We start from the raw sequence: 53,767 nt of genomic DNA, 5'->3' as shown, positions 1-53,767 counted from the left end.
GGCGCGGCCCTGGCGCTGCGGGCCGCGCTCGGCGAGCCGGCCGGCTCCCTCCTCGCCGTCGGCACCCCGGCGGAGGAGAGCGGGGGCGGCAAGGTGGCAGAGGTCGCGGCGGGCGTGTTCGACGGGGTCGACGCGGCGCTGATGTTCCACCCAGGGGTGTACGACTGGGCCTGGGCGCCGCTGACGGCGAGCGCGCGGCTGCGGATCGGCTTCCACGGCAGGGCGGCGCACCCGACCGGCAACCCCACGGAGGGCATCGACGCGCTGGGCGCGCTCATCCAGTTCTTCAACACGCTCGGCGTACTGGACCGGCGGCTGCCCCGGGGTTCACACGTCCAGGGCATCGTGACGGACGGGGGCCGGGCCACGAACATCGTGCCCGAGTACGCGGAAGGGCTGTTCGGGCTGCGCGGAGGTACGAGTACCGCGCTCGCGGAGCTGATCGAGGAGGTACGGGTGTGCGCGGAGGGTGTGGCCGGGGCGACACGTACGACGGTGGAGGTGGCCGAAGCCGGCGGCAGGTATGAACACTTCCGGGACAACGAGGTGTTGTCGGGGGCGTTCGCGTACCACCTTCAGCGCTCCGGCATCACCCTGTCGCAGCCCACGCCGGGTATCTACCTCGGCTCGTCCGACATCGGCAACGTCAGCACGCGGGTGCCCGCGATCCACCCGTTCGTGGCGATCACGGGTTCGGAGAACTCCGACCACACACCCGAGTTCGCGCGGGCGGCGGCCGGTCCGCGCGGCCGTGCCGTGATGCTGGCCTCGGCGGAGGCGCTGGCCTGCACCGCGGCGGACGTACTGCTCCGTACGGAGGTGCGGGACCGGGCCTGGGCCCTCTTCGGGGAGAAGGCGGCCGAGGGCCTGTGAACCGCCCGCGCGCCCGTGCGGAGGTCAGTCCTCGACCGCCACGCGCACGGTCCTGACCTCCGTGTCGGCCGCGTCCGGCACGACCATCCCGGCGCGCACGCCCTCGCGCAGGTAGCGCAGGACGTCCCGGTCGAGCCGCTCGCCGGGGAGCGCCGCCGGGATGCCGGGCGGGTAGGGCGTCAGCATCTCGGCGGTGACACGGCCGGCGGCCTTGTCCCACGGCACGTGCTCGACGCGCCCGAAGTAGGCGTCGCGCGGGAGCATGACCTGCTCCAGCCGGAGCGAGCCGGGGTCGGGCACGTACATCTGCTCGGCGGGGCGCAGTTCCTCGGCGTGGGTGGCGACGTCGAGCAGCGCGCTGATCAGCTTCTCCGTGCTGTCGGCGTCGTCCGCGTGGGTGAGCTGGGCGCTGGTGCGGCGGTGGTCGGACAGGTGCATGTTGACGTGGTGGCGCTCGCGCAGCCGGTCGGCGATCCGGTAGCCCGTGGTGGACAGTCCGGTGATGTCGACGGTGATCTGCAGCGGGTCGAGGTCGTGTGCGCGGCCGGGCCCGCAGAAGTCGTCGCGGCCGTGGACGTGCATGCCGTGGATGTCGCCGATGCGGGCCCGGACCGTGCCGGCGAGGGCGAGCGTGTCGTCGTAGAGCGCGCGGCCGTGCTCCACCATCTGGCGGCGCCAGCCGTCGAGCGCCGCGTACAGGAGCACGGAGGGGCTGGTCGTGCCGAGGAGGTCCTCGCGGCTCTTGAGCACCTCGGGCTTGATCAGGTCGCCCTGGAGGTGGAAGACCGAGCCCTGTTCCAGCCCCGAGCCCATCTTGTGCACGGAGGTGACGCACACGTCGGCGCCCGCGTCCATGGCCCAGGTCGGCAGGTCCGGGTGGAAGGGGAGGTGGGCGCCCCACGCCTCGTCGACGATGAGTGGCACCCCGCGCTCGTGGCAGGCCTCCGCGATGGCGGCGAGGTCGGAGCAGGTCCCGTACGGCGTCGGCGTGGTGACCAGGGCGCCGCGCGCGTCGGGGTGCTCGGCGAGGGCGGCGCGGAAGGCGTCGGCCGACGGCGGGTGGGCGAGGTGGAGCTCCGGGTCCCACGTGGGGTCGACCCAGACCGGCACGATGCCCGCGAGGACGAGACCGGAGACCACGGACTTGTGCGCGTCCCGCCCCACCAGCAGTTTCTCGTACGGTCCGGCGACGGCCAGCATGGCGGACTTGACCGACAGGGAGCTGCCGCAGGTGGAGAAGAAGGTGTGCTCGGCGCCCACGGCGTCGGCCATCAGCTCCTGTGCCTCGCTGAGCACGCCCTTGGAGGACATCCGGTCGTCCAGGCCGCTGGTGGCGAGGATGTCCGAGTGGAACACGGCGTCCCCGAGGACCGCGCGGACGCGGGGGTCGGCGCCGCGCCCCTGCTTGTGACCGGGCGGGGTGAACGGGGTCTGGCCCTCGGCGTGGTACGCGGCGAGCGCGTCGAGCACAGGTGCCTGTGAGTGGTCCATGGCATCCCGGATTCCCCGCGTGATCTGGGCAAAAACCCCGCGGTCCCGGGCGGCGGACCAGCCCGAAGGTGTCCGATTAATCACTTTGGTCCATGGGTACCCGGGGCGCATGATCACGGTTGGGGTCGAGGAAGAGTACCTGCTGCTCGATCCGGAGACCTGCCTGCCGGTCCCCGTCGGGGACCAGGTGCGGGCGGCGGCCGGACTCGGGCCCATGACCGAGGACGGCGAGGTCCAGGCGGAGCTGTTGCAAGCCCAGGTCGAGGTCGCCACACCCGTCTGCACCGAGCTGGACGAGGTCGGCGGTCACCTGCTGCGGCTGCGCCACGCGCTCGGCACGGCGGCCGAGAAGTACGGCTGCCGCCTCGCCGCCACCGGGGTCGCGCCGTTCCGCGCGCGGACACCCGTACCGGTGACGCGCGACGCCCGCTACCTGGCCCTGCGCGACCAGGCGCCGCAGCTCGTCGCCGAGCAACTGGTCAACGGGGCGCACGTGCACGCGGCCGTGCCCGACAAGGAGACCGGCGTCGCCGTCCTGAGCCGCGTCCGGGTGTGGCTGCCGGTCCTCGTCGCCATGTCCGCGAACTCGCCGTTCTGGGACGGCAAGGACACCGGCTTCGCGAGCTGGCGCACGGTGATGTTCGGCCGCTGGCCCGTCAGCGGACCCCCGCCGCGCCTCACCTCGCTCGACGACCACGACAGCCGTGTCCAGGCACTCCTGGACACCGGCACCATCAGGGACACCGGCCAGCTCTACTGGCAGGCACGCCTCTCCGAGCGCTACCCCACCATCGAGATCCGCTGCGCCGACGTGCAGCTCCGCGCCGACGCGGCGGTCATGTTCGCCGGACTCGTCCGCGCCCTCGTCGCCACCGCCCTGCGCGAGCACGAGGAGGGCGCCCCGGTCCCCGAGTGCCCGCACGAACTGCTGCAGGCCATGAACTGGCACGCCGCCCGCCACGGCCTGAGCGGCCGGCTGATGGACCCGGCCGGCCGCTCACGCGAGGCGGGCGACGTGCTGTGCATGCTGCTCGACCACCTCGCCCCGGCCCTGGAGGAGGCGGGTGACACCCGCGAGGTGACCTCACTGGTGCACCGCCTCCTCCAGGAGGGGACCCCGGCAGACCGCCAGCGCCGCGCCCTCACCGAGGGCGGCCTCCCCGGCCTGACCGAACTGATCACCACCGAGACGACCGCCACCTGAGCCGAACGGCTACGGCGCTACCTCAGATGCCGGGTGAAGAACTGCGCCGCCGCGTCCCCCGCGTACTCGGGGACGCCGGTGTGGCCGCCCATGTTGGCGTGCAGGGTCTTCTCCGCCGATCCGAAGGCGTCGAACAGGTCGAGGGCCGCCTGCCGGTCGTTGCTCTCGTCGTCCCACTGCAGAAGGGTGTGCAGCGGAATGGTGACCTGCCGTGCCTCGTCGAACGTGGCACGGGGCACGAAGCTCCCGGCGTACAGGTTGGCGGCCACGATGCGCGGTTCGACCACAGCGAGCCGTACGCCGATGGAGATGACGCCGCCCGAGTAACCGACCGGGCCGCCGAGCTCGGGCAGCGACAGCAGGGCGTCGAGGGCGCCCTGCCATTCCGGGACCGCCTCGTCGACGAGCGGGAGGACCAGGGCGTCGACGATCTCGTCGGTGACCGGTTCGCCCGCCGCCATGGCCCGGCGCAGTGCGGCGCGGGCCTGTTCCGCGGCGGGCCACCGCGGCCGCTCCCCGCTGCCCGGGAGCTCGATGGTGGCGGAGGCGAAGCCGTCCGCCGCGGAGCGCGCGGCCCGGGCCGCCAGCCGGGGGTACATCGTGTCCAGGCCGAGTGCGGGGTGGCCGAGGAGGATCAGCGGCACAGGCGCCTGCGCGGACGCCGACGCGGGCGTCCACAGGATGCCGGGGATCCCGCCGAGGGTGAACGAGCGCTCGAGGACACCGTCGTCGAGGCGTCGCTCAGCAGTGAAGTCCATGGTCGTGCCTTTCGGGAGTGCGCGTGGGACGGCGCTCCCGGACGACCTGTCGCCCGACCGTGACCCCGGAGGGGAGCACCCATGTCGATACAGCGTTCACGGGTACCACCTCCTCGTTCTCTCGCACGGCCGCCGGAAACGTAGCAGGGGGCGCGACGGAGCAACAAGCGGTTTTCGACCGCGACGGGTGGGGGCACCCGGGGCACATGAGTGTTGCGCGTGTGGTGCGGTCGATCGAGCGGGCCGCGGCGGCGGGGGACGAGGCGGGTCTGCCGCATCGGCTGTGCCGGGCGATGTGCGAGAGCCTCGACATGGACGGCGCCTCGATGTCGCTGATGACCCACACCGAGGCGCGTCAGCTGCTGTGCGCCAGCGGCGACGAGGCGCTGCGCCTCGAGGAGCTGCAGTACGAGTCGGGGGAAGGGCCGTGCATGACGACCTCCGAGTCCGGGACACCGGTCGTGTGCGCGGACCCGGGCGAGTACCTGACCGAGTGGCCGATCTTCGGCTCCCGGATGCGCGAGGAACTGCCCCGGGTGGCACTCGTCCTGGCGTTGCCGCTCACACCGTCCGGCGCCAGGAAGCCGATCGGCTCCGTGGACCTGCTGCGGCACACCCCGGCGCTCCCCGGCGACCAGCGCATGGCACAGGCCCTCGCGGCGGCCCGGAGCGTCACCGACATCCTGCTGGATCGCGCCCTGCGGCACTTCGGCGGGACGGAGCCCCTGCCGTGGGAGCCGTCCGACGTGATCGACGCCCACTGGGGGAGGGCCCGGCAGGCGGCCGGGCGGCTGGCCGCGCGCCGCAACATCGCCGTGCCGGACGCGTTGGCCCTGCTGCGGGCACGCGCGTTCGCCACCGGACGCCCGCTTCCGCAGGTGTGCGCCGACCTCTTCGACGAACCGACATGATTTCCGCTCGCTATTCGCCCCGGTATTCGCGGCTGAGCCAGCAGACGTAAGCGGAAGCTAATTTTCCGGCAGGGCGGGTACAACACAGCCATGGAGAAAACTGAGTGGGAACTGGCCGTGTCGTCGTCGGCGGCTTTGCTGATGTGGATTGCGGGCATTGTAGTCGTCCTCGTCCTGATCGGCGCCTTTATCCTGGGCCGCCGTATTCAGAATCGTGAGTCGCGCCGACCCACGCCGGAGGAACAGCCGCACCTGCCCGACGGCGGCCCGGTCGGAGAGGTGCAGGAGTACCGCGACCCCGATGAGGTGCCGCAGGACGGTGGCCGGCTCCTCCCGCACGAGCTCAAGGGCGGCTATGGCACATCGAGTACGCACAAGAGCGCGTCGCAGGATCCCGAGGACCACCGGAAAGGCAACAACAGCAGCTTCGGCAGCGGCGGGTTCGGCAGCTGACGAGAAGTCGAGAAGTTCCGAATAGGCGGCCCCAGAGGCTGACGCCATTCATCGGTGCGGATGGCTCCCCGGCGTCGAGGCGCGGCCCTGCCGGAATGCGGGCCGTGGCCGCCCGGCGGCGTCAGGGGCGCCGCCATTCGCCACTGCGCAGGTGCGAACCGGCCTGCGGCCCCATCCGCAGCATCCCGCCGTCGGCCACATAGGAGGAGCCGGTCACGTACGAGGCGTCGGGGCCCGCCAGGAAAGCGATGACGGCGGCGACCTCGCGCGCGTCACCGGGCCGGCCGAGCGGGATGCCGGGCCTGCTCTCGCCGTGCACGTCCGTGTCCTCCTGCCCGGTCATGGGGGTGGCGATCTCGCCGGGCGCGACGGCGTTGACGGTGATCCCGTACTCCGCCAGCTCCAGCGCCATCACCTGCGTCAGCAGCCCGAGCCCGGCCTTGGCGGCGCAGTACGGGGCCGCGCCGACCCGGGGCTGGTGCTCGTGCACCGAGGTCACGTTGACGATGCGGCCGCCCCCACCCTGCCGGATCATGCGACGCGCGGCGTGCTGACCGCACAGGAACGGGCCGACGAGGTCCACGTCGAGCACGCGCGTCACGTCCTCGTGCCGCAGGTCGAGGTAGGGCGTCGCCGTTCCCGTACCGGCATTGTTGACGAGGACGTCGAGCCTGCCGAGCTGTTCCGCGAGGTCGTCGACGACCGTCGCGGCGTCGGGCAGCCGGGTCAGGTCCATCCGGGCGACGGCCGCGCGGCGACCGTGGCCGCGCACCTCTTCCGCCGTCCTCTCGGCGCCTTCCTGGTCGCTGTGCCAGGTGATGCCGATGTCCATCCCGGCCCCGGCGAGCCGGACGGCCGTGGCCCGGCCGATGCCGGAGTCCGCGCCGGTGACGACGGCCACTCGATCGGTGGAAGCGGTGGGGGCGGTCATGGAGGCTCCTCGCGTACGGCGTTCCCGCGCCCGGTCGGGCCGCGTGCACTCGCGGGTGTCCGCGGACACCCACCCCCAACCGTGCCGCGCGATCTCGCATCGCACCGGGACCGGAGGTGAGTCCTGGCGTGTCGTGGGAACTTGGGACGCATGACCCCATCCCACTCCTCGGACCCGGATCCGGACCCCCGCAGCTCCACAGGGCTCGAGCCCGGCGGGAGCGTGCCGCCGGGGGAGACCCCGCCCGCCGAGAGCAGCATGCCGGGGGCCGGCCCCCGGGAGACGCACAATCCGACGAAGGGCTGGGCGAAGGGCCCCCTGACGGCGATCATCGTCGTCGCGGTGCTGATCGCGGCGTTCTTCCTCGCGTATGCGCTGGTCCTGCTGCTGTGACCCGACCGTGAGCAGGTAGCGTGTCCGGACAGGATGCCGCAGCCGCCCCAGAGGAAACCGTGCCGGAGATCAGTGACAGGACAGCAGCAGGGCGGCTCAGGGTCGCCACCACGGTCCGGGGCGAAGCCCGCGTCATCACGGTGAGCGGGGAGATCGACCACGAGACGGGCGCGCCCCTGCGCGAGGCCGCGGTGGAGGCCCTGGCGGGCCGCGTCCCGCACCTCGTCGTCGACCTGACCTCCGTGACCTTCATGGACTCCGCCGGCCTGAACATCCTGCTGCGCGCCCACCGCAGAGCCGTCGACGCCGGGGGCTGGCTGCGGCTGGCCGGGGTCGGCGCCAACGTGCTCCGCATCCTGCAGATCGTGGGCATCGACAGCGTCATCGACCTCTACCCGGACGCGGAGACCGCCCTCGCCTGAGCGTCGCGCGGCCCGCCCGGCGGAAGCGGCGCGCGTGTCACTGTCCCAGGCGACGATCCCGCCCGGACCACGAGCGCCGGACACCCCGGGTGAGCAAGCTGGTGGGGCCGCGACCAACGGGCCGGGCCCCACACCTATTCTCGCACTCGCGCCGGGTTACGCCAGATGTGTGACGTACGTGTCGGTGTCCTCATCGTGTGTCGCGGTGGTGTGCAGGAGCACGCGGAAGTGATCGGCGCTGCGGCTGAAGCGGACGACCTTCTCGCCGGGCGGGAAGTCCACACCCGCGTGGAAGCACAAAGTGAGCAGGGTCTGCTGGAGCCGGTGCAGCAGGGAGGCCGGGAGCGGCAGGGCCGGACGGTCGGAGTAGTCCTGGCGGGCCTGCCGCAAGGTGTCGAGCAGGGAGCGGGAGTCCGCGCAGTCCTTGCGGCTCCCGTACTCCAGGAGCTCGCACGCCTCGGTGATCAGATCGGCCGGGGCGGGGATGAGGTCAGCTTTGCTGGTCATGGCATACCGCTAACCCGATGCGCACGGGGCCGCAACAGGACGATGCAGGTCCCGGCACGGCCGTGCGGGTGCCCGGTGCCCGCCCCTCGCCCGTGACACGTGTCCCGAGATGCGGTGACACGTACGTATGGCGATGCTCGACATACGGCAGACAGCCCGAAGGGCGCCGCAAGGTGGCGCGGCCGGGCTGTGTGCCCTTTCCTCCGGTGTCTGTTCCTCCGGTGTCTGTTTGTCGGCAGAGGCGCAGGGCAGCCGGTTTCTGAGTGCTTGGGACAACAGGCGCATTGCGGGATTGGTCGATCCGGATGCCTGTCGTCACGGGGGACCGCTTCCCGCGGTCACATCACCCGTACGAATGGAGCACCCGATGGCCAGCTGCCGCCCCCACACCGACGCTCCCGACACCGCGGCGGCGTTCGTCCGGCTCGTCGCCGCGCCCGCGGGACGGGAGCGGGACCTCCTCGTGGAGGAACTGGTGACCGCGTGGCTCCCGTTGGCCCACCGCATCGCCGGCCGGTTCAAGGACCGCGGCGAGAACCTGGAGGACCTCCAGCAGGTCGCCGCGATGGGTCTGGTCAAGGCCGTCGAGCGCTACGACCCCGCGCAGGGCGCCTTCGAGGCGTACGCCGTGCCGACCATCACCGGGGAGATACGCCGCCACTTCCGCGACCACGGATGGGACGTCCGTGTCCCGCGCCGGGTCCAGGAGCTGCGCAACAAAGTCCGCGTCGCCCGCCGGGAACTGCTGGAACAGCCCGGACGCACCTGCGAGCCCGCACTGGAGGAGATCGCCACCGGGGCGCAGCTGACGCTCGACGAGGTCCGCGCCGGGATGGAGGCGCTCGACAGCTACCGCGCCCTCTCCCTGGACGCCGCGACCGCCTCCGGCCAGGAGGAGGGCGACGGGTTCAGCCTGGCCGACACCCTGGGCGACGTCGAGGCCGCGTACGACCGCATCGAGGCGCGCGAGGCCGCCAAGGCGGGGCTGCGCGCCCTGCCCGAGCGGGAACGCCACATCCTGTACCTGCGCTACTTCGAGGACATGACCCAGGCCCGGATCGCCGAGAAGATCGGCGTCTCGCAGATGCAGATCTCCCGCTTGATCAGCCACAGCTGCGCCCGCGTCCGCGACCGCGCCGTCGCGTGACGCATCAGCCGTGCGTGAAGGGACGACCCATGAGCACCGGCGGTACCTACGACAGCAGCCACATCACCCAGTGGCTCCTCGACCTCGACTCGCTGGAGGGCTTCCTCCGGACGCTGGCCGACGCCGCGCTCGAACTGGCCGCCTGCGAGGGCGTGGGAGTGACGCTGGAACCGGACAGCCGCCCGCTCACGGTGGTCAGCGAGGGAACCGTGGCGGCGAAGCTCGACGAGAAGCAGTACGGGCAGGACGACGGCCCCTGCCTGCAGGCGCTGCGCACCGCCGAGGAGGTGGCCGTCCGCGACATGCTGCACGAGCACCGCTGGGACGAGTATCCGGCCTACGCCGTGTCCTGCGGCATCCGCTCGTCCCTCTCGCTCCCGATCGCCGCCCACACCGACACCGCGGGCGCGCTCAACCTCTACGCGGCCCCGCCCGACGGGTTCGCCGACGCAGACCTCGGTTCCTTGCGCTCCCTGGCCGCCCAGGCCACCGGCGGCATCGCCCTGGCGCAGCGCTTCACCGACGCCGAGGAGTTCGCCGGCCAGATGCAGACCGCCATGCGCTCGCGCAGCGTCATCGACCAGGCCCTCGGCATCATCATGGGCCAGCGCCACTGCACCGCGGACGAGGCGTTCGGCATCCTGCGCTCCGCCTCCCAGCACCGCAACATCAAGCTCCGGGACCTCTGCACCCAGCTGGTCACCAACGTCACCGGCCGCCCGCCGACGGAACCGGAACTCCGGCGCCAGGGCTGACGCGCAGCGGTGTTCGCCCGGCCGGCGCGCACGGACGCGGCGGCGCGGGTGAAGCTACGGGCGTCACGGGCTTGGCCCGGGCCTCGGCGGTTACCCGTAGGCCATGACTGAAACACGGCCACTCGCCCTCATCACCGGCGCCTCCAGCGGAATCGGCCGCGAACTGGCCCGGCAGTTCGCCCGGAACGGCTACGACCTCGTGGTGAACGCCGAGGACGAACGGCTGGAGCCCGCGGCGCGGGACCTGCGGGAGACCGGCGCCGAGGTACGCGTCGTGCGGGCCGATCTGCGCACGTCCGAGGGGCGCTACCGGCTCCTCGACGCGCTCGGCGAGCTGACGGTCGACGTGGCCGTGCTCAACGCCGGGGTGGGGCACGGCGGCGCCTTCGTCGACACCGACCTCGCCGACGACCAGGCGGTCATCGACCTCAACGTCACCGCGACCGTCCGGCTGGCCAAGACGCTGCTGCGGGCCATGGTGGCGCGCGGCACCGGCCGCCTCGCCTTCACCTCGTCCGTCGCGGCGACGACACCCGGCTCCTTCCAGCCCGTCTACAACGCGTCCAAGTCGTTCGTGCAGTCCTTCGCCCAGGCGCTGGCCGAGGAGGTGAAGGACACCGACGTGACGGTCACCTCGTTCATGCCCGGAGCGACGGAGACGGACTTCTTCCGGAGGGCGGGCATGGCGGACGACACCCGGATGGGCGCCATGAAGAAGGACGATCCCGCGCAGGTGGCCGGGCAGGCGTACGAGGCGATCGTCAAGGGTGAGCAGAAGGTCGTCACCGGCTCGCTGATGACCAAGGCGCAGGAGCTGGCCGGAAAGGTCGTGCCCGACGGGGTCAAGGCGGCCGCCCACCGAAGGATGGCGGAGCCCGGCACCGGCCCCGACGATGGGCACGGGCCCACGAAGTGACGAGAGCCGTGCCGCGCAGGTGCACTCGTGTCACTGTGCCAGCTGCGTCGCCCGTGGCATTCGTGCCATCCGTGTTACGCAGGGTGTTCTGGGCACTCCGGACACATGAGTCCCCACCGACTGGTTCCCGAGTCCCTGGCCCTGTTGACCGAGGGGTACGCCTGGCTGCCCGATCTGCTGCGCGCCGAGAACGACACCGCGCTGAACCTGCGCGTCCTCGGCAAACCGGCGCTGGCCGTGCGCGGCCCCGAGGCGGTCCGCTTCTTCTACGACGAACAGCACGTCCGGCGACACGGGGCGCTGCCCGGCCCGGTCCTCAGCACCCTCTTCGGCCACGGCGCCGTCCACACCCTGGACGGCGACGCCCACCGGTCGCGTAAGGCGTTCTTCCTGCCGTTGCTCGAGGACGACGCGGTGACGGGCGCGGCCGAGCACATCGTGGCCGCCTGGGACGAAGCGGTCCCGCGCTGGGCCGCGCGGCCGCAGGTGGTGCTCTTCGACGCCGTCGCCCGGGTGATCACGACGGGGGTCTGCCGGTGGGCAGGTGTCCCGCTCGCCGAGGGCGACGAGGAGCAACTGGCGCGGGACCTGTCGGCGATGGTCGACGGTTTCGCGACGGCCGGGCCTCGCCACTTCCGGGCGCGGCGGGCCCGTACCCGCCAGGAGAAGCGGTTCGCCGGCCTGATCGAGGCCGTCAGGTCCGGTGTGGTGGAGGCGCCGCCGGGTTCGGTGCTCGACCGGGTCTGCCGCCACCGGGACACGTCCGGCGACACGTCCGGCGACATGTCGGGCGAGACCGCGGGCGACTCCGCGGCCGGGGACGTGCTGGCGCCCCGGGTCGCCGCAGTGGAACTCCTCAACGTCATCCGCCCGACGGTGGCGCTGAGCTGGTTCGTCGCGTTCGCCGCCCACGCCCTGCACCGCCGGCCCGAGAACCGGGAACGGCTCGCGTCGGGGCTCCGGTCGGGCGACACGGCGTTCGCCACCGCCTTCGCGCACGAGGTCCGCCGCTTCTACCCCTTCGCGCCCTTCCTGGGCGGGCAGGCCGTCACCGACCTGACCTGGCAGGGCCGTACCGTCCCCGCGGGCGGTCTCGTCCTCCTCGACGTCTACGGCCAGAACCATGACGAACGGCTCTACAAGGACCCGTACGCCTTCCGTCCCGGACGCTTCCTCGACCACCCGCCCGCCCGTGACGAACTGATCCCGCAGGGCGGCGCGGACGCGCGGACCGGACACCGCTGCCCCGGCGAGGCCATGACCGTGGGCATCCTGGAGACGCTCGCTCAGCGCTTGGCCGCCCTCGAATACCGGGTGCCGCCGCAGGACCTCACCATCCCGCTGAACCGCATCCCCACGCGCCCGCGCAGCGGAATGCTCATCCAGGTGCGCACGCCCTGAACGTTTCGGACAGCGCATACGTGTCACCCGGGTCTCAGCACGTGTCCCCGACCACATGTGACAGCAGATATCTCCAGCACATGTGACGCAAGGAGGAAGCCGATGTCGAATCCGCAACAGCCCGAGCTGCGGCGCAGCGACAAGGGAGCGGGCACGCCGCAGGACAGCGAAGCCCGAAAGGCGGCCCAGCCCACCGGCGTGAACGGCGGTCGCGGGCACGCACACGGTACGGATCGCGGCGGCAAGGGCGGTGGGAAGGGCGGCGGCACGCCTCCCGAGCAGCAGCCGGACCACCCGGCCTGAGAGCCGGAGGCCCCTGCCCCGTTTCGACCCGGGGCAGGGGCTCCTCCCGTCTCTACCGCCAACCCGCGTTGTTCTTAGACTGGCCGGGTGGAAGACATCGAAGCGATCGCGGCCCTGCAGGATTCGGTGCGGCGTCGCCTGTACGAGTACGTGGTGGAGCAGGGGCGCGAGGTCGGCCGCAACGAGGCGGCCGAGGCGGTCGGTGTGGCGCGGACCCTGGCCGCGCACCACCTGGACAAGCTCGCCGAGGTCGGGTTGCTGGACAGCGGCAGCCGCCGCCTGACCGGCCGTTCGGGGCCCGGCGCGGGCCGCCCCGCCAAGGTCTACTCGCCCGCCCGCGCCGAGCGGTCGGTGTCGCTGCCCGCCCGCGACTACCGCACCGCAGCCGAACTGCTCGCGGAAGCCGCCGAGGAGGCGGGCCTGGACACCCGGCTTTTCGCGACGGCCCGGCGACGGGGCGAGGCCGACCGTGGATCGGCGGCCCCCTGCGGGAACCTGGAGGAGGCCATGGGGGTGCTGGCCGCCCGGGGTTACGCGCCGCACCTGGAGAGCGCCGACGAAGACGGCGACGGTGCGGGCCCGCGCGTCGTACGTATGCGCAACTGTCCTTTCCACGCGGTCGCCGAACGCTTTCCGCCACTCGTCTGCGGCATGAATCTCGCGCTGCTGGAAGGGCTGATCGGCGACGGTCCGGTGGCGGCGCGAATGGACGCCCGGCCGGGGGAGTGCTGCGTGGTTCTGGAAGGCTCAGCGGTTCTGCGAGGTTCCGTGATCCTGAAAGGCTCCGAACGCGAACTCTAAAAACAACGTTCGTTGACATAGAAGAGGTGTCATGTTGGGATGGCGCCATGACCTCACCCCAACGCGCCTTCCACCTGGCCGAATTGAATGTCGTCACCCTGCGGCACGCCTTCGAGGACCCGCGCATGGCGGAGTTCGTCGAGCAGCTCGACCCGATCAACGCCGACGCCGACGCCGCACCCGGCTTCGTGTGGCGGCTCGTGGCCGACGGGGAGAAGGACGCCACGGGCCTGCGCCCCGCGGGTGAGGACATCGTCGTCAACCTCTCGGTGTGGGAGAGCCAGGAGGCGCTGTGGGACTTCACCTACCGCAGCGGACACCTTGAGGTGATGCGACGCCGGCGCGAATGGTTCGACCGGCACCTGCGGGCGCATCTGGTGCTCTGGTGGGTCCCGGCCGGTCATATCCCCACCGTCGACGAGGCGTTGGACCGGTTGGCGACCCTGCGGGCGGACGGTCCTACCCCTGCGGCGTTCACTTTCGCCTCCTCCTACTCGGCGGAGGAGGCCGGTCTTCGTCCGGCGGAAGGTGTCGAGCGGGTGACCGCCTGACAGGCCGGCACGGGTTCGTCGCCGGCGAGCGGAGCGGTGGCCACCGCAACGGGGAACGTGAACCGGACGTCCGGTATGTGTGGCGTCCTGACAACTGCACAGGCTGAGGTGTCGGCGCCGCGGTGCCCCCGAACCCGTCTACGGGTTCGGGGGCACCGCACTTGGCGAACGGGCGTCGACCGCCGGCTCGACCGGGGCGCGTGGCCGCGGCTCGCGGTGCCGGTCAGCGTCCCGTCGCCAGGTTCGCGCCGCCCGTGCAGTCCAGCACCACGCCGGTGATGAAGCCGTTCGTGGCGAGGGAGTTGATGGCCGCCGCAACCTCGCCGGGGGTGCCGACGCGGCCCACGGGGGTGGTCTTCGCGAGCCCCGCGAACAGTTCCGCGCGCTGCTCGGCCGGGACGCGGTCCCACCAGGGGGTGTCGATGACGCCGGGGGAGACGGCGTTGATACGGCGCGGGGCGAGTTCGACGGCGAGGGGCGGGATCATCGCCTCCAGGGCCCCGTTGATCGCGGCCAGGCCGGAGGTGCCGGGGAAGGCGGCGCGGGCCGAGGCGGCCGTGATGAAGGTGACGGAGGCGCGCTCGGTCAGGTGCCCTAACGCCGCCTGCAGGATGCGCAGTTGGGGCCAGAACTTCGCGTCGAAGCCGTGCGCGAGCTCGGCCAGGTCCAGGGTGGCGAACGGGCCGCTGCCCGCCGCGCCGCTGACCGCGATGACCAAATGGTCGATGGGGGCGGTGGTGGCGAAGAAGGCGTCGATGTCCGTCGGGTCGGTGGCGTCCATGCGGTACGTGGAGGTCTTGCCGCCGATCCGGGCCGCGGCCTCGTCGAGCTTGGTCCGGTCGCGGCCGGTGATCGTGACCTCGGCGCCGCTACTGGCGAAGAGCGCGGCGGTGGCTTCGCCGATACCCGAGCTGCCGCCCATGACGACGGCGTGAGTGGTGGTGGAGGTAGTGGAGGAGGGGGAGGGTGCTGCGGAGGTCATCGTGAATCCGTCTTCTCGTGTCGGCGGAGAGCCGCGGGTCTTTGTCGAGACCGTCAGTCTCGGTAAGGCGAGTATTGCCGAGACTGATAGTCTCGTCAAGAGGTTGGAGCAGACAACGATGTAGGTGAGGTGACGGCGATGAGCGCCGAACGGGCCCACACGGGACGCCGTCGCAACGAGGAAGCGCGCCGGGCCGTCCTCGACGCGGCTCTGCGGCTGATCGCGGACGCGGACGGCGCACCCGTCGGCGTCGACGCCATCGCGCGGGAGGCGGGGGTCGGCAAACAGACGCTCTACCGGTGGTGGCCCTCGAAGGGCGCGGTGCTGCTCGACGCGCTGACAGACCGCGCGGAGCGGACCGTGTCCGTACCGGACTCCGGTTCGCTGAGCGACGATCTGCGGGCTCTGATCGCGTCGACGTTCACGCAGGCGCAGGCGGCCCCGGTCGGCCCCGCCCTGCGGACCCTGGTGCAGGAGGCCGCCCGCGACCCCCACCTGGCCGACCTCATGCGGGAGTTCACCCAGGCGCGCCGCACAGCACTGCGCGAGGTGTTCGCGCGCGGCCGCGAACGTGGTGAGCTGCCACCGGACAGCGACCTCGACCTGATGGTGGATCAGGTGTACGGGGTCTTCTGGTACCGCTTCCTCCTCGGCCACGCCCCGCTGGGTGAACGGGAGGCAGTCCGCCTCGCCGATTCCCTCGTACGGCCTCAGTAGAAAGTCAGTGGACGACGGACACGATCCGGCACGCGGCCTGCGCGAGCCGGAGCTCTCCTCGCACACGGGCGCGGGAGAGGGCACAGGCGGGGTCGATGTGCCGCGTGGCCAGGCGCCATGCCGTCTCCGTGTCCATCACCACGGCCGCCACGGGGTGGTCATGTGCCGCTTCGGCCAAGGACCACCCGTCCGTCGTGGCGGTCGCCACCCACGCGCCACCCGCCGGGCCCTCGACGGCCACCCTGACCTGGGCACCGGTCGGCGCCGACATGGGCCGGAGCGTGTGCGGCAGAGCCCGCATGAAGGTGTCGACGACCACGGTCGAAGCGCGCGGCTCGGGGTCGGTGCCACGGCCGACCGCGTGGCGGATCTGCTGGCGGTGCGTCCAGTGCTCGGAGAACTCCCGCGCGATGTCCAGCCACGCGGGCGCGGGGTCCACGCCCGCCCATGAGACGCCCGGAGCGGTCGCGTCGAGGTCGGCCGTGGCGAACTGCCGGGCGAGTCGGGTGCCCGCGTCCGCCAGCGCGTCGACGAGCGAAGCGGGGCTGTCCTCCGCGTGCAGGTCGACCCACTCCTGGTTCGTGCGGTGGATGAACGCCTCGACCGTCTCGTCCTCGGCGAAACCGTTCCGGTCTGCCTCGCCGAGACGTCCGTAGCAGTCACCGAGGAGATGCGCGGCGACGTCGTGCACCGTCCAGCGCCCGGCCGCCGCCCTGCTCCAGTCGGAAGGCGCCAGGCCACGCAACGTCCCGAGCAGCGCACGGAGTTCCGGGCCGAACAGCGCGCGCGCGTCGATCGGGCGGCCCAGCCAGGCGGTGCCGGGCACGCCCTGGGTCTCAGGGTTCATGGCCGCAGCGTGTCAGCCGGCAGCCGTGACCCGCCATCGAATACTCACGTACCGCTTGCGCCGCACGCACAGTTTCAGAGGGCAAGGGTGTGGCTCCGCTGACTATCGAGCCCGTGCCGCCGCTGCGAGCCTCACGGTGACCACAACGGTCGACCGACCTCGACCGTGTGCACGGACCTCAGCCGATCGCGACCAACCGACCTCAGGGAGTACAAGGTGCGCAGACCAGGAACGAGCGTCAGCGGATCACGGGCGAGCCGAGCACGAGCGCACAATGCGCGGGCCCTCGGTCCGCTGCTCGCCGCCGCTCTGGCGGGCGGCGCGCTCGTCGCGCCCGCGACGACGGCCGACGCGGCACCCCGTACCGCCGCCGCGACCGCCGCCACCACCTGCACCGCGAGCGACGCGGACATCTACCGGCCGCCCGCCACCGTCGCCGCTGCCCCGGGCGGCGTCATCGCCTGTAGGGCGACGAGCCTGCCGCACGTGCCCGGCTCGATCCCCCTGCACGCGTGGAAGGTGCAGTACGGCTCCGAGGACAACACGGGCGCCCCGGTCGCCGTGTCCGGCACGGTCGCCGTCCCCGACGCGGCCTGGCGCGGCCCCGGCGGCAGGCCGGTCGTCGCCTTCAACCCGGGCACGCTGGGACTCGGGCCGCAGTGCGCCTTCTCCAGGCAACTGTCCGGCGCCTACCAGGACATGTACGAGGGCGAGAACATCGCCGCGCTCCTCAAGGCCGGTTACGCGGTCGCGGCGACGGACGGCGCCGGTTACCTGGCGGGCCAGACCCACCCCTACGTCTCCGGGGGCGACGCGGGGCACGCCCTGCTCGACGTCGTGCGCGCCGCGTCGGAGGTGCCCGGCAGCGGTGTCGCCAGGTCCGCGCCGGTCGGCCTGTGGGGCTACTCCGAAGGCGGCGCGGCCAGTCTGTGGGCGGCCCAGCTGGCGAGTTCGTACGCGCCGGAGCTCAACGTCGTCGGCGATGCGTCGGGCGGCGTCCCGGGCGACCTGAGGGTGGTGGCCAAGGGGCTCGACGGAGGCGCCTTCGCCGGATTCCTCGCCGACGCCGTGATCGGACTCGCGGCCTCGCACCCGGCCATGCCGTTCGACGAACTGCTCAACAGCTCGGGCCGGTCCGCCGTCGCCAGGGCCAAGTCGCTGTGCCTGGCCGGTACCATCGCCGGCTTCGCGGGCCAGAAGCTGGCGGGTTACACCGAGCGAGGTCTGTCGCTGGAGCAGATCTACGCCCTGACCGGCACCGACGGCAAGACGTGGGGCCAGGTCGTCGACGAGCAGAAGCTCGGGACGGGGATCGGCCGCAAGGGTTCCGGTGCCCGCCACGAGATCAAGTTCCCGGTCCTGCAGTACCGCGGCATGCTCGAGGAGGTCATCCCCACGGAGACCGAGGACGCGACCCGCAGGGCGTACTGCGCCGCCGGGATCACCACGCAGTGGAAGCTCTACCCGGGCGACCACCTGCTGACCGACCAACAGGCCAAGGACGACGTGGTGAAGTGGCTCGGTGATCGCTTCGCCGGACGGCTCGAACTGGGCAACTGCCTGCTGCCGTAGTGAGTACCCGTAGGGAATCCGGAGGCGGGGGTGCTCGTTGTGCCGCGCAAGACCTGATATCGAGCACCCCTCCCGTCCCCGAAGACCCGCGACCGTAAGACCCGCGACCGTAAGACCCGCGACCGATCAAGGAATGGTGGACATGGCACAAGCGTCGACGACGCCACTGGCCGGCGCCTGGGACCTGGTGAGTTTCGAGGTACGGACAGCCGACGGGCAGGTGGAGCGTCCCTTCGGGGCACATCCGACAGGCCTCGGCATCTACACACCGCGAGGACTCGTCTCCGCCCAGCTCATGGCTGAGCGGGCCCCCGCGGAGGCCGATCCCTCGGAGGCCGGATCTGAGGCCGGGCCGGAGGCCGGAGCGGCATCGCTCCCGCCCTTCATCGCCTACGCGGGCCGCTACCTCCTCGACCCGGACTCCCGCACCGTCGAACACCACGTGGAGTGCAGCTTCGATCCCGCCTGGGTGGGTCTCGTCCTCCGTCGCGGCTACGAGCTGGACGGTGACCTGCTGACCCTCCGCCCGCCGGCCCGGGCGCAGGGCCAGCCGGTTCTCACCTGGCGCAGGCGCGAACCCCTCGACGTACAAGGGGTTCGGTAGACCGGCTCGCGGTCATCGAGGGCGGGCCGGACGCAGCAGGACGGGGCGCAGTCTGCTGTAGCCGCGGACCGACACCGGGCGCAGCACCCTCAGGTCGTACGCCGTCGTGCCCGCCAGCTCGCCCGCGAACGCCGTGTCGACGAGCACGGTGTCGGGGCGGGCCACCGCGGTGAGCCGCGCCGCGATGTTCACCGCTGCTCCGTACACGTCGCCGAAGCGGTTGAGGACCGGACCGTGGGCCAGCCCGGTCCGCAGGTGCGGCAGGATCTGCTCGCCCTGGGAGCGGGCGGTGAGTTCCAGTGCGACGGCCGCGGCCTCGGACGCCGACTCGCACACGAAGAGGACCTCGTCGCCGATCGTCTTCACCACCCTGCCCCGGCCCTCCGCGATCACGTCGCCGGTCAGGCTCTCGAACCGGTCGAGGACACGGGCGAGTTCACCGCTGTCCAGCCCGCGGGTCATCCGCGTGTAGGCGACCATGTCGGTGAAGCCCACGGCCAGATGACGGACGTCGGCACCCTCGTGCGGCGGTGCGGAGTCGTCGTCGAGCATCCGGCCCGCGTAGGCCGCGAGATGGCGGCGCCACACATGCCGCTGCAACAGCTCCAGCTCCGGCAGCAGCGCCGCGGCGTGCTTCATCAGGGCGGCTTCGCCTTCGGGGGCGCCCGGGTCGCGGTGGAGCCAGTTCCAGAGGGTGTGCATCTGCCAGTCGGCGAGCCGGGACAGGTGGTGGCCGAGTGCGCGGGCCATCATCGTCTCGCTCTCCTCCGTGATGAGGCCGGCGGCGATGAGGCGTTCGCCCGCGCGCAGCGCGTCCACATCGGCGTCGGTGAACACCCGCGCGTCGTCGTCGACCACCGGGAAGCCGAGCGCACGCCAGATCTGCGCCGAGCGCTCGGGCCGCACGCCCGACCGTTCGGCGATGTCCGGTCTCGTCCACAGGCGGCCACCACCGAGCAGCAACTCCTCGATGACACGCGGCAGTTCATCGGCCCCGGACGGGCCGGTGGCCCCCGGCACGGGCCTCGGCTCCGCCGCGCTCATGTGGTGTGCACGATGAGCACGTCGAGGCCGGCCTTCCTGGCGATGTCCGCGGGCACCGAGCCGAGGATGCGTCCGGTGAGCGAGCGCAGTCCCCGGTTCCCGACGACGACCAGGTCGGCGGAGCACTCCTGGGCGACCCGGACCAGCGCCGGAACCGGTTCGTCCTGCACCGCGACCGACCGTACGTCCGCCGCGCCCTCCGCCCGCGCCTTGTCGCTCGCGACGCGCAGCGTGTCCTCGGCGGGCGCCGAGCCCACCACCTGGTACGCCTCTGCCCCCAACTGGTCCTGTGCGGCGCTCAGTTCGGTCCCGCGCATCGGGGAGTACGCGCAAGCGATCACGAGCTCGGCCTCGCAGGCGGCGGCGAGCCGGGCGGCGCTCGCGACCGCGGCGAACGACGACTCCGAGCCGTCCGTTCCGACCAGGACAGTCTGATAGGCGACCAAGGCAATCCCCTTACCCAGTAGTAAACTTACCCCGAAGTAAGGTAGGGCGTGGTGCATGTCCTGGGCAAGACGTGACGGAGTAGGTCTTGGAAGGTGTGCGTCGCCCGGCGCCCGGAAAGCCTTGGGCTGTCCGCCGACACCCCGGAGCGTGATCTTGCCTGAGCTGACCTTCGTCATCGGAACGGGCCGCAGCGGTTCCACCGCCCTGTCCCGGATCCTCAACACGCACCCCGACGTACTGAGCCTCAACGAGTACATGGCCTCGGTCGGTGACACGGCCTTCCCCGAAGGCCGGTTGCCGGGAGCGGAGTTCTGGGCAGCCCTTTACCGGCCCACCCCCTACTTCGCGAGCATGATCCGCAGCGACCTGCTGATGCCCGAGTTCCTCTACACGCGCCGCCCCGGGCGTTACACGGCGCGGACCACCGGGATCCCGGCCCTCTCCCTCATGGTGCTGCCCCACCTCACCGACGACCCCGACGCACTCCTCGACGAGATCCGCGCGGCGGTCGTCGGATGGCCCGACCGGAGCGCGGCCGAGCACCATGAAGCGCTGTTCACGTGGTTGAGCGCACGCTTCGGACGGAGCGCCGTCGTGGAACGCTCCGGCTACTCGACGGGGTGGGCGCCGAAGCTGCGAGCCGCCTTCCCGTACGGGAGGTTCGTCCATCTGCACCGGAACGGGCCGGACTGCGCCCTGTCGATGAGCCGCCACCCCGGCTACCGCGTGATCACCCTGATGCGCGAGATCAGAGACCGTACGGGCGTCGAGAGCTTCGGCGACCTGACACCCGAGCACGTACGCGCGCTGCCCCCGGATCTGGCCCCCCTGCTGAACGAGCGCTTCGACCCCGCGCTCGTACGCGACCGCGACCTCCCGCTGCGCCGCTTCGGGGCCCTGTGGTCCGAACTCGTCACCCAGGGCGCACACTTCCTGGACACCCTGCCTGCCGGCCGGCGCGCGGTGCTCGCCTACGAGGACCTCCTCGACGACCCCCGGGCGGAGCTCACCCGGCTCGCCGCGTTCGTCGGGGTCGAGCCGCACGCACCGTGGCTGGACAGCGCCTGCGCCCAACTCGACGACAGCCGCCGGGGCAGCGCGGCGCGGGAACTGACAGCCACGCAACTGGACGAGCTGACGGCGAGCTGTGCCCCGGGCGCACGGGAGTTGGGCGCGGGACGTTAGACGTCGGCGTGGGGGACGAGGGCCGCCAGGTGCGGCGTGGCGAGGTCCCGGAGGATCCGGCGGAGCGACCGGCCGCGATCGACTTCGCCACGCGTCAGGGCCGTGTGCTCCGTGCCCGGTGGTGCCGATGGGTGCGGATTCCGGCGGGGTTCGCCGTGCTGGCGTGGCTCGTGAACGCGGTACTGCGATACGTTCCTGGTGGGTGTGTTCCTGGCCAACCCGCTCACGCCGCGCCTGGAAGAGGAGGAGCAGAACACACCTGACGTCGAGCACTCGGGCCGCGTCTACTCGTAGCGCAGGCGCAGCGACTCGCGTTCGGCGTCCTCGATCTGCTCGACGGTCAGGTCGGGCAGGTTCAGCTGGGACAGTGTCACCTGGGCGCTGCTCGGCTGCTCCTCGGCGGACAGCCATCGCTCCGGTCGCCAGGCGTCGGCGCGCATCAGCGACTTCGGGCAGTGCGGATAGATCTGGTCGATCCGGACCACGATCGCCGTGACGGGCGGCTTGCCCACAGGTGTGAGCCGGCTGAGCAGCTCCGGGTGCGCCGAGACGCAGGCCCGGCCGTTGACGCGCAGCGTGGTCGGGCGGCCGGGGACGAGGAAGAGCAGGCCGGCATGGCCGGTCCGCACCACGTTGTGCAGGGTGTCGAGCCGCTTGTTGCCGGTCGCGTCGGGTATCGCCAGGGTCCGCTCGTCGAGCACCGAGACGAACCCGGCCGGGCCACCGCGCGGGGTCACGTCCGCCCGGCCCTCGGCGTCGGCGCTGCCGATGAACACCAGCGAGGAGCAGCCGATCAGCGCCCGGGTCTCCTCGGTGAGGCGGTCGGTCTCCTTGCGGAGGGAGTTCGGGTTCGGTTGCGGGTAGAGCTCGCGCAGTTGGTCCGGGCTGGTCAGGGCGTCGGCCCGGAGGGCTTCGAAGAGGAGGCCGGTGGTCCCGGTGTCGGTCGTCATATGGACGACATTAGAAGACGACCGGCGAGGTGGCCGGGGTGCGGCGGCGGGAAGACCGGATCGGCGGGGGGCGGAGATGCCGAGGGTGGGGACCGTGGTCCTGGCGAGCCGCTCGGTGCGGTCGAGACCGGGCTGACCGGCGCTGGCGTAGACGGCGTCGAACGGCAGCTCGCCGGCAGGCCCACCGTCGTACGTGGGTCGTCGGCGAGGCGCAGCCGCAGGACGTGGACGAACATGACCGCGGCCAGGTGCTCGGCGACGAAGGAGGAGCCCGTCCTCCTGTGCGGCAAATCCTCGCTGATCCGATCCAGCGCCCACCGCAGCGGCGCTCGCACCTCAGGGCTCGGCGTCTCCGTCAGTCTGGCCCAGCGCGAGGCTGCCCACGTGCAGCAGACTGTGCCGGTGCGGTCCCAGGAAGGCGGCTGCGGCGGTGGGGCGCATGATGCCGGTGGGGCAGGCGGCCAGGCCCAGGTCCGTCGCGGTGAGACACATGGTCTGGAGCAGGCAGCCGGTGTCGCGGTAGACGAGGCTGAGCGCGAGCCCCTCGTACTTCCAGCCGGTGCGGGCGGCGAGGGAGGCGAGGTAGAAGCTGACGGGCGGTGCCTCGTCCAGGTACCCGGGGGCGGTGGCCGTCTCGTGCAGGAGGGCCGCCGCGTTCTCGTCCCACGGGGACAGCCGGTGCAGCGCGTGGTCGAACGGGTCGTAGTGGTGGATACCGGGGGAGAGCCCGGCGACGTCGCGCGCGAGGACGTAGATCTCGACGCTGTGCCGTCCGCCGCCGGACGGTGACGGACGCCGGGTCTGTTCGTATGCGGCCGGGCCGAGGCGCTCCCGTACGCGCGCGGAGCGGGCGAGGAACGCGCCGAGCAGGTCGAGGGGGAGGGGCTCGGGGGCGAAGGCGCGCAGGCAGCGCCGTTGTGAGAGCACCGTGCGCAGCGGACGGCTGGGGAAGTCGTCGTCGCCGCCGAGTCGTACGGTCTCGTCGGCTTCGGGGTGGTGGAGGCGTGCGGGAGGCGGCTTTCCGCGCTGGGTGTGCGGGGCGGGGCCGCGGGCGGCTCGGGCGTGGGCGGCGAGTTCGTAGGGGGTCAGTCCGTGGGCGGCCGGGGCCGGGCCGGCGGAGGTGTGGATGATGCCGGCCGCGGCCAGCTGGTCGAGATGGCGCCGGGTCGTTTCCGCGTCCTTGCCGTCGCCGGGCCACAAGGTGTGCGCCTGTTCGGCGGTGAGCGGGGCGGCGAGGACGTCGAGGAGGGAGAGCAGCGGCGGGCGGGCGGTGAACGTGCGCCAGCGGCGGCAGTCGACGAGGACCGCGCCCGATCCCTCCTGCCATTCGAGCACCAGGTCGGGGTTGCGCCGGTAACGGATCTCGTCCGGAGTCCGCTGCGGCGGGGCGGACGGTTCGCAGGGCTTCACATGTCTCCGGTTCCGTGGGCGTGGCAGGCGGCCGGTGCGGCGCGCGGGGTCACATGAAGGGCAGCGGCAGCGGGTTCAGCTCCTCTTCGCTCAGCGGGATGCTTCGGGCCCCCATCGCGACCGGTGCCTCGAAGACACGGGGGCCGCCGCGGCGGTGGAAGTCGCTGCGCAGGGTGATCGGGCACAGCCCCGGCACCACGGTCCTGACGACCGTCACACCGCACTCGGCGACATCGACGGGGGTGATGTCCACGGCGACCGCCTCATAGCCGCGCCGGGCCAGGCGTTGTATGCCCTCCGCCACGTCGGCGGGGAACCCGGCGCCCGGCCGCGCGGCGGCGGCCGCCCGCACCGGGCCCTCGTCCCAGAACGCCAGGTGCCGCACCCGGTCGGGCGCCCAGTAGTAGAGCGAGAACTGCTTCAGCGTCGTCAGCACGTCGTCCGGGCCGGGGATGCCCTCGCCGTCGTCGAGGTGCTCCTGCCACAGCCGGGCGCCCGCCCAGCCGAGACAGCCTTCCTCCAGGGCGCCGAGCAGGGCCGCCTGCGGGTCCAGGTCGGCGCGTGCGGCGTGCGTGGTGACGGGGCGCCGCCCGGTGTGCCGGAGGAAGCGCACCCCCACGGCGGGGATGCCGAGGTCGGTGGTGAGGTCCTTGGCCATGACCGACACCCCTTGCGCGCGGACCCGGACGACGAGGTCCCGGGCCGGTCCCTCGGGCAGCGCGTCGAGGTCGAGGGTGGGCAGGGTCAGCCGGTTCGCCCAGAACAGCACGGTCGCGTCCCGCTCCACCGCCTCCATCAGACCGCCGTACACCGCGTGGTGGTAACTGCCGCCCGCGGCAAGGCCGGTGGAGATCGGGTCGTACCAGGCGCGGTGGCCCGGCGGGAAACGGTAGGGCAGGTAGACGGCGCACGCCGGTACGTAGCGGATGGCGCCCGTGCTCAGCGACCGGCCCGGAATCCAGTCGATCTCCGCGTCCGGGTCGCAGGGGGCGAGGCGGTCCAGCCGGGCGTACTCCGCGGGCGAACCCAGCGGCAGCGTACGGGGATCGACCGCGTCCTCGCCCAGCGCCGCGAAGGACGCGCGCAGGAGCTTCGCGGGGTCGTAGACACCGGCCGCGTATCGCTCCATCGTCTCGCCCACCGCGCAGACCCGCGCCGTCACCGGGTCGCTCTTGACCGCGCCGCCGCGCGCCTCGGCGGACACCGGCGAGAACCACCGCGTCTTCGTCATCCCGGCGGTGCGTGCGTACGTGGCGCCGCCCAGCGCGCTGTCCCGCTCCTCCACACGGAGCTGGGGCACCAGGCCGGTGAGCGGGTCGACGGCGCCGCGCATCCGCTCCCAGCCGGCCGTGTCGTCCGCACGGGCCGGTTCCTCGGGCCGTTCGGGCAGCGGGACGACATGGCCGCAGGCCGGGCAGTTCGGCAGATGGAGAAGGGGATGCCCGGTGCGTTCGAGCGAGCCGTGCGCGACTTCCGTCAGGGTGCCGGTGCCCTGTGCGGGCGCGGCGGAGCCGGCCAGGAGCGTGAGCACGGCGTGGGCGAGCAGCCCGACGGTGACGGGCGCGCTCGGCCACGCGGGATCGTGCGCGGCGCCGAAGAGGACGTCCAGGGGCAGATCGGCGATGGCCTGCCACGTGTGGTTGGCGCGCAGCCGCCGTACCACGCACACGGCACACGCGGTGTGGGGCGGCGCGAGCGTGGCGTAGAACAGCCGTGTCGGAGTGCTGAGATACGTGACCATCGGCGTCCCGGTCTCCAGACCGGCCCGTACCCGGGACATCAGGTGTTCCTCGGGGAGGGCGAGGGAGACCACCGTGACGGCCGCCGCGCGCTCCTGCCCTTCGGGCACCGCTCGGACACCCGCGAGCGCCAACTGCGCGCCGAGCTCCGGCCCGAGCGCCTGCGGCGCGACCAGCGCCACCTCGTGGTCGCGGAGCGCCGCCAGCTCTCCGTACAGCGGATGCGCCTCCCGCCCGCTGCCGTGCGCCATTCCGCGCTCGTGCAGGGCGAGCGTCACCTGCTCGGGCACCGAGTCGAGGCGGACGGTCGTCCGGTCGTCCATGTCGGTGGGCGGGGGGAGTCGCAGGGGGACCCGGAGGGTCTCGGTGCTGGCACAGACGTAGAGCCGGTCGTCGCGGGGGACGAGCCGCACATCGGCTCGCAGTTCGTGCTGTGACTCGATCTGGGCGTCCATGTACTGCCTTCCGCGACGAAGAGAGAACCGGGATCCGTACCGCACGGGGTGCTCCTGGCCGCGGCGCTGCGGCCAGGAGCGGGGAGCGGCTACTCCCGGGTCGGCTCTGCCTCGGCCGCCCAGCAGAGGCAGCTGTGCCCGGCGAAGGCGTCCTCGATCTCCGGTAGCGTCATCTCCTCGAACAGGGACTCGGCGGTGATGCCGATCTCCAGGGTCGTCGGTTCCACGATGTCCTCCTTGGGGGATTGCTCAGCTGATGGACCGACGGGCCGCACCGGCACCGAACCAAGTCGAAGGCCCGGTCGCGCCCCGCTCGCTTCAGTGAAGGACCGCCGGACGCCGTGGCACAGACCCACGTCGGCTAACCACCCTGATGGATGGAGTTGAGGCCATGCGGCGCGGCCGGGGGGCGCGAGGAGGCGCGGACGCCGTCCTTTGGGGCCCGTCCAGTAGGTTGACCGTGGTCGTCCTCGTTCGGAAGGACGGCCGACCCAGGGAGAGCGGGCCCGGATGGTGCAGGCGAAGAGTTACGCCGACTCGGCCGGCAGGGCGGATCTGAACGAGGCGCGCCACGAGGCCCGGAGCATCAGGAGACGCTCGGCCGAACTTCGCCTGCGCGCCCGCGACCTGGTGCGCCAGAGCCGGACACAGCGTGAGGCCCTGAAGGCGACAGCCGCGCTGCTGCGCCGCAGCCGCTGACGGGAGGGGCGGGCGCGCTGCTCCTTCCGGCCGCGCCGCCCTCGCTGAGGACAATGGCCCGGCGGAACGCCGGAGAGCGTGCCGGGGCGCTACTTGCCGTCTACGCGGCCGATCGTCGTTCCCGCGTCGGCGAGGGCGGATACGGCCCTTTTCCAGCCGGTGTCCAGGGAGTCGAGTGCGCTGCGCAGGTAGGCGGTGGTCAGGCGCTGGAGGACGGCTACGCGTTCCGGGTTCTCGTCCGTGGTCTCCGCCGCCTCCCAGTTCGGGATGCCGCCCAAGGAGTGTTCCGCGCCGAACAGGGTGAGCAGGTCGGTGGCTCCGGGGCTGTGCGTGTAGGCGTCGGTGAACCAGTCGGGGCCGCGGCTGGACATCGCGGACCGGTCGTGGTCACCGGCGACCACGAGCGTCGGCGTGGTCAGCTCGGCGAAGGACGGGTTCATGAACGGGAAGTGCTCCTTGGCGAACGGATGCAGCTCGTCGCCGCCGATCCCGGTCGCGGCCAGCAGCACACCGGCCTCGACCCGCTGGTCCGCGAGGTCCTGGCCGGCCTTTCCGTCTGCGTCGAGTATGCGGGCGCCGAGCAGCATCTGGGCCGTCTGCGCTCCCCAGGAGTGGCCGGCGACGACGACCCGGCTCCGGTCCACCCGTCCGGCGAGTCCTGGCACGGCCGCCTCGACGGTGTCGAATCGATCGAGGACGCGGACCAGGTCCGCACGCCGTTCGGTCCAGATCCGTCCGAACTCCGCGTCCTCGAAGGAGATGCCGTTCCGCCGGGAGTCCAGGTGGGTCGGCTGTACGACGACGAAGCCGCGCGACGCCCAGAAGGCCGTCAGCGGGGCGTAGCCGTCGAGGTTCCAGCCGTTGCCGTGCGAGAACAGCAGGACCGGCAGGTTCTCACCGGTCGACGGCGCGGAGGCCCGTACCTCCAGGGGGTAGGCCCGGCCGGGTGCGTCCAGCGCGACGGGGGCGACGGACACGACGCGGTCGCCGGTGCCGACGATCTCGTCCAAGGCGCGCACGATCGGGGTGTCGGTTGATGCGGGGGCGCTGTTGCTCATGCGCTTCATCAGTCCTTCGGGTCTGTCTGCTCCGGGATGGCCGCCGCCCAGCACGAGAAGCGGAGCGGTGCTCCAGATAATATGGAACACTGCTCCGCTTTGCAACGCGGGTGCGCGACGGCAGGTCTGGGGCGGAGACCCTAGTAGTAGCCCTTCGCCCCGTCGAGCAGTTCACGCACGATGTCCGCGTGCCCCGCGTGGCGTCCGGTCTCCTCTATGAGATGGAGGAGCATCCACCGCAGACTGGCCTTGGCGGAGTGGAAGTCGGGGTGGCGGCCGGTGTCGTCGAGGGAGGCCGCCGCCACGATCGCGTTGCTCCGGACGCACTGGGCCTCGTACTCCGTGAGCAGCTGTTTCAAGGGGACGCCGTCGGTGCGCCACTCGGCGTCCTCCTGCGTCTCGTCGAAGGACGGGTTCCGCGTCTTGTCGCCGCCGAGGAACACCACGTCCAGCCAGGTGTGCTCGACCCACCGCATATGGCTGACGAGCCCGGCCATCGTCATCGCCGGGGAGGTCGGTATGACGGAGCGATGCGCGTCGGCCTCGCTCAGCCCCTCGCATTTCCAGCGCAGGATCTGCCGTTGCAGATCGAGCCAGCCGATGATCGCGGTGCGCTCGTCGGCCTGGAAAGGGGGACGCTCGAGTGAAGGTGTCATGCCCGCACGGTAGGGCGCTCGGTCGGCAACCGCCGCCGCATTTACGGCTGATGGCCCGTCGGACACCAGTCGGCCGCCACCTCGCGCGCGATACGACGCCACTGCCGCTCGCCGCCGGGCAGCGGCCAGGCCCAGGTCGGCTGCGGTGCGGTGGCCAGGTCGTGGAGGACGCGGGCGAGGTGGGGCCCGGCGCCGGCGGCACCGTCCGGGGCGGCGGGGCCGTGCACGGCGCGCAGTCGCGAGGACCCCGCTCTACGTGATCATGGGCAAGCGCAGTCTGCTCGTACACCCGGAGCGGCAACCGGAGCGGGTGCCGCGCCTGGTGACCGGCGCCCGCACCGAGATCGTCGCCGCGACGGGCCACGGACCGCGGATCGACCACCCCGAGGCGGTCAACGCCCGGATGCGCGACTTCATGGCGGACGTACTTCATGGCGGACGTCGACTCCCGCGAGCCCGCCGCGATCGACACATAGCGGCGCCAGCGGTGGCACAGTGGCGGTATGTGCGGTCGATATGTCTCCACCCGTGGCCCCCAGGACCTCTCCCGCCTGTTCGACGTGCAGGAGTGGCGACCGGAGGAAGTGGTCGAACCGAGCTGGAACGTCGCGCCCACCGACGCGGTGTACGCGGTCCTGGAACGCTCAGCCGGGCACGGGCACGGGCCCGACCGGGCCGGCCGCCAGTTGCGCGCCCTGCGGTGGGGGCTCGTGCCCTCGTGGGCGAAGGACCCGAAGATCGGCGCGCGCATGATCAACGCGCGGGTGGAGACGGTCCACGAGAAGCCCGCCTTCCGCACCGCCTTCGCCAGGCGCCGCTGCCTGCTCCCGGCCGACGGCTTCTACGAATGGGACCCCGTCAAGGACGAGTCCACCGGCAAGACGCGCAAGCAGCCGTACTTCATCCACCCCGCCGACGAGTCCGTGATGGCGCTCGCGGGCCTGTACGAGTACTGGCGCAACCCCGACGTCACCGGCGACGACGACCCCGACGCCTGGCTGATGACCACCACCATCATCACCACCGAGGCCACCGACGAAGCCGGCCGCATCCACCCGCGCATGCCGCTCGCCCTCAACCCCGAGCACTACGACACCTGGCTCGACCCCGCCCACCAGGACACCGACGACCTGCGCGCCCTGCTCACCCGGCCCGCGGACGGCCACCTGAAGACGCTCGCCGTCTCCACCGCCGTGAACAACGTCCGCAACAACGGGCCGCAGCTCCTGGACAGCGCCGGCTGAGCTCAGCCGGCCGGCAGCACATGGTCGCCGACCTTGTCCGTGCTCAGGCACAGGGAGCAGACCGCGGCGCCGTGCGTGATGCAGGCGGCCAGGTCGGGGCGCTCGTAGGACTGGTGGCAGACGTGGCAGTCGAGGGTGACCGCGCTCGGGTTGCCGTCGGGGTCGAGTGCGGGTGTGTCGATGCCGTCGTCGGCGCGGCGCAGGTAGTACCTGCCCTTCGTGACGATCGCCATGACCGGGGTGAGGACGAAGGCGATGACGACCGCGGCGACGGGTGAGTACGGCTGCAGGGTGTCGCCGAGGGCGTGGAAGTACATCGCGATGGACAGGCCGGACGCGGCGACGAAGGAGACCACACCCACCGGGTTGACGGCGTAGAGCATGCCGCGGCGGAACTCCGGGGTGAGCGGGGACAGCTTCAGCAGGTACTTGTTGACGCCGATGTCGGTCGCCACGGTGACGACCCAGGCGATGGCGCAGTTCGAGTAGAAGCTCAGGATGCTGTTGAGGAAGCTGAACATGTCGGCCTCCATCAGCGCGAGCGCGAAGCCGAGGTTGACGAGGACGAAGACCATCCGCCCCGGGTAGTGCCTGGTGACGCGGGTGAAGGAGTTCGTCCAGGCCAGGGAGCCGGAGTAGGCGTTCGTCACGTTGATCTTGATCTGGCTGATCACGACGAGGATCACGGCCAGCGGCAGCACCAGCCAGGAGGGCAGCATCGCGTCGAAGGCTCCCTTGAACTGCTGGATCGGTTCGGGCGCGACGTCCGGACCCACCTCGGCGAGGATGTATACGGCGAGGAAGACGCCGATCGCCTGCTTCAGCGCGCCGAGCACCACCCAGCCGGGGCCGGCCATGACGACCGCGGTCCACCAGCCGCGCTTGTTCGCCTCGGTCTTGGGCGGCATGAAGCGCAGGTAGTCGATCTGCTCGCCGATCTGCGCGATGAGGGAGAGGCAGACGCCGGCGCCGAGGAGTACGGAGGCGGTGTTCACGCCGCCGTCGCCGTCCGTACCGGTGTAGGCGAGAAAGCGGTCGACCGTGCCGGGGTCGGTGGCGACGAGGTAGACGAGCGGGCCGACCATCAGCAGCAGCCAGACCGGCGTCGTCCACACCTGGAGCTTGCTCAGCGCCTTCATGCCGTAGATCACCAGTGGGATCACCATGAGCGTGGAGACCAAGTAGCCCAGCCACAGCGGAAGTCCGAGGCCGAGCTCCAGGCCTTGCGCCATGATCGAGCCTTCGAGGGCGAAGAAGATGAAGGTGAAGCTGGCGAAGATGACGCTGGTGAGGACCGAGCCGTAGTAGCCGAAGCCGGAGCCGCGGGTGATCAGGTCGAGGTCGATGTTGTAGCGGGCGCCGTAGTACGCCAGCGGGAGGCCGGTGACGAAGATGACGACCGCGGCGACGGCGATCGCGAGCAGCGCGTTGCCGGTGCCGTGGGTCAGGCCGATGCCTGCGCCGATGGAGAAGTCGGCCATGTACGCGATGCCGCCGAGAGCGGTGGTGGCCACGACCATGGGGGTCCAGCGGCGGTAACTGCGGGGCGCGAAGCGGAGGGTGTAGTCCTCCAGGGTCTCCCGTACCGCCTGGTCGGAGTCGGCCTTCGGGGTGTCGGTCGTGGTCCGTCGTGACGCGGTCGTGCTCATGCCGGGCCTCCAGGTGGGGGCTCTGGGGTGTGAGTGCTGGGCTGCGTGCGCCGGTCACGCTAGGAATCGGTTGTTACCTGTGATGCGCCTTGTCGTGAACACGATGTTTCCGCCCGGCCCGGACGAAGCGCCTGTCTGCGGCAGTCGAGTCCACGGTTCGGCGACGAATGTCCATGGAGATTCGCCGCCTTGTCACCAGAAGATAACGGGTCTGGTCCAAAACCCCTGTGAACTCAGAGGCGTCGCACCCACACGTGATCCCACCCCGGAGGACCGCATGTCGCCTCGCACGCCCGGCGTCTCCCGCCGCTCGCTCCTCATCGGCACCGCCACCGCGGCGCTCGCCCTGACCGTCCCCGCGACTGCCCCCGCGACCGCCTCCGCCGCGGCGAGGACCCCGAAGGTCCTCGTCATCGGCCTGGACGGCACTCTCCTCAGCAGAGTCCGCGACGCCGCCGCGCCGCGCCTGAAAGCGCTGATGGCCGCAGGTCTGACCGCCCCCAGTGCCCTCTACGCGAACCCGCTCGCGCCCACGCTCTCCGGGCCCGGCTGGTCGACGCTGATCACCGGTGTCTGGCCCGACAAGCACAACGTGAAGGACAACACCTTCACCGGCCACAAGTTCGCCGCGTACCCCGACTTCCTGACCCGCATCGAGACCGCGAAGCCGGGCCTGACGACCTACGCCGTCTCCTCCTGGGCACCCCTGACCGACACCGTCTTCTCCGGGAAGGCCGATACCCGCGTCTCCACGCCGAGCGCCGAGTACGACACCGGCACGACCAGCCGCGCCGTGGCCCAGCTCAAGTCGGCCGACCCGGACGCGCTCTTCGTACAGCTCGACAACGTCGACCACGCGGGACACTCCTACGGCGCGGCGAGCCAGCAGTACCTTGCCGCGATCCACGGCGTCGACGACCAGGTGGGAGAAATGGTCGACGCCCTCGAGTCCCGCAGCACGTACGCGGATGAGGACTGGCTCATCCTGATCACCGCCGACCACGGGCACACCGACGCGGGCGGCCACGGCGGCTCCAGCTGGCAGGAGCGCCAGACCTTCCTCATCGCGGTCGGCTCCACGGCGACGGCAGGCTCCACACGCCACGACGTGAAGATGCCCGACGTAGCGGCCAGCGCCCTCGCCCACCTCGGCATCGCCATCGACCCGGCCTGGGGCCTGGACGGCCGCCCCGTCCAGCAGCCGAGCGCCGACGCCTTCGACAGCCTGCGGGCGAAACTCACCGGCCCCGCCGACGAGACGGGCATCGGCGCGGGCGTCGCCGGCTTCACGCACACCCCGCCGAGCGGCTGGTCGGTCGACAACTCCGCCATGGGCGCGGGCGGCGTCACCGAGTGGCGCGGCTGGACCTTCACCACGGACGAGTTCTGGACGAAGACCGAGCGCGACCAGCAGCGCGAGTCCAACATCAGGGCCCGGAACGTCTTCGCCGTCGCCGACGGCGACGAATGGTCCGACAAAGCCGTCTCGGGCACCTTCGACTCGACGCTCGTCAGCCCCGACCACCCGGTCACCGGCGGCCGTCCGGCGACTCTCACCTACACCACTTACTACCGGCACGAATCCCCGCAGAAGGGTGAGGTGCTCATCTCCTACGACGGCGGGACCCCGGTCTCCGTGAAGACGTACACGGCCGACACGCCCTCCCGCACCGAACACATCACTCTCCAGGTGCCCAGCGGGGTCAGCAGGGCGAAGGTGCGATTCCGCTACACCGGCGGCAACAACTGGTACTGGACGGTCGACGGGGTCGGGATCAGCCAGACCTGAGACCCGGCGTGCGGTGTACTCCTCGGATGGACGGACCGAACACACCGAGCACACCACGCACCCCGAGGACTTCCTGGCGCAACACCACGCACGACTGGGCGGGCACCGTCGACCTCGACCACCTCGCGCGCATCCGTCACCGCCCCGCCGCGTTCGCCCCCGGCGGACTCCCGCACCTGATCCTCGAAGTCGTCGCCTACGCGGCGGACGAGGCCGAGGGCGGCGCCGGCGGGCAGTGCCGGATCACGCTGCTCGCCGACGGCTCCGTGGCCGTCGGCGACGACGGGCGGGGCACCGACACACGGCTCGACGAACACGGTCAGGTCGTGAAGAAGCCGGTGATGGCGACGAAGGACCTCCGCTTCTTCGACGACCCCGCCGCGCCGCCGCTGCCCGACACCCACCCCCGCCGGGGCATGTCCGTCGTCGCCGCGCTCAGCACGTGGCTCGTCCACACCAACCGGCGCCGCGACGGATCCTGGACCCAGCGCTACGCACACGGTGTGCCCGCCACCGGCCTGGAACCGATCGCCGACGACGGCACGACCGGGACCGTCGTCCATTTCCTGCCTGACGCGGCTCCGGGTACGGCCCGCCACCTCATGGCCGGCGAACTGGCACGGCTCACCGCCGCCTGGCCACAGCTCCGCGTCCGGATCGACGATCGGCGCGAGGGATGAACGAGGGTCAGGGGGCGGGCCAGGCGACGTCGGTCTCGACGGGGGCGGTGTAGTCGACGCCGGGCACGGAGAAGCCGTAGAGGCGGCGGACCTCGTCGCCGAACCAGTCGAGTTCGGCGAGTTCGGCGAGGGAGTCGCCGGTGACGAGGGACCAGCGTTCCGCCACGGCGTCCTGCACGGCGGGGTCGAGCTCCCAGGCGTCGAGACGGACCCGGCCCTCGTCGTCGAGGACGAGGGGCCGGACGCCGGACAACTGGTCCCACAAGTCGGCCAGTTGGCCGATCGGGGGCACCATGGCGTCGCCGAGAACGCCGCGCAGCAGCCCGACGTACAGGGCGATACCGGGGATGGCGGTGGAGGACTGGGTGACGGCGGCGGCGTTGACCGAGGTCACGGCCCGGCCGCCGACGGTCTTGGCGAGACGCTCGTGCAGCGTGCGCGCGGTGGCCTCCAGATGGGCCTTCGCGGCGCCGATGGTGCCCTGCCGGTAGATCGCCGCGGTGAGCGGCGAGCCGATGTAGGACAGGGCGGCGGTGGTGAAGCCGTCGGCGAGCAGGGAGCGGTCAGCCAGGAAGGCGATCCACCGTTCCCAGTCGGCGCCGCCCATCACCGCCACCGTCTGCTCGATGTCGTCGCCCCCGGCCGGCGCCGTGGTGACGTCCTTGACCTCCGGGGCGCCGTCCTCGTCGAAGACCAGCGTCTTGGTGGTGTACGGAGCGCCGATGGGCCTGAGGACCGAGGCGTGTACGTCGCCGGTGTCCGGGTCGGTGCGGCGGGGCGCGGCCACCGAGTAGATCAGGTAGTCGAGCCGCCCGCCGAACCGCTCCGCCAGAACCCCTGCCACCTTCTCCTTCATGGTGTCGCTGAACGCGTCACCATTGAGGAAGACCATGTCCCGCCCATGCTGCCGGGCGAGCCGGGCGGTGGCGGCGGTGCGGTACCAGCCGGCTGTTCCGGTGCGGCGCGCGGGCGCCTTCTCGAAACACACGCCGATGCCACGGATGCCGGTCCGGGCCAGGCCCGCGACGGTCGCGGCCAGGCCGTACCCGGCCGACGAGCCGATGACCAGGGCCACCGGCCCGTCGTCACCATCGCCGTCGACACCGGCCGGGGACGGTGCGGGAACGGCCCGCCACATGTCGTCGACCAGTTGCTCGCAGCCGCCCGGATGGGAGTCGAGGAAGAGGAATCCCCGGCTCTTGGGCGCAATGACACGTTCGCTCACGGTGGTGTCCCCGATGTCGTCGCGGAAAAGGACGGGGCGGCCGCCTCGGCCACCCTGTCCCGCAAGTCTGCTGCTCCGCGCGGGAACCCGGCGATCTCCGTCGCCACAACGATGGGCGGCCGGGCTTGGCGGGTTCCCCACTGGCCTCGGCCACGGAACCACCGCCACCGGGCACCCTCAGTTGATGATCTCGGCGCGTTCGTCGGAACGCATCGCCGTCAACCGCTCCCGCCACATCCGGAGCGCCTCGGGCGTCTGCCGCGTCCAGTCGGTGACCTCGCCGACTATCCGGAGCGCGTCCCTGCTGCGGTAGGAGCGGGTGGGGTTGCCGGGGAACTTCTTGTCGGTGACGTTCGGATCGTTCTCGAACTCCCCGGTCGGCTCGACGACGTACACCCGGGGGGCCGCGTCGCCGACGGCCAGCTCGGCGGCGAGGCCCGCGCCGTCGCGCAACGCGGTGAAGTAGATGTGGTTCATCACGATCTCGGGCCGGTAATTGGACCGGAAACCCGCGGTGAGATGGTCGCCGACCCGCAGATCGGCCTTCGTCCCGTGGAAGAAAGGACCCTCGTCCAGCACCTCGCGCATCGCGGCAGGCTACCAACAGGGCCGACCGTCGCTCCAGCCCGCGGCGAAGGTGACGGGGGACGGCGAAACCGGGCGTGCCATGACGTATCCTCAGCCGGATTGACCACTTGAGCATCCGGTTGAAGGGCTGACATGGCGAGCGAGATAGGCGCGCAGCGCCTGCACGAACTCCTGACGACGCAACGTGAGGAGTTCGTCGCGACGTGGGTGCGCACCGTGGGCGCGACGTTGCACGGCCGGCTGAGCGATGCCGAACTGGCTCGCGAACTCGGAGAACTGTACGACGCGATGACGAACGCGATCGCCGGGGGCGGGCTCGCCGGACGCAGCAGCGCCTTCGGCGAGGTGCGCAGCCTCCTGGTGGAGCTGTCGCGCACCCGTGCGCGACAGGGTTTCACCCCGACGGAGACCGCGGTCAGCGTGTTCGCGCTCAAGCAGGTCCTCGAGCCCAGCCTGACGACCGACAAGACGGGCAGCGACGCCTATCTGGCGCTGGCGCGCCTGCTCGACGACCTCGGTCTGTTCACGGTCGAGGAGCACGCCCGTACGCGTGAGGAGATCATCTCCTCGCAGGCGGAGCAGCTGCTCGAGCTGTCGACGCCGGTGGTGAAGCTCTGGGAGGGCGTCGTCGGCGTGCCCCTGGTCGGCACGCTCGACTCGGCGCGGACCCAGGTCGTGATGGAGAAGCTGCTGCAGGCGTTGGTGGACTCCAACTCCACGCAGGCCATCATCGACATCACGGGCGTGCCGACGGTGGACACCCAGGTCGCCCAGCACCTCCTCAAGACCGTCGTGGCCGCGCGGATGATGGGCGCGACCTGCACCATCTCCGGCGTGCGCCCGCAGATCGCGCAGACGCTCGTGGCGCTCGGGGTCGAGTTCGGCGACATCCCGACCAAGGCGACCCTGGCGGACGCGCTGCGCTTCGCCCTCGCCGACGCCGAGCGTCAGCGGGCCCTCGCGGCCGGGGGCGCGCTGTGAGCGACCGGGTACCGATCATGAAGATCGGTGACGTGCTGCTCGTGTCGATCCAGACGGATCTCGAGGACCAGACGGTCCTCGACCTCCACGAGGATCTGTCCGAGCGGATCGTGGCGTCCGCCGCGCACGGCGTGATCATCGACATCTCCGCGGTGGAGATCGTCGACTCGTTCGTGGGCCGGATGCTGGCGACGATCGCGTCGATCTCCCGCATCCTGGGCGCGACGACGATCGTGTGCGGCATGCGTCCGGCGGTCGCGATCACCCTGGTGGAGCTGGGACTGTCGCTCAAGGGGGTGCGGACGGCGCTCAACCTGGAGCAGGGCCTCGCGCTCCTGCGCGGACTGCGTGCGGCTGAGTCCGGCGTCCAGGCATGAGCGAGTACGGGGCCGAGGAGGCCCCGGCGGAGTCGGTGACCGTCGCCGGCAACTCGGACGTGGTCACCGCGCGCCAGATGGTCCGCACCATGGCGCAGCAGGCAGGACTGCCGCTCGTGCAGCAGACGAAGCTGGTCACCGCCGCCAGTGAGCTGGGCCGCAACATGGTCGTGTACGGCAAGGGCGGAGTCATCCGCAGCCGTATCACCACCGAGGGCAGCCGCAAGGGCGTCTGGGTGGAGTTCCAGGACGAGGGTCCGGGCATACCCGACGTCGACCTGGCGCTCACCGACGGGTGGACGTCCGGCGGCGGCATGGGCCTCGGACTCAGTGGCGCGCGGCGGCTGGTCGACAAGTTCGACCTGGAGACCGGTCCGCGGGGCACCACGGTCAGAGTGGTCAAGTGGAATCGGTGAGCAGCTTTCTGGTCATCGAGCCCGAGGACGTGGTGTGGCTGAGGGCGGGAAGCGCCCTCGCCGCCACCGCCCGCCGCGAGGCCGCGGCGCTCGCGACCCGGATCGGCCTGGCCGAGAGCCGGGTGGCCGAGGTGTCCCTCGCCGTGACCGAGATCGCCACCAACCTGGTACGGCACGCCGACGACGGGGCCATAGCCCTGCGCACCAGCCGGATGGGCAACCACGCCGCGGTGGAGTGCCTGTGCCTGGACACCGGGCCGGGGATCGCCGACGTGACCGGCGCGGTGCGCGACGGTTACTCCAGCGGCGGCACGCTCGGCATCGGCCTCGGGGCGATCGAGCGGCTCGCCGACACCTTTGACGTGCACTCGCTGCCGGGGCGCGGGACGGCCCTGCTCGCACGGTTCCACGCCGCTCGCCCCCTGTCGTACGGGTTGAGCGGCGACCGGGGCACCGGTGACGGTGAGGTGCGTCCGGTGGCGGCCGGGCTGACGCGGCCGATCAGCGGTGAGACCGTCTGCGGCGACACCTGGGCGGTGCGGATCGGCGCGGACGACGCCGGCGGCGACGGGCCGATGATGGTGCTGATGTGCGACGGGCTCGGGCACGGGCCGCTGGCCGCGCGGGTCGGCGAGCGCGCCCGGCAGATCTTCCGGCAGTCGGCGGCCGTGCACCCGGGTGACGTCCTGCGGCAACTGCACGAGGGGCTGCGGGGCACACGGGGCGCCGCTCTGGCGGTCGCCCGCGTGGACCGGCGGGCCGGCCGCGTCGACCTGTGCGGAGTAGGCAACATCAGCGCGTTCGTGGTCGAGGCGTCCCGGCGGTCGGCACTGCTCTCGCACCCGGGCATCGTGGGGGCGCAGATCCCGACGGTCCGCACCTACTCCGCCGACCTGGCGGCGGGCAGCGCCCTGGTGATGCACTCCGACGGGCTGCACCAGCGCTGGTCCCCCGCCGACCTGCCGGGGCTGCTGTGGCGGCACCCCGCGGTGATCGCTGGCCAGATCCTCAACCAGGCCGGCCTGCGGCGCGACGACGCGGGCATCGTCGTGGTCCCCGCACCGTCGCGATGAACGAGGCCCCGGTGGCGTACGAGCTGTACGCCACCGCCCTGGAGGACCAGCAGAGCGTGCTCATGATGCGCCGCTGCCTTCAGGCGGTGTGCCGCGCCGCCGGGGTGCAGGGGTCGGCGCTGGTGCGGATGGCGACGGTCCTCAGCGAGGCGGGCCAGGACCTGCTCGGGGCCGAGCGGCTGAGCGGGCGCCTCGGGCTCGTGGCGACAGCCGGCGGACTGCGGGTCCGGGCGCGGCTGACCTGGAGCGGCCCGCGACCGCTGACCCGGGGCGTCGCGGCCGCGGCCGAGCGGCTGCTCGACGAGGTGACGTTCGCCCCGGACGGACGCGGCGTCACCCTCGCCCAGCGGGCACCCGCCACCGGGCAGGGCCCCGACGAGGTGGCGGCCGCCTGCCGTGCGGCCCTGCAGACGGTGGACGGCGTGGACCTCGGCGAGGTCCTGCGGCTGCAGAACCGCAACCTGCTCGCGGCCCTGGAGGAGTCCCGCACCCAGCAGGACGAGATGACCCGCCTGAACGCGGAGCTGGAGGAGACGAACAGCGGCGTCGTCGCCATGTACTCCGAACTCGCCCGCGAGCTGGAGGAGACCAACAGCGGGGTCGTCGCCCTCTACGCCGAGCTGGAGGACAAGTCCCGTCAGCTGCGCGAGGCGTCGGAGTCCAAGACCCGGTTCTGGGCCAACGTCAGCCACGAACTGCGCTCACCGATCAACTCCGTCATCGCCCTGGCCCGGCTGCTGCTCGCCCCGGAGTCGGAACGGCTGACCGACGAGCAGCGCCAGCAGATCACGATGATCTCGGCCTCGGGCACGACCATGCTGGCGCTCGTGGAGGAGCTCCTCGACGTGGCCAAGGCGGAGTCGGGCCGTCTCGACCCGCACTGGGCACCGGTCGATCTGCGGACGCTGCTGCACCTGCTGCGGGGCACCATGCAGGGCATGACCCGTGCCGGAGTCGCCCTGCGCATCGCGGATCCACAGCTGCCCGTGGAGCTGATCAGCGACGAGGTCATCCTGACCCGCGTCCTGCGCAACATCCTGTCCAACGCGCTGAAGTTCACCGAGCACGGAGAGGTGGATCTGGAGGTCGCCGCCGAGCGGCGCGAAGAGACGGACTGGTTCGTGCTGAGCGTGCGCGACACAGGGGTGGGTATCCCGGAGGACCAGGTGGAGAAAGTCTTCGAGGAGTTCTACCAAGTGCGTGGACAGCACCAGCGCGGCCGGGCCGGTACGGGCCTCGGGCTGCCCTACGCCCGACGGCTGACCAGCATCCTCGGCGGCAGGCTCGGCCTCACCAGCCGCCCCGGCCACGGCACCCTGGTGACGGTGGAGCTGCCCGCCCGGCCGCCCGTCCCCGAGGCCACGGCCGACCGGCCCGGTCCCGCTGCCGAGGGCGGGGCCGCGGCGGCCCCGTCGCGCCGTCCGTTCGCCTCGGTCGTCGTCGTCGACGACGACCCGGCGTCCCTGGCCGCCCTGCGCCCCCTCCTGCGGGAACTCGCCGACCGGCACACCGAGATCAGTGACAGCGGCAATGCCCTGGACACCATTCGCCGCCTACGCCCGGACGCCGTCGTCGTGGACCTGATGATGCCCGCGCCCGACGGCTACGCACTCCTCGCCGCGCTCGACGCCGACCCCGACACGGCGCCCCTGCCCGTCGTCGTCCTCACCTCCGCGGAGCCGCACGAGGTCGACCGTGCACGGCTGCGCGGCCGGACGATCCTGTCCAAGGCACATCTCACCACTGCCGCGCTGACGGCCGCCCTCACCCCCGGCGGGGGAGCGGACGGCGAGGAGAGCGCCGGGGCGGCGCGGACGTCCGGCAAGGACGTCGATCAGCCATGACGCACACCGCACCCGACGGCGGGCCCGCGCTCGTCCTGGTCGTCGACGACAACCCCATCGCCCGCTACGTGCTCGGCACCACCCTGCGCCGGGCCGGGCACGACATCATCGAGGCCGAGGACGGCACCAGCGCGCTCGAACTGCTGCGCACGGCGCCCGTCGTTCCCGAGGCGGCCATCATCGATGTGCAGCTGCCCGACCTGACCGGCTTCGAGGTGTGCGAACGCATCAAGTCGAACCCGCGCACCGCGGGCGTACCCGTGCTCCACATCTCCGCGACCGCCGTCAGCGCCACCGACCGCACCCAGGGCCTCAACCGCGGCGCGGACGCCTACCTCACCGAGCCCATCGCCCCCGACGAGCTCATCGCCACGCTTTCGGCGACCCTGCGCTACACCCGGGCCCGCCGCCGCGCCGAGACCCTCGCCGAGCGGCTCCACCAGCTCCACGGCACCACACTGGCGCTCTACAGCGCCCCCGACACACCTGCTCTGGCCCGCGCGGCCGCCACCGGCGCCGCCACCGTCCTGGGCCGTCCGGCCACTGTGATGCTCACCGCGCCCGACGGCACCGTGCACACCTCGCGACAGCCGCTCACACCCGCGGAGCCGGACGCGAACGTCCTCGCCGAGGCGGCGACCCTGCTGAGCGGAGGCGGCGTCCAGGTCGCCCCCTACACCTCGCCCGTCGACGGACGCCGCTACCTCCTCGCCGCGGCCCGCACGAAGGGTGCACGCCCGCCCACGTGCATCGCCGTCCCGCTTCCGGCGGCCCCCGCTCGCCGCACCGAGGCGGCATCACAGGAGACCGGGGACCAGCAGGGCACTACTGAGTCACACGGCGTCGCAGACTCACACGGCGTCGGGGAGAGACATGGCGCCGCGGAGTCACATGGCGCCGGGGAGTCACACGGCGCCGCGGAGAGACATGGCGTCGCCGAGACACTCGGCATCGCGGACGCCCACGGCATCGCGGACGCCCATACAACCGAACGCGCCTCCCAGGACGACGAGGAACTCCTCGCCCAGGTCACCCACACCACGGCCCTGGCCCTGGAGACGCTGCGCACCTACAGCGAGGAACACACCCTGGCGCTCACCCTCCAGCGCAGCTTCCTGCCCGAGGCGCTCCCCGACACACCCCACGCCCGGCTCGCCGTCCGCTACCTGCCCGCCAGCGAACAGGCCGAGATCGGCGGCGACTTCTACGAGGTCCTCACCACTCCGGGCGGTCTCATCACCGCCATCGGTGATGTCGCGGGGCACTCCCTCGAAGCCGCGATGATCATGGGCCAGCTCCGCCACGCCCTGCGCGCGTACGCCCTGGAAGGGCACCCGCCGCACGTCATCCTCCAGCTCCTCGACACCCTGCTGACCACCGTGGCGCCCGGGGTCACCGCCACCCTCTGCATCACCCTCCTGGAGACCGACACGGACGCCGACCCCGGCGCCCGGACCCTCCACATCGCCAACGCCGGGCACCTCCCGCCGCTCCATCTCGGCCCCGCCACCGGACCCGCCTACCACCACGAGCACGGCCCGCTCCTGGGCCTCAGACTGCCGCAGCCGCCCGCCAGTACCATCCGGCTGCACCCCGGCGACCTCCTCATCCTCACGACGGACGGCCTGATCGAGCACCCCAGCGAACACCTCGACGTGTCCCTGGAGCGCCTGGCCGCCATCGCCGCGAAGGGCCCCGACGTACCCGAGGACATGTGTCACCATCTCCTCACCCACCTGCCGCCCACCGGGCGTGACGACGTCGCGCTCATCACGCTCGCGACCCGGGAACTGCCGGCGAAGTGATCGGCCGGGCCCCCGGGGCGCCGGGCGGTGGCGGTCAGCGCAGGCGCTCGGCGATGTCCGCCAGGTGACGGCCCTGGTAGCGGGCGGCCTCCAGGGTCGCCTCGTCGGGGGTCTCGCCGCCGCCGCTGGCCCAGCTGGTGCCGTACGGGTTGCCGCCGGCGGCGAAGAGGAGCGGGTCGGTGTAGCCCGGCGGGACGATGAGGCAACCCCAGTGATAGAGCACGTTGTTCAGCGACAGGATGGTCGACTCCTGGCCGCCGTGCCGGTTCATCGCGGAGGTGAAACTGGTGGCGGGCTTGTTGTGGAAGACACCCGCCTGCCACTGCCCGCCGGTGAGGTCGATGAACTGCTTGAGCTGGGAGGCGACGTTGCCGAACCGGGTGGGGCTGCCGAACGCGTACGCCGTCGCCCACTCCAGGTCCTCCAGCGTCGCCTCCTCCACCTCGTTCTTCGTGGAGTCGACGTGTGCGCGCCACGCGGGGTTGGCGTCGATGGCCGTGTCGGGCGCCAGCTCGTGGACCCGGCGCAGACGGACCTCGGCGTTGCGGGCCGCGGCCCCCTCCGCCACCGCTTGGGCCAGCTGGTGGACGTTTCCGGTGGCGCTGTAGTAGATCACGGCGACGCGCGTGCTCATGGACGGGCTCCTGACTCGACGGAGGGAAGGAAACCTCACTTTTGCCGCAAACCGCGCTGCCATGATGCGACACGCCGCCGGGCAATCCGCTGTCCGCCGAACGCACGAGCCCGCCGACTCGGGCGCGGCTCGCACCACCCGGCATCTGTCTGCACACGGCACCGGCCCTTGACTTCGAGAACGCTCGAAGGCGTTGACTGCGCGCCATGAAGTACACCCAGCTCGGACGCACCGGACTCAAGGTCAGCCGACTCGTGCTCGGCACGATGAACTTCGGCGACGAAACCGACGAGAAGACAAGCCACACGCTCATGGACGCCGCGCTCGAAGCGGGCGTCAACTTCTTCGACACGGCGGACATCTACGGCACGGACGACGAGAAGGGCGCCACCGAGCGCATCCTCGGCTCCTGGTTCGCCCGGGGCGGCGGGCGCCGCGACAAGGTCGTCCTCGCGACCAAGGTCTACGGCAACATGACCAACGACGGCACACCGTGGAACCGTCAGTCGTGGCCCAACCACGACCGGCTCAGCGCCCTCAACATCCGCCGCGCCGTGGACGCCTCGCTGAGGCGCCTGGGGACGGACCACATCGACGTCTACCAGTTCCACCACATCGACCGGGCCACCCCTTTCGAGGAGATATGGCAGGCGATCGACGTCCTGGTGCAGCAGGGGAAGATCCTCTACGCGGGCTCGTCGAACTTCCCGGGCTACAAGATCGCCCAGGCCAATGAGGCGGCCCGCGCGCACGGCCGCGTCGGACTGGTCAGCGAGCAGTGCCTCTACAACCTCTTCGAGCGGCGCGCCGAGATGGACGTGCTCCCGGCGGCCCAGGAGTACGGCCTCGGCGTCATCCCCTGGTCACCGCTGCACCAGGGACTGCTCGGCGGGGCGCTGCGCAAGGAGCGCGAGGGCACGGGTTCACGCACGCACGCCGGCCGCTCGGCCCGGGGGCTCGCGGATCCGGAGGTACGGGCGCGGATCGAGGCGTACGAGACGGTCGCCGCCGAACACGGCATGGAACCCGGCGAGTTGGCCCTGGCGTGGCTGCTCGGCCGGCCCGGGGTGACCGGCCCGATCGTGGGCCCGCGCACCCGGGAACAGCTGGACTCGGGCCTGCGCGCCGTCGAACTCACGCTACCCACCAGGCTGTTGCAGCGCCTGGACGGGATCTTCCCGGGCCCGGGCCCCGCTCCGGAGGCGTTCGCATGGTGACAGGCGGCGTCGGGGGAGCGGGACTGCCACGCGTCCGCGCTGATCACGTGTAGGACACACCAGCTCCTGTCAGGATGGCCGCCATGGGGAAGAACACGGCGGTGCGCCGCCTCGATCTGGGGTACTTCGTCCGGCCGGCCGCGGAGGCGGGCGGCCCGCGACCGCGGGTCGAACCCGTCCTCGCATACCTGGTGCGACACGAACAGGGGCTGATCCTCTTCGACACGGGCATCGGCGCCGCCGACCCGGAGACCGAGGCGCACTACCGGCCCCGGCGCCGCGCCCTGCAAGAGGCGCTGGCCGCGGCCGGAGCCGGCCTCGGCGACATCTCCCTGGTCGTCAACTGCCACCTCCACTTCGACCATTGCGGGGGCAACCCCCTCCTGGGCGGCAGACCGATCATCGTCCAGGAGACGGAACTGGCCGCCGCTCGCCGGGGCGACCACACCATCGACGAGCTCGTCGACTTCCCCGGCGCGTCCTACGACGTACTCACCGGCGAGGCCGAGATCCGGCCCGGCGTCTGGATCGTCCCGACACCCGGCCACACCCCAGGACACCAGTCGCTGGTCCTGCGGCAGAACGACGGCACCGTGGTCCTCGCCGGTCAGGCACACGACTTCGCCTCCCGGTTCGCGTCGGACCAACTCGCCCGACGCGCCACACTCGACGGCATGGAGCAGCCGCTTCCCGCTCATGCGCCCTGGTTGCGGCGGCTGGCCGATTTCGACCCGCGACGTGTGCTCTTCGCCCACGACTGCTCGGTCTGGGAACCCGCGGAGTAGCCGGTTCCAGGAGCGCGCACCGCCCGGCAGGAGTGATTCGCGGGGTCGTGGGCACACGCACGGGGCACGGCAAACGAGAGGCAGGCTCCAGGGTGCGACGGCGAGGGGCGGAACGCATGAGCGACATGACAGCGCGGACACCCGGCAGCTGACCGCCCCATGAGGTTGTTGACGGTGACGACGTTCACGGGCCGGGCGCCACTGCAGCGCCCGGCGACGACGTGGTGGCCGCCCTCCTCACCGACAAGAAAAGGCGGCTTCATGAGTACGCTCCCGGCGCGGCGGGGCGGCGGTCAGGGTGGCACCAGCGGCCTCTACGACGTCCTGGAGCTGATTCTCGACCGGGGCCTCGTGATCGACGCCTGCATCCGCGTGTCCGTCATCGGCATCGAACTCCTCAAGATCGACATCCGGATCGTCGTGGCCAGTATCGACACGTATCTGCGTTTCGCGGAGGCGTGCAACCGCCTCGACCTGGAGGCGGGCCCGAACCGCAGTCTGGGCCTGCCGGATCTGATCGGCACGCGGAGCGAGTGAGGATCGCACGACAGCGTCCGGCGCCCCGCGGACGAAAGCAGCAGGTGACGGCGCGCGCGAAGCTCGCTCAGTTCAGCTGCTCGGCCAGCCCGACGATGATGCCGGCCGGGCCGCGCAGATAGCAGAGCAGATAGCTGTTCTCGAACCGGGCGATCTCGCCGAGGAGTTCCGCGCCGAGCGGACGCAGCCGGGCGACCGTGTCCTCGAGGTCGTCGACGGCGAACATCACGCGGTGCATGCCGATGATGTTGTGGGGCTTGTCGCGAACACCGTCGTCGATGGGCGCGGGACTGCGGTACTGCGCCAGCTCGAGCCGACTGCGACCGTCGGGGGTCCGGACCATCGCGATGTCGCAGCGCACCCCGTCGAGCCCGGTGCACTGATCGGCGAAGGGCCCCTCGATCCGCGCCCTGCCCTCCACCTCCAGACCGAGCTCCACGAAGAACGCGACGGCGGCATCCATGTCCTCGACGACGATGCCGACATTGTCCATACGCTGAACAGGCATGCTCTCTCTCCTCCACGACGACGCGGCCGGTGCCGACCGCCACCTGCTCCCAGGACGAAGCCGACGGCGGGCTCTCGACATCCGGACCCCAGGGAACACCAAAAAAGCCGGGGCCGTGGTGCGACGCCGGGGATGCCTGGAGCACCCGGCAACGGAATGGGCCACCGGTCCGCACCCGCGATTCGACGGGAGGGGGCGTGTCGGGGTGCCCCCGCAGGACTCCGCTGCAATACAGCGCAGGACGAGGCGCCTCCGGCGGACAGCGGGGGAGGAGACCGATCCGGCCGAGGAGGCACCCCGGCACGGCCCCGCCCCACGACGGACGGCACACCACGGCACCCTGCCGGCCGCCGGCGAGATCCCACGGCCGGGTCGGCCGTCCGGTGCACGCTGTGTACGGTCGCGGGCATTAGACTGCCGCTATGTCCGCTGCCGCACAGAGCCCGTCCGCCGCCTTCGACGTGGTCTGCATGACCGCCTCGCTGGGCGGCGTGAGTGCGTACCGCGAGATCCTGTCATCGCTGCCCGAGTCGTTCCCCGCCGCGCTGGTCCTGGTCCAGCACCGCCCGGTGCGCGAGCGCGACACGCTGGCGAGGGTGCTGGAGTACCGCTCCGCGCTGCCGGTGCGGCTGCTGCGCGACGACGACCGGCTGGTGCCCGGCGTCGTGCACGTGGTGCCGGCGGGCCACCGCGCGGCGTTCACCCCGGACGGCGCGGTGACGCTGCACCCGGTGGAGGGCCACTGCGCGGGGGACCCGACGTTCGCCTCCGCCGCCGCTGTGTTCGGCCCGCGCCTGCTGGCCGCGGTGCTGACGGGCAGCATGGCGGACGGCGCCCTCGGCGTACGCCATGTCCGGGGCGCGGGCGGCCGGGCGCTGGCCCAGGACTCCACGACGTCGGAGGCGCCCGGCATGCCGAACGCGGCGATGGCAACCGGATGCATAGACTTCGTGCTGCCCCTGCCGGTGCTGGCGCACGCGCTGGTCAGCCTGGTGATGGTGCCCGGCGCAGCGAGCATGTTGCGGGTGTCGCTGCCGCCCTGGGCCATAGCGATCCCCCCGGCATTCGCCACCTGAACCAGGACGAGAGGCGGACTTCATGATGAGCGGCACGGCCGACCCGTACGACCCGCGGGGCAATCGGATCCTCGCCGCCCTGCCGAAGAACGCACGGGACCACCTGCGTGCGGAGCTGGAACCGGTCGAGCTGCCCGTCGGCACCGAGATCTACCGGCCGGGCAAGCGCATCGAAGCCGTGTATTTCCCCATGATCGGCGTGTGCTCCATCGTCACCGATCTGGAGGGTTCGACCGTCGAGGTCGCCACCGTCGGCGACGAGGGCATGGTGGGCCTCCCTGTCTTCCTCGGCGTCGCCACCTCCGCCGAACGCGCACTGTGCCAGGTCGGGGGCCGGGCTCTGCGGATGGACGCCGACCGGTTCCGGCACGAGATCGCCGTCCTGAACGGACCGCTGCAACAGGTGATGCAGGTCTTCACCCAGGCGATGTTCACCCAGCTGGCCCGCAACGCGGGCTGTATCCGCGGTCACCGCGTCCATGAGCGCTGCGCCCGCTGGCTGTTGATGACCTCGGACCGCATGCACAGCGACCGTTTCGACCTCACGCAGAAGTTCCTGGCCCAGATGCTCGCGGTGCGCAGGTCCTCGGTCAGCGAGGTGGCGGGCGCGCTGGCCGCCGACGGCTGCATCCGCTACAGCCGCGGCACCATCACCATCCTGGACCGCGAGCGCCTCCTGACCCATGCCTGCAGTTGCTACCGCGTCATCCGCGAAGCCCTCGACGCGGTCCTTCCTCCCCACGGGGGCGCGCGCTGACCGGGTGCGGACTACTGGACCGAGCTCTCCCCGCTCCGTTGAGGGCTGCAGAACCGATCAAGCGTTAACCGTAAGGGCCAAAGATGCTACTTTGAGGCCACCCGTATGCCGCACATCTTTCCGCGTGCAATATCGGTTGTGCGCAATATGACGACAGTGCGGCGGCAGGTCCCATCGGGTAGTCCGACAATGAGTGCACCCTTCATCACGGGCGCACGAGTCGATCCAACCAATGTGACCCGTATGGGCTGTTGGTATTACACCCCGCCGAGAAGGGACGCGGCGCTCGCGACGTTGCACGACGGCTACCGCTCCATCGACCTGCGCTACTCCGCCGAGCCCGTACAGGACCTGCTCCTCCGGCTCGCACGCCTCGAGACCTCTTACGCGGCAGCGGCCGGTGTCCAGCACGAGCAGGGCACGTCGGCGTACGACGGCCCCTGGCAGCACCGCCGTGCATGAGATGTCAGGACGCCACCGCCGGACCCAGCCCTTCATCCCCGGCCCCTCCACCGACAGCCCCGCGCAGCCCGGCTACTCGCAGCAGTGGGAAACGCCCCTGGCCCCGCTGGACACCGTGGGCCCGTACTGGGATCCGACCGAGGAACTCGCCTACCTGCTGGGCGAGGCCATCGACGACGAGACCCACGCCGCGCCGATCCATGACGCGGACGGCATCACCGTCCCGCTCGAGGAGGCGGCACCGGCCGTCACGGAGACCGACGATCCCGACTCCGCCGAGGCGACCGCGTCCGAGGACCCGGCCCCCGAACCCGAACAGGCGCAGCCGGCACCGCCCGTGCGCCGCCGCTCCTACTCCCACGCCCGCCGCAAACGGCCTTCCGGCGGCCTGCTGCGCATGACCAGCATGATCATCGCGGCACTCGCCGCCGTCACCGTGACCGTGGTGTGCGTCTTCGGCGGCATGGTCAGCTACCACCCGCTGCGCCAGCTCGCCGTGCACCGCACCGCCGCCTACACGGTCGACGCCTGGCCGCTGTTGATCTACGGGCCCTGGATCGTCGCCTCTCTGTCGGTCCTGCGGGCCGGTCTGCACCGGCGTCGTGCCGCCCACTCCTGGGCGGTGGTCCTGCTCTTCTCGGTCGTCGCCATGGTGCTGTGCGTCGCGCAGGCCGGCCACCGCCCCCTGGACGCGGCCACCGCGGCGCTCCCCGCCCTGGCCGCGCTCGTCTGCTTCCAGCAGCTGATGCGCCAGATCACCCTCAGCCGCCCACCGCGCCAGAGCCACCCCCGCCACCGCGTCCGCGCCGCCAAGCCCACGCGAAAACGCCCGGATCTCCAGTGAGGTGAGGGAGCGTGCGCATATCCCGCTCCCGGCCCCAGGGGGCCCGTAGTACCCCGGCACGACGACGACGTTGCACGCGGACGGCCGGACGCCCCGGGCGGACGCCCGATCGAGGCGCCGCACGGCATCTTGCTCGGCACGACGATCCGAGTGCACGGCGTCACCAAACGCTACGACGGCAAGACTGTCGCCGATGACCTGGCCTTCACCGTCGAGCCCTGCTCGGCGACCCGGCCGCCGTCGTCCTCGACGAACCCGGCCCGGCGTACGCGTACTCGTCCATGTCGAACGTCGGTGACGCGAACGGGGGCGGCGGCGTCGACCTGGCCGAACTGCTCGCGCTCGTCGACAAGTTGTCCATGGATGTCTTCGAACTGCTCGACCTCGACGGTGACGGTCACCTCGTCTCTGACACCTGCCGCAACCGGGCACCCCCCGACCGACGTGTTCCTTACCGATCATGTCGGCCGAGGAGCGGGGAACAAGGTGGGGGCAGTGGGAAGCGCCGCGTCGAGCACGGTGAGGTCCAGTGCTCTCATGGCGGCGGGCACGATCGTGTCGCGCGTCACCGGGTTCCTGCGCACGCTCGTGATGGCCGCCGCCATCGGCGTGGGCGCGCTCAACGACTCCTACCAGGTCGCCAACGTCCTGCCCACGATGATCTACGTACTCGTCGGCGGAGGCGCGCTGAACGCGGTGTTCGTACCGCAGCTGGTGCGCGCCATGACGAAGGACGACGACGGGGGCGAGGCGTACGCCAACCGGTTGCTGACGCTGGTCGTCGTGGCCTTGACCGGCGTCACCGCCATATGTGTCGTGGCGGCGCCGCTGCTGGTGCATCTGATGTCGCCGGACATCGCCTCCGACCCTCGGCGGATGGCCGTCACCGTGGCCTTCGCCCGGTACTGCCTGCCCACCATGTTCTTCATGGGCGCGCATGTGGTGCTGGGGCAGATACTCAACGCCCGGGGCCGGTTCGGGGCGATGATGTGGACCCCCGTCCTCAACAACATAGTGATCATCGGCGCGTTCGCCGGGTTCATCTGGGCGTTCGGCGGCTTCACCACGTCCGGGGTGAGCCCCGCGGACATCACCCCTCAAGGAGTGCGGCTCCTCGGACTGGGCACCCTGCTGGGCCTCGCCGTGCAGGCCCTGGCCATGCTGCCCTCTCTGCGCGCGGCGGGCTTCCGGCTCCGCCTCCGCTTCGACTTCCGCGGGCACGGCCTGGGCAAGGCGATGGGGTTGGCCAAGTGGACGCTGCTCTTCGTCCTCGTCAACCAGATCGGCATGGTCGTCGTGACGCAGCTCGCCACCAAGGCGGGCACGCTCGCCGAACGGGCGGGACACACCGGCTCCGGCATCACCGCCTACAACTACGCGCTGCTGCTGTGGCAGATGCCGCAGGCCATCATCACCGTGTCGGTCATGACCGCCGTCCTCCCGCGGATCTCCCGCTCCGCCCAGGACGGTGACATCGCCGCCGTCCGCGACGACATCTCCTACGGCCTGCGGACCTCGGCCGTCGCGATCGTCCCCTGCGCCTTCGCCTTCCTCGCCCTGGGAGTGCCGATGGCCACGCTGCTCTACTCCGGCTCCGGCGCCGGGGGCGCAAGGGGCATCGGCCACGTTCTCATGGCGTTCGGTCTCGGCCTCGTCCCCTACTCCGTGCAGTACGTGGTCCTCCGTGGCTTCTACGCGTTCGAGGACACCCGGACGCCCTTTCGCAACACCGTCGTCGTGGCCCTGGTGAACGCAGGCGCCGCCTGGCTGTGCTTCATGCTGCTTCCGCCGCGCTGGGTCGTGGCCGGGATGGCGGCCTCGTACGGACTGGCCTTCGCCGTGGGCGTGGCAGTGGCCTGGCGGCGGCTGCGCGCCCGGCTGGGCGGTGACCTCGACGGCTCGCGCGTCCTGCGCACCTACGTACGGCTGGCGGGCGCGGCGGCCCCCGCGGCAGCCGTCGGCGGAGGCGTCGCCCACGCCTTGACCGCGAGTCAGGGAAGCGGCGTGCTGTCGACACTGACGGCACTGCTCATCGGCGGCACCCTCTTGACCGGGATCTTTCTGCTGCTCGCCCGTCTGATGCGGGTACAGGAGCTCAACTCGCTGCTGAGCGCGGCCCGTTCGGGCCGGGCGGCGCGATAACTCGTTGGACATCGCCGGGGCCTGCGGTGAGCCTGGGTGGCATGCGGCAGGAGAACGTCTGGGACACCGACGCGGCCCAGCGCTACGACACACCCGGCACCGGCATGTTCGCGCCCGAAATCCTGGGGCCCACCGTGGACCGTCTCGCGCAGCTCGCCGAGGGCGGGGCCGCGCTCGAGTTCGCGATCGGGACCGGTCGGGTGGCCGTACCGCTCGCCCAGAGAGGGGTCCCCGTCACCGGTATCGAGCTGTCGCGCCCGATGGTGGAGCGGCTGCGGACCAAGGCGGACGAGGCCGCGCGGTAGTACGCGGCGCGGTCGGGCCGTGCGCGCACTCGGCGTGCACGGCCCGCTCCGGTCTCCGCCGGTCAGCCCTTGCCGAGCAGGCCGGTCATCCGGGACATCTCCGCCGACTGAGAGGTGATGACGGAGTTCGCCATCTTCCTGGCGCCGGGGAAGGCGCCTCCGGCCTTCTCCGTCTTCGCCATCTTCACCGCGCCCTCGTGATGTTCGATCATCATCGTAAGGAAGGCGGTGTCGAAGGCCTTGCCGGAAGCCTTCGCCAGGCTGTCCATGTCCGCGGCCGTCATCATGCCGTCCATGCCGTCCATGCCGTCCATGCCGTTCTTGTTGTGCTTGTTGTTTTCTTTGTGCATGGAGTGGTTCATGGCTCCCTGGGCGGGGACTTGCTCGCCCCATGACGTGAGCCAGCCGGACAGGGTCTTGATCTCCGGGCCCTGAGCTTTCTTGATCTCGCTCGCGACCTTCCTGACCTCGGTGGACTCGGCCCGCGAGGGGGCCAGGTCGGCCATCTCCACGGCCTGGCGGTGGTGGGGGATCATCCCGGTGGCGAAAGCGACGTCAGCGGCGTTGTGCTCACCTCGGGAGGCCGACGTGGAGGCCGACGTCGAGGGCGCCAAGGAGGCCGCCGAGGACTGCGAGCCGTGCCCGTCGTGTCCGGCGGAGGCATCGTCGCCCGACCCGCACGCGGCGAGCACGAGGGAGGCGGCGCCCGCGGCGGCGCCGAGGGCCGAGCGGCGGATGAGGTTCTTGCGCATGATGGTGCAACTCCTTGATACGCAGCCCTGATACGGGCATGCGTCGAGGTGGAGGAGAACGTGGCCGGAGCGCGGCACCGCGCCCGCCCGGCAGTTCCGGGCCGCAAGGTGCCGTGCGGGCCGTCCTAGATCCGCAGGAGTTGCAGTTCGGCCAGGTCCGGCGGCGCCCGCCCGCCCACGGGAGCGCCGGGCGCGGCGGCGGACAGCAGGTGCGCCGGCAAGGGGACAGCCGCGACGGAAGCCGGCGGGGGAGGAGTGTAGGGGGCGGCGACGCCGGCCGCCGCGCACATCGCGTCCGCGTGGTGCGCGTGCCCCGAGCCGTCGGTGTCGTGGGAGAACCCGGCGCCGTGCGCACAGCCCCCGGTCGCCGCGACGGCCGTCTTGTGGGGCATCACCGCACCGTGACCGCTGCCGGCCATCGCGCCCATTGAGGCCATCGCCCTCGTCGGACCTGGGGCAAGGCCGTGCATCGCCAGCACTCCGGCCAGTACCGCCAGCACCAGCAGCACGACACCGCGCCCGGCGGAGCGGCGGCTCGGCGGCTGAAGGGCGCGGGACATGCGGCCATCGTACGGTCCGGGAACGTGGGCGGCCGGGCCACCCGCCAGGGGCCTGTCATGTTTGCCGGATCGGCAACTTCATGTGCCGTTCGGCGTGGGTCCGTGCATCATCGGCAGCACGCGGCGCACAGCGCGGCGGACCGGACGGCAGGGGTGCGGCACGGCACCCTCGGCAACAGGAGGCGTCGGATGGCGGGGCACCACGAGCACGACGGAACACAGGTCGACACGCACGACGACATGCACGACGACACGCATGTCGACAGGCACGGCGACACCCACGGCAACACACGTGGTCATACCCACGGCGACACACGTGGTCATACGCACGGCCACACGCACGACGAGCAGGCGGCCGCGGACATGTTCGAGCCCGCGGCCTGGGACGAGCGGTACGCCGGGCAGGAGCGGTTCTGGAGCGGCGAGCCCAACCCGCAACTGGTCGCCGCCACCCGCGAACTCACCCCCGGAACCGCACTGGACGTCGGCTGCGGAGAGGGCGGCGACGTCGTCTGGCTGGCCGGGCAGGGCTGGCGCGTGACGGGGGCCGACTTCTCCGCGGAGGGACTCGCCCGCGCGGCCCGGCACGCCGAGCAGGCGGGGGTCGCCGACCGGGCCGACTGGTGGCGGACCGACGCCCGGACGTTCGACGCCGAAGGCCGCTCGTACGACCTGGTCACCACCCACTACCTGCACGCCCCGGACGGCGGCATGGTGGACGTCACCCGCCGCCTCGCCACGGCCGTCGCACCCGGTGGACTGCTCCTGGTCGTCGGCCATGCGCCGTCCCACGAGTTCACGCAGCTCTCCGAGAGCCACCGCAAGGCGATGTTCCTGGCCGAGGAGCTGCTCCCCGGGCTGCCCGACGACTTCGAGCCCGTCCTGGTGGAGCAGCGTCTCCGTACGCTCAAGCGGGACAGCGGCCCCGTCGAGGCCGAGGACTCGGTCCTGCTGGCCCGCCGCGCGAAGTAGGGAACACCGCCCGGCGGACCTCGGCCCCGGGACCCCGGGCTCCTACGCGGTGTGCGATGCGGCGGCCTGGAGCGGATGACCTGTGCGTGCTGCTCGCGTACACACTGCCGCACCGGTACAGCGACCTCCCTGGTACCCGCGCGAACGGGGAGCGCCTTAAGACGGGTCGCTGACCTCACTCGTCGAGGCGTGGTTCGGGGCGACACGCGGATCACGCCACACGGGATGAATCCGGGTGCCGTCCGGCAGGACGACCTCGGGCAGTGGGCGGAAGCCGCACCGCTCGAACAGCCGTCGGCTGCCGAGCGTGGTGCATTCCCCGTACGCCGCCACTCCCTCCTGGTCGCAGCGGCGCAGGATCGC

58 protein-coding genes and 3 pseudogenes (1 of these 61 cut by a window edge) are annotated in these 53,767 nt (G+C 71.7%); 37 read left to right on the top strand and 24 right to left on the bottom strand.

The window, feature by feature from the left end:
- Positions 1–873: the 3' portion of an amidohydrolase gene (locus tag ACH4RC_RS27025; RefSeq protein WP_398205778.1), read on the top strand. Its footprint begins 309 nt before the window's first position; the window shows 873 of its 1,182 coding nt (coding positions 310–1,182); its start codon lies off the left edge, out of view; the stop codon is at positions 871–873.
- Positions 874–897: 24 nt separating this feature from the next.
- Here the strand turns inward: ACH4RC_RS27025 and ACH4RC_RS27020 are convergent, their stop codons facing one another.
- Positions 898–2,364 carry an aminotransferase class I/II-fold pyridoxal phosphate-dependent enzyme gene (locus ACH4RC_RS27020; RefSeq protein ID WP_398205561.1) on the bottom strand — a complete coding sequence of 489 codons (1,467 nt, stop codon included), beginning with the start codon at positions 2,362–2,364 and terminating at the stop codon, positions 898–900.
- A 109-nt stretch (positions 2,365–2,473) separates the two neighbouring features.
- Between ACH4RC_RS27020 and ACH4RC_RS27015 the strand changes: the two genes are divergently transcribed.
- Positions 2,474–3,568 carry a glutamate--cysteine ligase gene (locus ACH4RC_RS27015; RefSeq protein WP_398205559.1) on the top strand — a complete coding sequence of 365 codons (1,095 nt, stop codon included), beginning with the start codon at positions 2,474–2,476 and terminating at the stop codon, positions 3,566–3,568.
- Positions 3,569–3,585: 17 nt separating this feature from the next.
- On the opposite strand, the gene ACH4RC_RS27010 is transcribed toward ACH4RC_RS27015, so the two are convergent.
- Complete coding sequence (locus tag ACH4RC_RS27010) at positions 3,586–4,326, bottom strand: alpha/beta hydrolase (protein ID WP_398205557.1); 741 nt, start codon at positions 4,324–4,326, stop codon at positions 3,586–3,588.
- Positions 4,327–4,532: 206 nt separating this feature from the next.
- Here ACH4RC_RS27010 and ACH4RC_RS27005 point away from each other — a divergent pair, with 206 nt between their 5' ends.
- Positions 4,533–5,237, top strand: a complete 705-nt coding sequence (locus ACH4RC_RS27005) for a GAF domain-containing protein (RefSeq protein ID WP_398205555.1) — start codon at positions 4,533–4,535, stop codon at positions 5,235–5,237.
- A gap of 90 nt (positions 5,238–5,327) precedes the next feature.
- Positions 5,328–5,690 carry a DUF6479 family protein gene (locus tag ACH4RC_RS27000; RefSeq protein WP_398205553.1) on the top strand — a complete coding sequence of 121 codons (363 nt, stop codon included), beginning with the start codon at positions 5,328–5,330 and terminating at the stop codon, positions 5,688–5,690.
- Positions 5,691–5,811: 121 nt separating this feature from the next.
- Here ACH4RC_RS27000 and ACH4RC_RS26995 read toward each other — a convergent pair whose 3' ends face one another.
- Complete coding sequence (locus ACH4RC_RS26995; RefSeq protein WP_398205552.1) at positions 5,812–6,621, bottom strand: SDR family oxidoreductase; 810 nt, start codon at positions 6,619–6,621, stop codon at positions 5,812–5,814.
- A 150-nt stretch (positions 6,622–6,771) separates the two neighbouring features.
- On the opposite strand from ACH4RC_RS26995, the gene ACH4RC_RS26990 reads away from it, so the two are divergent.
- Positions 6,772–7,014: a DUF6480 family protein gene (locus tag ACH4RC_RS26990; RefSeq protein ID WP_398205550.1), complete on the top strand. Its 243-nt coding sequence runs from the start codon at positions 6,772–6,774 to the stop codon at positions 7,012–7,014.
- A 59-nt stretch (positions 7,015–7,073) separates the two neighbouring features.
- Positions 7,074–7,436, top strand: a complete 363-nt coding sequence (locus ACH4RC_RS26985) for an STAS domain-containing protein (RefSeq protein ID WP_398205548.1) — start codon at positions 7,074–7,076, stop codon at positions 7,434–7,436.
- Positions 7,437–7,592: 156 nt separating this feature from the next.
- Here ACH4RC_RS26985 and ACH4RC_RS26980 read toward each other — a convergent pair whose 3' ends face one another.
- Positions 7,593–7,943 carry a hypothetical protein gene (locus ACH4RC_RS26980; RefSeq protein WP_398205546.1) on the bottom strand — a complete coding sequence of 117 codons (351 nt, stop codon included), beginning with the start codon at positions 7,941–7,943 and terminating at the stop codon, positions 7,593–7,595.
- 367 nt (positions 7,944–8,310) lie between these two features.
- On the opposite strand from ACH4RC_RS26980, the gene ACH4RC_RS26975 reads away from it, so the two are divergent.
- The 7 genes from ACH4RC_RS26975 (at position 8,311) to ACH4RC_RS26945 (ending at position 13,817) form a co-directional block, all read left to right on the top strand.
- Complete coding sequence (locus ACH4RC_RS26975) at positions 8,311–9,090, top strand: SigB/SigF/SigG family RNA polymerase sigma factor (protein ID WP_398205544.1); 780 nt, start codon at positions 8,311–8,313, stop codon at positions 9,088–9,090.
- Positions 9,091–9,119: 29 nt separating this feature from the next.
- On the top strand, positions 9,120–9,845 hold the full coding sequence (locus ACH4RC_RS26970) for a GAF and ANTAR domain-containing protein (RefSeq protein WP_398205542.1): 726 nt from the start codon (positions 9,120–9,122) through the stop codon (positions 9,843–9,845).
- 103 nt (positions 9,846–9,948) lie between these two features.
- Positions 9,949–10,761, top strand: coding sequence for an SDR family NAD(P)-dependent oxidoreductase (locus tag ACH4RC_RS26965; RefSeq protein WP_398205541.1), 813 nt, complete (start codon positions 9,949–9,951; stop codon positions 10,759–10,761).
- 105 nt (positions 10,762–10,866) lie between these two features.
- Positions 10,867–12,162, top strand: coding sequence for a cytochrome P450 (locus ACH4RC_RS26960; protein ID WP_398205539.1), 1,296 nt, complete (start codon positions 10,867–10,869; stop codon positions 12,160–12,162).
- A gap of 102 nt (positions 12,163–12,264) precedes the next feature.
- Entirely contained in the window at positions 12,265–12,465 is a 201-nt protein-coding gene (locus ACH4RC_RS26955) for a hypothetical protein (protein ID WP_398205538.1), read from the top strand.
- Positions 12,466–12,552: 87 nt separating this feature from the next.
- The gene (locus tag ACH4RC_RS26950; RefSeq protein ID WP_398205537.1) at positions 12,553–13,266 is read left to right on the top strand and encodes a helix-turn-helix transcriptional regulator; all 714 of its coding nucleotides are present in this window, start codon (positions 12,553–12,555) and stop codon (positions 13,264–13,266) included.
- A 47-nt stretch (positions 13,267–13,313) separates the two neighbouring features.
- Positions 13,314–13,817, top strand: coding sequence for a DUF3291 domain-containing protein (locus ACH4RC_RS26945; protein WP_398205535.1), 504 nt, complete (start codon positions 13,314–13,316; stop codon positions 13,815–13,817).
- 223 nt (positions 13,818–14,040) lie between these two features.
- Here the strand turns inward: ACH4RC_RS26945 and ACH4RC_RS26940 are convergent, their stop codons facing one another.
- Positions 14,041–14,799 carry an SDR family oxidoreductase gene (locus ACH4RC_RS26940; protein WP_398205534.1) on the bottom strand — a complete coding sequence of 253 codons (759 nt, stop codon included), beginning with the start codon at positions 14,797–14,799 and terminating at the stop codon, positions 14,041–14,043.
- Between the two features lie 138 nt (positions 14,800–14,937).
- On the opposite strand from ACH4RC_RS26940, the gene ACH4RC_RS26935 reads away from it, so the two are divergent.
- Entirely contained in the window at positions 14,938–15,516 is a 579-nt protein-coding gene (locus ACH4RC_RS26935) for a TetR/AcrR family transcriptional regulator (RefSeq protein ID WP_398205532.1), read from the top strand.
- 4 nt (positions 15,517–15,520) lie between these two features.
- Here the strand turns inward: ACH4RC_RS26935 and ACH4RC_RS26930 are convergent, their stop codons facing one another.
- The gene (locus ACH4RC_RS26930) at positions 15,521–16,363 is read right to left on the bottom strand and encodes a maleylpyruvate isomerase family mycothiol-dependent enzyme (RefSeq protein ID WP_398205531.1); all 843 of its coding nucleotides are present in this window, start codon (positions 16,361–16,363) and stop codon (positions 15,521–15,523) included.
- Between the two features lie 216 nt (positions 16,364–16,579).
- Between ACH4RC_RS26930 and ACH4RC_RS26925 the strand changes: the two genes are divergently transcribed.
- Together ACH4RC_RS26925 and ACH4RC_RS26920 are read left to right on the top strand one after the other, a co-directional pair.
- Positions 16,580–17,935 (top strand): lipase family protein, encoded by a 1,356-nt coding sequence (locus ACH4RC_RS26925; protein WP_398205529.1) that lies wholly within the window; start codon positions 16,580–16,582, stop codon positions 17,933–17,935.
- A 142-nt stretch (positions 17,936–18,077) separates the two neighbouring features.
- Positions 18,078–18,539 (top strand): lipocalin-like domain-containing protein, encoded by a 462-nt coding sequence (locus ACH4RC_RS26920; protein WP_398205527.1) that lies wholly within the window; start codon positions 18,078–18,080, stop codon positions 18,537–18,539.
- A 12-nt stretch (positions 18,540–18,551) separates the two neighbouring features.
- On the opposite strand, the gene ACH4RC_RS26915 is transcribed toward ACH4RC_RS26920, so the two are convergent.
- Both ACH4RC_RS26915 and ACH4RC_RS26910 read right to left on the bottom strand, forming a co-directional pair.
- The gene (locus ACH4RC_RS26915) at positions 18,552–19,583 is read right to left on the bottom strand and encodes an adenylate cyclase regulatory domain-containing protein (protein ID WP_398205525.1); all 1,032 of its coding nucleotides are present in this window, start codon (positions 19,581–19,583) and stop codon (positions 18,552–18,554) included.
- Entirely contained in the window at positions 19,580–20,029 is a 450-nt protein-coding gene (locus ACH4RC_RS26910; RefSeq protein ID WP_398205523.1) for a universal stress protein, read from the bottom strand. The genes ACH4RC_RS26915 and ACH4RC_RS26910 overlap by 4 nt, the downstream gene beginning before the upstream one ends.
- 148 nt (positions 20,030–20,177) lie before the next feature.
- Between ACH4RC_RS26910 and ACH4RC_RS26905 the strand changes: the two genes are divergently transcribed.
- Positions 20,178–21,215, top strand: coding sequence for a sulfotransferase (locus tag ACH4RC_RS26905; RefSeq protein WP_398205522.1), 1,038 nt, complete (start codon positions 20,178–20,180; stop codon positions 21,213–21,215).
- Positions 21,216–21,499: 284 nt separating this feature from the next.
- Here the strand turns inward: ACH4RC_RS26905 and ACH4RC_RS26900 are convergent, their stop codons facing one another.
- The 4 genes from ACH4RC_RS26900 to ACH4RC_RS26885 form a co-directional block, all read right to left on the bottom strand.
- Entirely contained in the window at positions 21,500–22,165 is a 666-nt protein-coding gene (locus tag ACH4RC_RS26900) for an MSMEG_1061 family FMN-dependent PPOX-type flavoprotein (protein ID WP_398205521.1), read from the bottom strand.
- Between the two features lie 336 nt (positions 22,166–22,501).
- Entirely contained in the window at positions 22,502–23,575 is a 1,074-nt protein-coding gene (locus ACH4RC_RS26895; protein ID WP_398205520.1) for a SagB family peptide dehydrogenase, read from the bottom strand.
- Positions 23,576–23,624: 49 nt separating this feature from the next.
- Positions 23,625–25,769: a YcaO-like family protein gene (locus ACH4RC_RS26890; RefSeq protein ID WP_398205518.1), complete on the bottom strand. Its 2,145-nt coding sequence runs from the start codon at positions 25,767–25,769 to the stop codon at positions 23,625–23,627.
- Positions 25,770–25,858: 89 nt separating this feature from the next.
- The gene (locus ACH4RC_RS26885; protein ID WP_398205516.1) at positions 25,859–25,996 is read right to left on the bottom strand and encodes an azolemycin family RiPP peptide; all 138 of its coding nucleotides are present in this window, start codon (positions 25,994–25,996) and stop codon (positions 25,859–25,861) included.
- A gap of 283 nt (positions 25,997–26,279) precedes the next feature.
- On the opposite strand from ACH4RC_RS26885, the gene ACH4RC_RS26880 reads away from it, so the two are divergent.
- A complete protein-coding gene (locus tag ACH4RC_RS26880) occupies positions 26,280–26,468 on the top strand; it encodes a hypothetical protein (RefSeq protein ID WP_398205514.1) in 189 nt (62 codons plus the stop codon).
- Between the two features lie 89 nt (positions 26,469–26,557).
- On the opposite strand, the gene ACH4RC_RS26875 is transcribed toward ACH4RC_RS26880, so the two are convergent.
- The 3 genes from ACH4RC_RS26875 to ACH4RC_RS26865 form a co-directional block, all read right to left on the bottom strand.
- Positions 26,558–27,526: an alpha/beta hydrolase family protein gene (locus ACH4RC_RS26875; protein WP_398205512.1), complete on the bottom strand. Its 969-nt coding sequence runs from the start codon at positions 27,524–27,526 to the stop codon at positions 26,558–26,560.
- 140 nt (positions 27,527–27,666) lie between these two features.
- Positions 27,667–28,182 (bottom strand): DinB family protein, encoded by a 516-nt coding sequence (locus tag ACH4RC_RS26870; protein ID WP_398205510.1) that lies wholly within the window; start codon positions 28,180–28,182, stop codon positions 27,667–27,669.
- Between the two features lie 41 nt (positions 28,183–28,223).
- Entirely contained in the window at positions 28,224–28,409 is a 186-nt protein-coding gene (locus tag ACH4RC_RS26865; RefSeq protein WP_398205508.1) for a hypothetical protein, read from the bottom strand.
- 276 nt (positions 28,410–28,685) lie between these two features.
- On the opposite strand from ACH4RC_RS26865, the gene ACH4RC_RS26860 reads away from it, so the two are divergent.
- Positions 28,686–29,426 (top strand): SOS response-associated peptidase, encoded by a 741-nt coding sequence (locus tag ACH4RC_RS26860; protein WP_398205506.1) that lies wholly within the window; start codon positions 28,686–28,688, stop codon positions 29,424–29,426.
- A gap of 2 nt (positions 29,427–29,428) precedes the next feature.
- Here ACH4RC_RS26860 and ACH4RC_RS26855 read toward each other — a convergent pair whose 3' ends face one another.
- Positions 29,429–31,075, bottom strand: a complete 1,647-nt coding sequence (locus ACH4RC_RS26855) for a purine-cytosine permease family protein (RefSeq protein ID WP_398205505.1) — start codon at positions 31,073–31,075, stop codon at positions 29,429–29,431.
- 277 nt (positions 31,076–31,352) lie between these two features.
- Between ACH4RC_RS26855 and ACH4RC_RS26850 the strand changes: the two genes are divergently transcribed.
- Entirely contained in the window at positions 31,353–32,864 is a 1,512-nt protein-coding gene (locus ACH4RC_RS26850) for an alkaline phosphatase family protein (protein ID WP_398205504.1), read from the top strand.
- Positions 32,865–32,890: 26 nt separating this feature from the next.
- Entirely contained in the window at positions 32,891–33,544 is a 654-nt protein-coding gene (locus ACH4RC_RS26845; protein ID WP_398205503.1) for an ATP-binding protein, read from the top strand.
- 7 nt (positions 33,545–33,551) lie between these two features.
- Here the strand turns inward: ACH4RC_RS26845 and fabV are convergent, their stop codons facing one another.
- Both fabV and arr read right to left on the bottom strand, forming a co-directional pair.
- A complete protein-coding gene (gene fabV / locus ACH4RC_RS26840) occupies positions 33,552–34,769 on the bottom strand; it encodes an enoyl-[acyl-carrier-protein] reductase FabV (RefSeq protein WP_398205502.1) in 1,218 nt (405 codons plus the stop codon).
- A gap of 177 nt (positions 34,770–34,946) precedes the next feature.
- Positions 34,947–35,357, bottom strand: coding sequence for an NAD(+)--rifampin ADP-ribosyltransferase (arr, locus tag ACH4RC_RS26835; protein WP_398205500.1), 411 nt, complete (start codon positions 35,355–35,357; stop codon positions 34,947–34,949).
- Positions 35,358–35,489: 132 nt separating this feature from the next.
- Here arr and ACH4RC_RS26830 point away from each other — a divergent pair, with 132 nt between their 5' ends.
- The 6 genes from ACH4RC_RS26830 to ACH4RC_RS26805 are packed head-to-tail and all read left to right on the top strand — an operon-like array spanning position 35,490 to position 41,853.
- On the top strand, positions 35,490–36,338 hold the full coding sequence (locus ACH4RC_RS26830) for an STAS domain-containing protein (RefSeq protein ID WP_398205498.1): 849 nt from the start codon (positions 35,490–35,492) through the stop codon (positions 36,336–36,338).
- Positions 36,335–36,715, top strand: coding sequence for an STAS domain-containing protein (locus tag ACH4RC_RS26825; RefSeq protein ID WP_398205496.1), 381 nt, complete (start codon positions 36,335–36,337; stop codon positions 36,713–36,715). Before ACH4RC_RS26830 ends, ACH4RC_RS26825 begins: the two co-directional genes overlap by 4 nt.
- Positions 36,712–37,131: an ATP-binding protein gene (locus ACH4RC_RS26820; RefSeq protein ID WP_398205494.1), complete on the top strand. Its 420-nt coding sequence runs from the start codon at positions 36,712–36,714 to the stop codon at positions 37,129–37,131. Before ACH4RC_RS26825 ends, ACH4RC_RS26820 begins: the two co-directional genes overlap by 4 nt.
- Entirely contained in the window at positions 37,119–38,204 is a 1,086-nt protein-coding gene (locus ACH4RC_RS26815; RefSeq protein WP_398205493.1) for an ATP-binding SpoIIE family protein phosphatase, read from the top strand. Before ACH4RC_RS26820 ends, ACH4RC_RS26815 begins: the two co-directional genes overlap by 13 nt.
- A complete protein-coding gene (locus ACH4RC_RS26810) occupies positions 38,201–40,048 on the top strand; it encodes an ATP-binding protein (protein ID WP_398205492.1) in 1,848 nt (615 codons plus the stop codon). Before ACH4RC_RS26815 ends, ACH4RC_RS26810 begins: the two co-directional genes overlap by 4 nt.
- A complete protein-coding gene (locus ACH4RC_RS26805) occupies positions 40,045–41,853 on the top strand; it encodes a SpoIIE family protein phosphatase (protein ID WP_398205491.1) in 1,809 nt (602 codons plus the stop codon). Before ACH4RC_RS26810 ends, ACH4RC_RS26805 begins: the two co-directional genes overlap by 4 nt.
- Before the next feature lie 34 nt (positions 41,854–41,887).
- Here the strand turns inward: ACH4RC_RS26805 and wrbA are convergent, their stop codons facing one another.
- On the bottom strand, positions 41,888–42,487 hold the full coding sequence (gene wrbA / locus ACH4RC_RS26800) for an NAD(P)H:quinone oxidoreductase (protein WP_398205489.1): 600 nt from the start codon (positions 42,485–42,487) through the stop codon (positions 41,888–41,890).
- A 206-nt stretch (positions 42,488–42,693) separates the two neighbouring features.
- On the opposite strand from wrbA, the gene ACH4RC_RS26795 reads away from it, so the two are divergent.
- From ACH4RC_RS26795 to gvpJ, 3 genes and pseudogenes are all read left to right on the top strand, one after another.
- Positions 42,694–43,704, top strand: coding sequence for an aldo/keto reductase (locus ACH4RC_RS26795; RefSeq protein WP_398205487.1), 1,011 nt, complete (start codon positions 42,694–42,696; stop codon positions 43,702–43,704).
- An 83-nt stretch (positions 43,705–43,787) separates the two neighbouring features.
- Entirely contained in the window at positions 43,788–44,489 is a 702-nt protein-coding gene (locus tag ACH4RC_RS26790; RefSeq protein WP_398205486.1) for an N-acyl homoserine lactonase family protein, read from the top strand.
- 261 nt (positions 44,490–44,750) lie between these two features.
- Positions 44,751–45,023, top strand: a pseudogene (gene gvpJ / locus ACH4RC_RS26785) (gas vesicle protein GvpJ); the annotation flags it as partial.
- Positions 45,024–45,093: 70 nt separating this feature from the next.
- On the opposite strand, the gene ACH4RC_RS26780 reads toward gvpJ, so the two are convergent.
- On the bottom strand, positions 45,094–45,534 hold the full coding sequence (locus tag ACH4RC_RS26780) for a VOC family protein (protein ID WP_398205484.1): 441 nt from the start codon (positions 45,532–45,534) through the stop codon (positions 45,094–45,096).
- A gap of 422 nt (positions 45,535–45,956) precedes the next feature.
- Here ACH4RC_RS26780 and ACH4RC_RS26775 point away from each other — a divergent pair, with 422 nt between their 5' ends.
- The 4 genes from ACH4RC_RS26775 (at position 45,957) to ACH4RC_RS26760 (ending at position 48,673) form a co-directional block, all read left to right on the top strand.
- The gene (locus ACH4RC_RS26775) at positions 45,957–46,610 is read left to right on the top strand and encodes a chemotaxis protein CheB (RefSeq protein ID WP_398205483.1); all 654 of its coding nucleotides are present in this window, start codon (positions 45,957–45,959) and stop codon (positions 46,608–46,610) included.
- Between the two features lie 22 nt (positions 46,611–46,632).
- Complete coding sequence (locus ACH4RC_RS26770; RefSeq protein WP_398205481.1) at positions 46,633–47,367, top strand: Crp/Fnr family transcriptional regulator; 735 nt, start codon at positions 46,633–46,635, stop codon at positions 47,365–47,367.
- A 243-nt stretch (positions 47,368–47,610) separates the two neighbouring features.
- A complete protein-coding gene (locus ACH4RC_RS26765; RefSeq protein ID WP_398205480.1) occupies positions 47,611–47,829 on the top strand; it encodes a hypothetical protein in 219 nt (72 codons plus the stop codon).
- Position 47,830: 1 nt separating this feature from the next.
- Positions 47,831–48,673, top strand: a complete 843-nt coding sequence (locus ACH4RC_RS26760; RefSeq protein WP_398205478.1) for a DUF2637 domain-containing protein — start codon at positions 47,831–47,833, stop codon at positions 48,671–48,673.
- 170 nt (positions 48,674–48,843) lie between these two features.
- On the opposite strand, the gene ACH4RC_RS26755 is transcribed toward ACH4RC_RS26760, so the two are convergent.
- Complete coding sequence (locus ACH4RC_RS26755) at positions 48,844–49,074, bottom strand: hypothetical protein (protein WP_398205476.1); 231 nt, start codon at positions 49,072–49,074, stop codon at positions 48,844–48,846.
- Here ACH4RC_RS26755 and murJ point away from each other — a divergent pair.
- Together murJ and ACH4RC_RS26745 are read left to right on the top strand one after the other, a co-directional pair.
- Positions 49,037–50,815: a murein biosynthesis integral membrane protein MurJ gene (gene murJ, locus ACH4RC_RS26750; RefSeq protein ID WP_398205475.1), complete on the top strand. Its 1,779-nt coding sequence runs from the start codon at positions 49,037–49,039 to the stop codon at positions 50,813–50,815. The genes ACH4RC_RS26755 and murJ overlap by 38 nt on opposite strands.
- A gap of 41 nt (positions 50,816–50,856) precedes the next feature.
- Positions 50,857–51,111 (top strand): annotated as a pseudogene (locus tag ACH4RC_RS26745) (class I SAM-dependent methyltransferase); the annotation flags it as partial.
- A gap of 71 nt (positions 51,112–51,182) precedes the next feature.
- Here the strand turns inward: ACH4RC_RS26745 and ACH4RC_RS26740 are convergent.
- Positions 51,183–51,872, bottom strand: coding sequence for a DUF305 domain-containing protein (locus ACH4RC_RS26740; RefSeq protein WP_398205474.1), 690 nt, complete (start codon positions 51,870–51,872; stop codon positions 51,183–51,185).
- A gap of 125 nt (positions 51,873–51,997) precedes the next feature.
- A complete protein-coding gene (locus ACH4RC_RS26735; RefSeq protein WP_398205472.1) occupies positions 51,998–52,432 on the bottom strand; it encodes a DUF6153 family protein in 435 nt (144 codons plus the stop codon).
- 189 nt (positions 52,433–52,621) lie between these two features.
- Here ACH4RC_RS26735 and ACH4RC_RS26730 point away from each other — a divergent pair, with 189 nt between their 5' ends.
- Positions 52,622–53,404 carry a class I SAM-dependent methyltransferase gene (locus ACH4RC_RS26730; protein ID WP_398205471.1) on the top strand — a complete coding sequence of 261 codons (783 nt, stop codon included), beginning with the start codon at positions 52,622–52,624 and terminating at the stop codon, positions 53,402–53,404.
- 156 nt (positions 53,405–53,560) lie between these two features.
- Here ACH4RC_RS26730 and ACH4RC_RS26725 read toward each other — a convergent pair.
- Positions 53,561–53,767, bottom strand: a pseudogene (locus tag ACH4RC_RS26725) (hypothetical protein); the annotation flags it as partial.

Source organism: Streptomyces sp. NPDC016845, from assembly GCF_044332585.1.
GTDB lineage: Bacteria > Actinomycetota > Actinomycetes > Streptomycetales > Streptomycetaceae > Streptomyces.
The sequence above is the reverse complement of the archived record's forward strand: the minus strand, read 5'-3'. Positions and strand labels throughout refer to the sequence as shown.

Excerpts from the sequence above, each read along its gene's own strand:
- ACH4RC_RS27020 (WP_398205561.1), bottom strand. The coding sequence starts at position 2,364 with ATGGACCACTCACAGGCACCTGTGCTCGACGCGCTCGCCGCGTACCAC.
- ACH4RC_RS27015 (WP_398205559.1), top strand. The coding sequence starts at position 2,474 with ATGATCACGGTTGGGGTCGAGGAAGAGTACCTGCTGCTCGATCCGGAG.
- ACH4RC_RS27010 (WP_398205557.1), bottom strand. The coding sequence starts at position 4,326 with ATGGACTTCACTGCTGAGCGACGCCTCGACGACGGTGTCCTCGAGCGC.
- ACH4RC_RS27005 (WP_398205555.1), top strand. The coding sequence starts at position 4,533 with ATGAGTGTTGCGCGTGTGGTGCGGTCGATCGAGCGGGCCGCGGCGGCG.
- ACH4RC_RS27000 (WP_398205553.1), top strand. The coding sequence starts at position 5,328 with ATGGAGAAAACTGAGTGGGAACTGGCCGTGTCGTCGTCGGCGGCTTTG.
- ACH4RC_RS26995 (WP_398205552.1), bottom strand. The coding sequence starts at position 6,621 with ATGACCGCCCCCACCGCTTCCACCGATCGAGTGGCCGTCGTCACCGGC.
- ACH4RC_RS26990 (WP_398205550.1), top strand. The coding sequence starts at position 6,772 with ATGACCCCATCCCACTCCTCGGACCCGGATCCGGACCCCCGCAGCTCC.
- ACH4RC_RS26980 (WP_398205546.1), bottom strand. The coding sequence starts at position 7,943 with ATGACCAGCAAAGCTGACCTCATCCCCGCCCCGGCCGATCTGATCACC.
- ACH4RC_RS26975 (WP_398205544.1), top strand. The coding sequence starts at position 8,311 with ATGGCCAGCTGCCGCCCCCACACCGACGCTCCCGACACCGCGGCGGCG.
- ACH4RC_RS26970 (WP_398205542.1), top strand. The coding sequence starts at position 9,120 with ATGAGCACCGGCGGTACCTACGACAGCAGCCACATCACCCAGTGGCTC.
- ACH4RC_RS26965 (WP_398205541.1), top strand. The coding sequence starts at position 9,949 with ATGACTGAAACACGGCCACTCGCCCTCATCACCGGCGCCTCCAGCGGA.
- ACH4RC_RS26960 (WP_398205539.1), top strand. The coding sequence starts at position 10,867 with ATGAGTCCCCACCGACTGGTTCCCGAGTCCCTGGCCCTGTTGACCGAG.
- ACH4RC_RS26955 (WP_398205538.1), top strand. The coding sequence starts at position 12,265 with ATGTCGAATCCGCAACAGCCCGAGCTGCGGCGCAGCGACAAGGGAGCG.
- ACH4RC_RS26945 (WP_398205535.1), top strand. The coding sequence starts at position 13,314 with ATGACCTCACCCCAACGCGCCTTCCACCTGGCCGAATTGAATGTCGTC.
- ACH4RC_RS26940 (WP_398205534.1), bottom strand. The coding sequence starts at position 14,799 with ATGACCTCCGCAGCACCCTCCCCCTCCTCCACTACCTCCACCACCACT.
- ACH4RC_RS26935 (WP_398205532.1), top strand. The coding sequence starts at position 14,938 with ATGAGCGCCGAACGGGCCCACACGGGACGCCGTCGCAACGAGGAAGCG.
- ACH4RC_RS26930 (WP_398205531.1), bottom strand. The coding sequence starts at position 16,363 with ATGAACCCTGAGACCCAGGGCGTGCCCGGCACCGCCTGGCTGGGCCGC.
- ACH4RC_RS26920 (WP_398205527.1), top strand. The coding sequence starts at position 18,078 with ATGGCACAAGCGTCGACGACGCCACTGGCCGGCGCCTGGGACCTGGTG.
- ACH4RC_RS26915 (WP_398205525.1), bottom strand. The coding sequence starts at position 19,583 with ATGAGCGCGGCGGAGCCGAGGCCCGTGCCGGGGGCCACCGGCCCGTCC.
- ACH4RC_RS26900 (WP_398205521.1), bottom strand. The coding sequence starts at position 22,165 with ATGACGACCGACACCGGGACCACCGGCCTCCTCTTCGAAGCCCTCCGG.
- ACH4RC_RS26890 (WP_398205518.1), bottom strand. The coding sequence starts at position 25,769 with ATGGACGCCCAGATCGAGTCACAGCACGAACTGCGAGCCGATGTGCGG.
- ACH4RC_RS26880 (WP_398205514.1), top strand. The coding sequence starts at position 26,280 with ATGGTGCAGGCGAAGAGTTACGCCGACTCGGCCGGCAGGGCGGATCTG.
- ACH4RC_RS26875 (WP_398205512.1), bottom strand. The coding sequence starts at position 27,526 with ATGAGCAACAGCGCCCCCGCATCAACCGACACCCCGATCGTGCGCGCC.
- ACH4RC_RS26870 (WP_398205510.1), bottom strand. The coding sequence starts at position 28,182 with ATGACACCTTCACTCGAGCGTCCCCCTTTCCAGGCCGACGAGCGCACC.
- ACH4RC_RS26860 (WP_398205506.1), top strand. The coding sequence starts at position 28,686 with ATGTGCGGTCGATATGTCTCCACCCGTGGCCCCCAGGACCTCTCCCGC.
- ACH4RC_RS26855 (WP_398205505.1), bottom strand. The coding sequence starts at position 31,075 with ATGAGCACGACCGCGTCACGACGGACCACGACCGACACCCCGAAGGCC.
- ACH4RC_RS26850 (WP_398205504.1), top strand. The coding sequence starts at position 31,353 with ATGTCGCCTCGCACGCCCGGCGTCTCCCGCCGCTCGCTCCTCATCGGC.
- ACH4RC_RS26845 (WP_398205503.1), top strand. The coding sequence starts at position 32,891 with ATGGACGGACCGAACACACCGAGCACACCACGCACCCCGAGGACTTCC.
- arr (WP_398205500.1), bottom strand. The coding sequence starts at position 35,357 with ATGCGCGAGGTGCTGGACGAGGGTCCTTTCTTCCACGGGACGAAGGCC.
- ACH4RC_RS26830 (WP_398205498.1), top strand. The coding sequence starts at position 35,490 with ATGGCGAGCGAGATAGGCGCGCAGCGCCTGCACGAACTCCTGACGACG.
- ACH4RC_RS26820 (WP_398205494.1), top strand. The coding sequence starts at position 36,712 with ATGAGCGAGTACGGGGCCGAGGAGGCCCCGGCGGAGTCGGTGACCGTC.
- ACH4RC_RS26810 (WP_398205492.1), top strand. The coding sequence starts at position 38,201 with ATGAACGAGGCCCCGGTGGCGTACGAGCTGTACGCCACCGCCCTGGAG.
- ACH4RC_RS26805 (WP_398205491.1), top strand. The coding sequence starts at position 40,045 with ATGACGCACACCGCACCCGACGGCGGGCCCGCGCTCGTCCTGGTCGTC.
- wrbA (WP_398205489.1), bottom strand. The coding sequence starts at position 42,487 with ATGAGCACGCGCGTCGCCGTGATCTACTACAGCGCCACCGGAAACGTC.
- ACH4RC_RS26795 (WP_398205487.1), top strand. The coding sequence starts at position 42,694 with ATGAAGTACACCCAGCTCGGACGCACCGGACTCAAGGTCAGCCGACTC.
- ACH4RC_RS26790 (WP_398205486.1), top strand. The coding sequence starts at position 43,788 with ATGGGGAAGAACACGGCGGTGCGCCGCCTCGATCTGGGGTACTTCGTC.
- ACH4RC_RS26780 (WP_398205484.1), bottom strand. The coding sequence starts at position 45,534 with ATGCCTGTTCAGCGTATGGACAATGTCGGCATCGTCGTCGAGGACATG.
- ACH4RC_RS26775 (WP_398205483.1), top strand. The coding sequence starts at position 45,957 with ATGTCCGCTGCCGCACAGAGCCCGTCCGCCGCCTTCGACGTGGTCTGC.
- ACH4RC_RS26770 (WP_398205481.1), top strand. The coding sequence starts at position 46,633 with ATGATGAGCGGCACGGCCGACCCGTACGACCCGCGGGGCAATCGGATC.
- ACH4RC_RS26765 (WP_398205480.1), top strand. The coding sequence starts at position 47,611 with ATGGGCTGTTGGTATTACACCCCGCCGAGAAGGGACGCGGCGCTCGCG.
- ACH4RC_RS26760 (WP_398205478.1), top strand. The coding sequence starts at position 47,831 with ATGTCAGGACGCCACCGCCGGACCCAGCCCTTCATCCCCGGCCCCTCC.
- murJ (WP_398205475.1), top strand. The coding sequence starts at position 49,037 with ATGTCTTCGAACTGCTCGACCTCGACGGTGACGGTCACCTCGTCTCTG.
- ACH4RC_RS26740 (WP_398205474.1), bottom strand. The coding sequence starts at position 51,872 with ATGCGCAAGAACCTCATCCGCCGCTCGGCCCTCGGCGCCGCCGCGGGC.
- ACH4RC_RS26735 (WP_398205472.1), bottom strand. The coding sequence starts at position 52,432 with ATGTCCCGCGCCCTTCAGCCGCCGAGCCGCCGCTCCGCCGGGCGCGGT.
- ACH4RC_RS26730 (WP_398205471.1), top strand. The coding sequence starts at position 52,622 with ATGGCGGGGCACCACGAGCACGACGGAACACAGGTCGACACGCACGAC.